The sequence below is a fragment of the Planktosalinus lacus genome (genome assembly GCF_014640155.1).
In the GTDB taxonomy this organism is placed as follows: Bacteria; Bacteroidota; Bacteroidia; order Flavobacteriales; family Flavobacteriaceae; genus Planktosalinus; species Planktosalinus lacus.
The window spans coordinates 1-57671 of record NZ_BMGK01000012.1; the positions used below are offsets into that span (position 1 = coordinate 1).

Here is a 57671-nt window from a genome sequence, read left to right on the forward strand (position 1 = left end):
TTTATTTCTCTGTATTATCCGGGATCGTTTCCAATCCCAAAAAATACGCTGTCAATTCAATATATCAATGAACTTTTTCCCTTATCCAAATAAAGGAAGTCTTGCTAAAATAAAAGGACTCGAACCTCTTCTATATACCCACCCGGGATTTCTATTCTCTCTGTTTATTTTAGTGAACCTGTTTGCCTCTGACTCAAAGCGGGTGCAAAAATAATACGCTTTTTTTTACCCCACAAGCTTTTTTTGAAAAATTTTAAAAACTCAAAAAATACACTAAAAACAATCAATGAACTTCACTCCTCAAAACAATTCCTTTATCCCTCAAAGCGGCTGCAAATATACAACCGTTTTTATCCCTGGCAAGAAAAAACTACATAAAAATTCAATATATTTTTATGCTTTTCCTTAACTACTTGATACTCTTAATTAATTGATTTGAATTATTTTTTTAGCGAACTACTAAACTACAAAAAATAAATCAAATGACAAGAATTTTAAGTTACTTATTTGTCCAGAAATCGGCCAGTTCAAAATAATCAATGGGCCAGGCAGGATGTTGAACTTCCAGGGCACCTTCTTGAAAAGCTCGCTGTAAAATATCTTCTATTAAAAAGTCTTCTTTATTCTTTAATGGTGAAAACTCATCTTTTAAAGAGATTTCAAATAAACTAGCTGTGGTATTATACCAAAAGGCTCGCCAACCTGTGCGCAACTCTTTAACTAAATCATATGCGGTGGTTCCGGTTTGCCTGTGAATGAGTTTTACCAATATCTTACCCTCGCTTTTGGTAAGCTTTTTTAATTCGTCTGTAAATTCTCCTTCAATATATTTTTGAACCCTCTTAGTGTAAATTCGTTTTTCCCTGTTTGATTCCAAAGTAGCAAGGCGGTCAGTCATTACCTGCAGTCTTTCTGCTGCCAGTTTGGCATAAGGATAAACCTTTCGGGTTCGCCTTCTTAAAATTAAGTATGCCCGTCGCTCTTTTGCGCTATTAAACTTTAGTTTATTTAGAAGGTATACTTCTTCAAGGTCAATAAATTGCCTGGGCAATGTGTCGCCATCAATAATCATATATAAATACTCAGTAGTATCATTTTTATGATAACGGTATGCATTGTCTTCTTGAGAATTGATTTTAAGAATGAAAAATAAAAGTAAAAAGATTACTAATGTTTTGTGCAACATATATTATAGAGTTTCTGAACAAAAAGCTAAAATCATTCCAAAATTAAAGATAAATCGTTTAGTATATCTAATTTCATAATTATATTGATAATTTTACACCTTTAAAAAATCAAAACTATGACAAAATCAATCCTCAACAAAAAATCACTTCAATTTTTAGAAAACTATCTAAATAACGCAGCACCCACCGGATATGAGTGGAGTGGTCAAAAAATTTGGATGGACTACCTGAAGCCTTATGTTGATGAATTCATTACAGATAATTATGGAACGGCAGTGGGTGTTATAAACCCCGAAGCAAAATACAAAGTAGTTATAGAAGGACATGCCGATGAAATTTCTTGGTATGTCAATTATATTACTGATAATGGTTTAATTTATGTAATTCGAAATGGAGGCAGTGACCATCAAATAGCACCCTCTAAACGTGTAAATATCCACACAAAAAATGGAATCGTTCAAGGTGTTTTTGGATGGCCGGCCATCCACACCAGAAAGAGTAAAGAAAAAGAACAGGCCCCTTCATTAGAAAACATTTTTATTGATGTGGGCTGCACCAGCAAAGAGGAAGTTGAAAAACTCGGAGTTCACGTGGGTTGCGTGATTACCTATCCCGACACCTTTTTCGTTTTAAACGAAAACAAATTTGTTTGTCGAGCACTCGATAACCGTATGGGTGGATTTATGATTGCCGAGGTTGCCAGACTCTTGAAAGAGAACAAGAAAAAACTTCCATTTGGATTGTATATCACCAATTCAGTTCAGGAAGAAATTGGTTTGCGAGGTGCAGAAATGATTACACAAACCATCAAACCAAACTTGGCAATTGTAACTGATGTTTGCCATGATACTACTACTCCAATGATTGAAAAAAAGACGGAAGGTGAAACTAAAATTGGTGATGGCCCTGTGATTTCTTATGCTCCGGCAGTACAAAATAAATTAAGAGAACTATTAATAGAAATAGCCGAAAAAAATAAAATACCGTTTCAGAGGATGGCAGCTTCCAGGTCTACAGGAACTGATACTGATGCATTTGCTTACAGTAACGGTGGTGTGCCTTCAGCTTTGATTTCACTGCCTTTACGCTATATGCATACCACTGTTGAAATGGTGCATCGTGATGATGTTGAAAATGTAATAAAGTTGATTTATGAGTCTGTTTTAATGTTTAAAGACGGGCAATCTTTTAATTATTTTGAATAAAGTACCGGGAAGTCGATTTCATATAACTGAAATCGACTTCTTTTAAATGTACTCAACCAGATAGCTTAGTACATTTTTTTCTATTCTTGATTCAATATCAGAAACATCACCTTTTTGAAACGTTTCTCCTGTAATATTTTCATAGAGTTCAATATATCGCTCTGAAACATTTTTAACAAAATCATCAGTCATAATTGGAACCTTCTGCCCTTCTTTTCCCTGAAAACCATTTTCTATAAGCCATTGTCTTACAAACTCTTTAGACAATTGTTTTTGAGGAAGACCTTTGTCCTGCAACTCTTTATAGGTGTCAGCATAAAAATAACGTGAAGAATCCGGCGTGTGAATTTCGTCAATTAAAACAATTTGGCCGTCTTTGGTTTTTCCGAATTCATATTTGGTGTCAACCAAAATCAATCCACTTGAAGCGGCAATTTCCGTCCCTCGTTGAAACAATTTTTGAGTGTACTCTTCCAATACCTGGTAATCTGCTTCAGAAACTATTTCTTTTATCAAAATGTCTTCACGTGAAATATCTTCATCATGTTCCCCTGCTTCAGCTTTAGTGGCCGGTGTGATAATAGGTTGTGGAAACTGATCATTTTCCTTCATTCCATCAGGCATTGAAACACCACAAAGGATTCTTTTACCGGCTTTGTACTCACGGGCTGCGTGTCCGCTTAAATAGCCTCTTATGACCATTTCCACCTTGAAAGGTTCACAAGCGTGGCCAATTGCCACGTTGGGATCAGGTGTGGCAATAAGCCAATTGGGTACAATATCTTTGGTGGCACCCATCATTTTTGTTGCAATTTGATTGAGAACTTGCCCTTTAAAGGGAATTCCTTTAGGCATCACAACATCAAAAGCACTGATGCGGTCTGTAGCTACCATTAGTAGCATATTATTTTCCAAGGTATATACATCACGCACTTTACCATGGTATACATTTTTTTGACCCGGAAATTGAAAATTTGTTTTTGTGAGGGTATTGCTCATTATTATTCTACATTTTCTATCGCTTTATAAGCAGAAATAACTTCTTTAACCAAACGATGACGAATCACATCTTTATCATCGAGATAAATCATTCCCACTCCTTTCACGTCTTTTAAAACCAACAATGCTTCTTTAAGTCCTGAAATCACCCTTCTGGGAAGGTCAATTTGACCGGGGTCACCAGTAATCATGAACTTGGCATTTTTACCCATTCGGGTTAAAAACATTTTCATCTGGGCATGGGTGGTGTTTTGAGCTTCATCGAGAATGACAAACGCATTGTCCAATGTGCGACCACGCATAAATGCCATCGGTGCTATTTGAACAATTCCTTTTTCGATATACGATTCAAGTTTTTCATGAGGAATCATATCTCTTAGAGCATCATATAAAGGTTGCATATAAGGATCTAATTTTTCCTTTAAGTCGCCCGGAAGAAAACCTAAGTTTTCACCGGCTTCAACAGCGGGTCTTGTGAGTATGATGCGTTTAACTTGCTTTTCTTTTAAAGCTTTTACAGCAAGGGCAACCCCGGTGTAAGTTTTTCCGGTTCCGGCAGGGCCCACAGCAAAAACCATATCATTTTTACGCATTAAGTCAACCAGTCGACGCTGATTTACTGTAATGGCTTTAATCTGCTTTCCTCCCACTCCATGAACAAGCACTTCGCCGCTACCTTCAGGAGTTTCATATTCTGCGCTGCTTTCACTGGTAAGGATGCGTTCAATAACATTTTCATCCAACTTGTTGTATTTCACAAAATGCTCCATCAACATAGTGAATTTTTTATCAAATTCTTCCAACAATTCTTCATCACCAAACACAGTTAAACGGTTTCCTCTGGCAACAATTTTTAACTTAGGATAGTATTTTTTTAAAAGGTTGATGTTTGAATTTTGATGTCCAAACAACTCGCTTGGACTTATCTCTGTAATTTCTAGAATAAGTTCGTTCAAAAGCAGTAATTTATTTTAAGAATTGTCTTTTATAATGATTAAGTTTGTACTACAAATCTAATGTATTTTTATGGTTACCTCTATGTTTTGAGGTTAAAAAAATATCAACAATTTACCTATGCCAATAATAACTCTTACAACCGATTTTGGAGAAAAAGATCATTTTGCAGGAGCGGTTAAAGGTGCTATTTATAATGAATTGGAATCTATTAAAATTGTTGATATCTCCCATTCTGTTTCACCTTTTCATATCACCGAGGCTGCATACATAATTCAAAATGCTTATAGGAGTTTTCCTAAAGGTACCATTCATATTATTGGAATAGATTCAGAGTTGACACCTGAAAATAAACATATTGCAGTTTTGCTGGACGAGCATTACTTTATATGTGCTGACAATGGAATTGTTTCCTTAATCACTCAGGAAATGAAACCCAAAAAAATTGTTGAAATAAACATACACGACAGAGTGATTTCTGATTTTCCGGTGTTGGACGTTTTTGTGAAAGTGGCCTGTCACCTCGCCCGGGGAGGCACCCTTGAAGTAGTTGGAAAAGAAATTCCTGAAATAAAAAAATTAAAAGGACTGACTCCTGTTGTTCAGGAAAAACAACAACAAATTATTGGGAATGTGATCTATATTGATAACTATGGAAATGTTGTTACCAATATTTCTAAAAAGCTTTTTGAAGCAGTTGGAAAAGGCAATCCATTTGTCGTTTCTGGCAGAAATGTAAAATTCAAAAAGATTTTCGCAAAATACAGTGATGCAATTGACTTTTCACTTCCACCCGATAAGCGTGAAGAAGACGGTAAAAAACTTGCTATCTGGAACGCCTCGGGTTATCTTGAACTGGCTGTTTACAAAAGCAACCCACAAACTGTAGGAAGTGCTTCTACACTTTTTGGATTATACTACAGAGATACCGTTACTGTTAATTTTGAATAAAAAAAGGCTATGTTTATCAGAATCGTGAAAATGGAGTTTAAAACACACAAGGTCCAACAGTTTTTAGACAACTTTGAAACAGTAAAAGAAAAAATAAGAACTTTTCCGGGCTGTTTACACCTTGAACTTTACCGGGATAAACAACACCAACACATTTTTTTTACTTACAGCAAATGGAAAGAAGAATCTGATCTTGAAAACTACCGCAACAGTGCTCTTTTTAAAGACGTTTGGAGTGAAACAAAACCTATGTTTTCAAACAAAGCTGCAGCCTGGAGCGTTGATGTATTGCATCAACTGGATGAAACAATGTTTTAACTTTCCAAAACCTGACGCATTGCCTTTGATTTTAAAATGCATTCCTCATATTCCTTTTCAGGGTCTGACTTAAATGTAATTGCACTACCAACTGAAAAACTCAAATACTTTAAAGTTTCATTAAAAAGTATACTTCTTATTACAACATTGAAATCTGCATCGCCTTGAGGCGAAATGTAACCCACCGAGCCACTGTACAGTCCACGCTTATTATCTTCCAGTTTTTCTATGATTTTTAATGCACTCTCTTTAGGTGCACCCGTCATGCTTCCCATTGGAAATGTTGTTTTCAGGACGTCGGTTATCGTTGTCTCTGTTTCAACTTCTGAAATGATTGTGCTAATAAGTTGATGCACTTGTTTGAAGGTGTACAAACCACACAATTCTTCCACATACACACTGCCGCGTTTCGCTGTGCGTGAAAGATCGTTACGCACCAAATCAGTGATCATAATATTTTCAGAGCGCTCTTTTTCATCTGATTTAAGAGTTGCTGCCAGTTGAGTATCTAATTCCTGATTTTGTGATCGTGGTGCGGTGCCCTTTATGGGTTGTGAAATTATTTTATTTCCTTCTTTTTTCAGATATCGTTCAGGTGAAGCCGAAAGCAAATAATTTGACTCCAGTTTTAAAAAACATGCAAAGGGTGCCTCTGAAATTGAATTGAGTTTTAAAAAAGTGTGTAGTGGCTCAATTGTGGCCTGTTCAGCAAAAAATTCCATACAAAAATTGGCTTCATAAATATCACCTTGCTGGATATGGTGTTGCATTTCTTTTACCTTATCTATGTAAGCTTTTTTGGATGTTCTTGCTTCAATAACAGGTTTTGGAATTTCCTTTGTTTGTTTTGGAGTCTTATTTTTAAAGATGGAATTGAGGTCATCTTCGATTTCGTCTGCAACAAAGTGAAGGTAATGTAGTTCCAGGGTCTGTCCCTTCAGCAAGATAATTTTTTTTGGCTGAAAAAAATAAAGTTCAGGAAACTTTGACCCATCAACATTATTGGATGACAAATCTGTTACCGCATTTTTCAGGTCATATGTTAAATATCCAAAAACCCAGTCGGCCGCGTGTTTATGATATTCCTCGAGTTTATCAAATGCCTCGTGAAAATCTGTTTTTATTGAGGTCAACGCATCAACCGCTAAAATACAGTCGAATGAAGTATAATTTAAATTCTTTTGGTTTGCACCAGAATTTGAATCGAGCCAAACCACTTCTTCAAATTGTTGTGCCCAGCTAAGCAGCTTGTTTTTAAGTTCGTGAGAAGGCTTTAGGTTTATTTTTTTTACTGTTCGCAATTAACCAGCAATTTGATGTTCAAAATTTTGAATCACATCTATAAAACCAAGAGCAAGTTCTTCATTGATAATTTTATTTTCAGAAAGAGAAAAATTCTCATTGAATGAAGGAAAACTAAAACTTTCGATGACCTCACCATCATGTCTTGGAATTCGGCTTTTTACATATTCTAAGGAACTTGCTCCCCCTCTGCTTCCGGTTGATGTACTCATCAACAACACTTTCTTACCCTTCAGGTATTTATATTCAATGCGAGACAACCAATCCATCACGTTTTTAAAAAAAACTGAGGGTCCGCCATTGTGCTCATTTACTGAAATCATAAGTGCATCAGCATCTTTAATTCTATTCAAAAGTAAACGCAGTTCAGCAGAATAGCCCAATTCTTTTTCAATATCTTCACCAAACAATACCAGTGGATAATCTGTAAGTTTAATAAGTTCCACCTCGTGTTGGCTAATTAATGAAGTTGCATAGCTTATCAATTGGTAATTGATTGAAGTGCTGCTGTTTGATCCTGCAAAGGCCAGTATTTTTTTCATTTCAGATTTTGCTGATTTGATGTGATTAAAAAACAAAAATACCTAAATTTTAGAGACTTCATGTTTATAAAAAGCTAAATATAAAATAAGCTTACCTTTGCGGAAAAATAAACGATTTGACATTTAGTGATTTTAATCTAACAACTCCATTTCTCAACGCATTGAATGATTTGGGGATAGCAACCCCCACTCCAATTCAGGAGCAATCTTTTTCAGTTGTTATGTCTGGCAGAGATATGGTGGGAATTGCACAAACAGGTACCGGAAAAACGTTTGCATATATGCTTCCGCTTTTGCGAATGTTGCCTTTCTCTAAACAAGAAAACCCCAGGGTCTTGGTTTTGGTTCCTACACGTGAACTTGTATTGCAAGTTGTGGAGGAAACCCAAAAATTAGCAAAGTATACAAACTTGCGTATTCTGGGGGTTTATGGTGGGACAAACATAAACACTCAAAAAAAAGCCATTGCTGAAGGCATAGATGTTATTGTTGCAACTCCTGGACGGCTTTATGATCTGGCCGTAAGCCGTGTATTACAGCTAAAATCAATTCAAAAGCTGGTGATTGATGAAGTAGATGTCATGTTAGACTTAGGTTTTAGACATCAACTGGTGAATATTTTTGATATACTTCCGGCACAACGCCAAAACATCCTTTTTTCAGCCACAATGACTGAAGATGTAGAAGAGCTTTTGGATGTCTTTTTTAAAAATCCGGAAAAAATTTCGGTCGCCTTAAGTGGTGAGCCCTTAAAAAACATAGAACAATATGTTTACCTTATACCCAACTTTTACACTAAGGTAAACTTACTTCTGGAGCTACTCTCAAACAAAGAAACTTTTTCCAAAGTATTACTTTTTGTGAAAAATAAAAAAACAGCTGACTTACTCTTTGAGTTACTGGACGAACATTACAAGGAAGAGTTATGTGTAATTCACTCAAACAAGACTCAGAATTACCGCATTCGCAGCATTCGGCAATTTGAAGCTGGTGAAAATCGTATTCTTATTGCAACAGATGTAATGGCGCGCGGACTTGACTTTGAAAACATATCTCACGTTATTAATGTTGACACCCCCGACTATCCCGAAAATTACATCCACAGGATAGGCCGCACCGGGCGTGCGGAACGCACCGGAAATGCCGTGGTATTCACAACACCCGGGGAGGAAAACAACCTGGAAGCCATTGAATCCCTGATGCAGCTGGAAGTAACACGCCTTCCCTTGCCTGAAGGTCTTGAAATCTCTGAAAAGCTAACCTATGAAGAGCGACCCGTCATCAAGGAAATCAACAATCCGGGTAAACGAAACAAAAATGACGAAGACGCACCGGGACCCTCTTTTCACGAGAAAAAAGATAAAAATAAAAAAGAAAACCTGGGCGGTTCCTACCGGAGGGAAATAACAAAAAAATATAAAAAACCCTTAACCAAAGGCGATAAAAACTACAACCGCAGGAACAAAAAGAAATAGTATTTTTAAGGTGTTTTATTTTTCAAGAGAACCCATGGACCTTTTCAGTCAGCTATCAGACCCCAGTACAAACCTCCTTCCTCAAGACGGAGCCGTTCATTACCACGGGATCATTTTTCTGTCAACCACAGCTGATGTTTATCTGGAACGCCTCCTCAATCACATCGACTGGAAAAACGACGAGGCCGTCATCTTCGGAAAACGCATACAAACCAAACGCAAAGTGGCTTGGTATGGTGACCGTCCTTTTGAATACACCTACTCAAACACCACCAAACACGCCCTTCCCTGGACACCGGAATTGCTCTCATTAAAAGCCGCCACCGAAAAGGAAACCGGCGAGACCTTCAATTCCTGTTTGCTGAATTTATACCATAGTGGCGAAGAAGGTATGGCCTGGCACAGCGACGGTGAAAAAGACCTAAAAAAGAACGGGGCCATCGCATCGCTCAGCTTTGGCGCAGAACGCAAATTTGCCTTCAAGCACAAAGAAACCAAAGAAACCATTGCACTCATCCTGGATCACGGTAGTTTGCTGGTTATGAAGGGCTCTACTCAAACCCACTGGCTGCATCGTTTGCCACCCACTAAAAAAATATGCACACCTCGTGTAAATCTCACATTCCGTACGATTGTTTCTTAGGTATTTTGTATTTTTAAAACCTAAACAACCACCAATGAATACTTTTGTAAGAACAACTTCTGCAAACAAGGATTTTCTCCACCTTATCAGCTACCTCGATGCAGAACTGACCATTCGTGACGGCGATGAGTACGCATTTCACGCACAATACAACAAAACAGACACTATCAAACATGTGCTTGTAGCTTACCATAAAAAGTCCGCTGTGGGCTGTGGTGCCTTTAAACACTATGACGATCACACCGCTGAAATCAAACGTATGTATGTCTCACCCGAATGCCGCGGTCTGGGAATCGCTACTGCCCTGCTCACCCACCTGGAGGTATGGGCGCACGAACTCTCTTATACCCACTGCATCCTTGAAACCGGTGAGAAGTATCCCGAAGCCATCGCCCTCTATCAAAAAAAAGGCTATAACCGCATCCCAAACTACGGACAATATACTGCCGTCAAAAGCAGCCGTTGTTTTAAAAAAGAACTTATCTGATTTTTAAACTATAAAAAAAATCAATTATCGTTAGTGCCACTTCCGGCATGGGAAAAGAACTTTGCCAAACCTCCTTGCAAATAGTTACCAATTGGGTAGTACCACTCCGGAAGAAGTCCTTCTGGAAAGTATAAAAGCCACTGACCCCAGAACATCTAAACCGACTGTTTTGACTCCATTAAAGAAGAAAGCGCACCACTCCGGCAAACCTTTGTACATCACAGACATCCGGCCGGGTTTTGTAAACACACTTATGATCGATCAAGAGGAACAGTTTATGACCCTCTCCAAAGAAAAAACGCCCGTAAAATCTATAAAAGTATCAAACACAAAAATACCGTGACCTACCTCTCCACCCGTTGAGCATTGAGAGCTTTGTCCTTAAAACTATTGCCTCGGGCACTGTGCACCCGCAGCTAACAACACTAAAACAAAAATACCGCACCCTAAGGCACGGTATTTTGTAACGTTTTTTGTTGTAATCCCTGAAAAGATTAAGCACTTTCCTTTTGCGAATCAATCCAGTGGTTCACACGCTTCTCAAGGATTTCCAAGGGCATCGCGCCACCCCCCAAAATCGTATCATGGAATCCTTTGATGTCAAAGTTTTCCCCCAGTTCAGTTTCTGCTTTTTCTCGTAACTCCTGTATTTTCAACATCCCGATTTTATACGCTGTGGCTTGTCCGGGAATAACCATATAACGCTGTACCTCAGCTTTGATAGCTCCCTGCGAAATAGAAGAGTTCTCTGTAAAATAAGCAATGGCATCGGCTTCAGTCCATCCTTTGGAATGTAAACCGGTATCCACTACCAGCCTGATAGCCCTCCAGATTTCATTCACCAAACGACCAAAATCATAATACGGATTCTCATAACCGCCCATCTCCTTGGCGAGTATTTCGGAATACAATGCCCAGCCTTCTACATAAGCAGTATACCGCCCTTGCGTGCGGAACTCAGGCACAGACTCCAACTCTTGTGCTATCGAGATTTGCATATGGTGCCCCGGGTTTCCTTCGTGATAGGCCACTCCTTCCATAGTGGTTTTGGGCATAGCATTCATGTCAGATAAATGGGCATAATAAATCCCTGAGCGACTTCCGTCCGGTGTGCCGGGAAAATAATGCTGTGGTGCACCGTCCTGTTCTCTAAAAGATTCCACTCGTTTTACCTCCAGATCTGCTTTGGGGAGGATCCCAAAATACTCCGGAAGCTTCTCTGTGAGTTCGTCAAGATATTTTGTTGACTCATCAAGATACCCCTTACGACCTTCATCGGTATTGGGGAAAAAGAACTGTTCGTCTGTATTCACAAACTTGAAAAACTCCTCAAGGGTTCCCTCAAAACCAACAGCGTCTTTAATAGTCATCATTTCTTCCTGAATGCGGTCCACTTCGCTCAAACCAATATTATGCACTTCATCGGCAGTCAGATCAGTCGTGGTAGAAGCCTTCAGACGGTAGTTGTAATAGGCCTCTCCATCAGGATGTCTGCTTACACCTGTGGGTGTAGCTTCGGCATTGGGCATTTCGGTTTCTACCCAGTTTATAAGGCTGTCATAAGCCGGTTTGAAATGTTCTGTCAAGGCTCTTTTAGACTGTGCCATCAGGCTATCCGCCTGTGCCTCATCGATATCCCCTTTCTCTTTAAGGCTATTGATTTTCATATTCATATCCATCCACATAGCAGTTCCTTCCCCGGCATCAGTAAACGGCTGCCCGTCAATAAGTGCTTTCGACTGGGTGAGCACGGTCTCAAAAGCAAACTTGGGAGGCAGTATGCCCTTTTCAGCTTGCTGTCTGGCACGGTCCAGCAATTGGTTCATCGCGCGGTCAGATGCTTCTATCCTGGAAATATAAGCTTGCATATCAGAAAGACTGTCAACCTTGTGAAAGTTAATCATAAAGCTGGGCAGCTGGATATGGATTCCGTTCATCTGGTGAAACACATAATCCATATTTTGGAACTGCGCACCTTCTTTCATCTGTTCATACTGATACATCCACAGGTCATAGGAGATCTGGTCATCCATCTCAAGAGCATCATAGTCAAAGGTTTCCTCAAGCTCAGCTACACTGGCCTTATACCACTCCAGCATTTCCTGTTCCGCCTCCAGGCTCATATCATCCAACTGGTCATACTTGTCTTTTCTTCCCAGCATGGTGAGCTGTAATGGGCTCCTTTGAAGGACTTCTTCATACTTGGTGTCAAACCACTCATTGAGGGCTGCGCTTTGATCTTCTTTTTGTTCTTCCTTTTTCTCTTCCCCGCAGGAAACCATTAAAAAGGCAATAGCCAGTACACCGAAAATCGGCAGGCGTTTTAATAATAGTCTCATAATAATGTTATTTTGGTGTTAATATGTTAGTTATCAAATATAAAACAAATAATTTCATATGTTTGGATGAAAACATAAATAATTGATTATCTATATGTTATAATAAATTTAAAACAACTAAATTATATATGGCCAACACCTAAATGCACATTCAGGTCGTGTTTGCAGTGAAATTCCGTCACAGCCTGATTCAAAAACCCTGGAAAGACGAGTTGTATTAATATATGACCACTAGTATCCAAAACAACGACCACAAAACATCACAAATCAACGACATGCCCAATCACCCCCCCATATCCTCATCAGATTACGACCCACAAAGGAATCTTTTTCCAAAGTATTACTATTTGTGAAAAATAAAAAACAGCTGACTTACTCTTTGAGTTACTAGACGAACATTGCAAGGAAGGGTTATGTGTAATTCACTCAAACAAGTCTCAGAATTATCGCATTCGCAGTATTCGGCAAATTGAAGCCGGTGAAAATCGTATCCTCATAGCAACAGATGTAATGGCACGCAGACTTGACTTTGAAAACAAATCGCACGTTATCAACGTTGACATCCCCAACAAACGAAGTAAAAACGATGAAGACGCACCGGGAGGTTCTTAGCGGAAGGAAATAACAAAAAAATCTAAAAAAACAAAAACAAGTGGAGACAAAAATTACAGCAAAAGAAATAAACGTAAGTAATATTTTTTTTTATTCAATTATTATTAAGTCAGGATACTAAAAAATAATTGTTTTTAAATATTTTTTGAATTATATTTTGTATTTTAGATGATATAACCTAAAAAACCTAACGATATGAAAAGCACAACACAATATTTTTTTAGAAGCATGTGTCTGGCTTTTTTTGTTTTTCTTATCAGTTTTACAGCTCATTTAACTGCTCAAAATCAAAAAGACAGTTCACCTTCGAAATTTTTAATTGAAATTGAAAAAACAAATACCAAAATTAAACTTGTTTGCTTAACCGGTTGTAATTGGAAAGAATTACATTATACAACCACTAATGCAAATTTATTGCAAGCAATCGATCAATATGGAATGACAGAACTATCAAAAAGAGACCGTATTGAAATAGATAGTGACAGCAACACCTTTTTGTTTACAATAGAACAACATAACGGCACGCTCACATTAAGTGGTGTCGAGGGTACTGCCTGGAAAGAATTGAGTTTTAGTTGCAAACAAACTATGTGTAAACAAGCCTTTGATCAATTTGGTATGACACGTTCAAATTAATTTATAATTTGCTTACTCCAGCTGCCCTTTAGAAAAGGGCAGCTTTTTTTTTGTTGAGTTTCTATCACATTCTTATTTGAATATTTTTTTTCAAAATGAGGAATTCCTCATTAAGTTTTAAACAATAGTTTCTAATTTAGCTTCATAACCTCACAAAATATGATTCAACAATACCAATATCAAAAAATTAGAACACATCCTGTATTCATTAATTTTGACAACGATGAAGAAATTGATAACCTTGGAAAGTACTTAGAAGCAATTTGCATAAACAAACAAAATGATGTAAGTGATACTTTGATATTTTATAAAAATGGTATCAAAGAATTTGATCAATTTTTAAATGGAGTACCTGAATATCATTTTAACCTGAGTATGCAAATGGCCTCATTTCAAAATGCATTTGTTTTCTTTCTTTATCAGCCTGATCAAAAAAAATATGCTGTCAAAAAAGCTATTTGGAGAGATCGTATTTTGGGTGTTTTTTACCATAAAGAATCTCAAAAGCATACACTTTTGAAAGCTACTAAAAAAAATAAATGGTTTTCAAAATTTAACTCAGAAGTTTCTGTTCCTAATATACTTTCACTTCAACCTTTGCAAGACAAACCTAAAAAAGGACAAAGTTTTATATTGGAAAAAGACACGGTGAGGACAGTTTCATTAAAATACCGCAACAGTAAAAATACAATTGATGAAATTCAAATTTATATAAGAGCAAAACATAAAAATGAAATTATGTTATGTTTATTCAAACATTTTTGCTTTTAATTATTTCCAGTTTTTTTTATAAGAAATCTCAATAGTCAAGATAGTTTTATATAATTTTAGAGTTTTAGAATTTAATTTCCCTAAAATTTTAGACTATGCCCTCAAACCCTGAAGTATTGCATCAAATGGATGCTCATATTTTAAACTGGAAGAGCAAAAGTGATTCCCGTCACATATTTTTAAGTTGCTACAGAATGATGACTTCAAACATGCTTGACGCAATCAACAAGAATGAATTTCACGATTCTGAATGGATTTACAATCTGCTACATCGTTTTGCTGATTATTATTTTGATGCTTTAAATTGTTATGACTGTGGTGACAAAGTACCAAAAGTTTGGCAGGAGGTACATCAACTCACCCAAACCAAAAAAATGAGACATGTGCAATATTTACTTATTGGAGTAAACGCTCATATTAACTACGACTTAGTGCTTACACTTGTTGATATGCTCAACGAAGAATGGCCTAAACTTACAGAAAATGAAAAAATTAAACGATTTGAAGACCATTGCAAAGTAAATGAAATAATAGGGGAGACAATTGACAAAGTTCAAGACGAAATTCTTGCTCCTGCAGATCCTTTTATGGGATGGATTGATAAAGCATTCGGACGTCTGGATGAATACTTGCTTTCTAGACTTATTACAACCTGGCGAAAAGATGTTTGGGACAATGCACTTCAAATTATGGAAACTAAAGAAAATAACAATCGTGAATTAATTCGTATCTCCATTGAAAACCATGTATGTAGACGAAGTAATTTACTTGCTTTTGGAGACTGATTTGTAATATTGAAAAAAATTGAATCTTTTTCAATACATTTATCTATAAATGCAGTAAAATATTTAATAACCAAAATTATGAACCCAATATTTAAAAATGTTCTCGCAGTTGTAGCAGGAATTTTAATTGGCGGTTTAGTCAATATGTCAATTATTATGATGAGCAGTTCTATCATACCTCCTCCTGAAGGTATAGATGTAACAACTGTTGAAGGTCTAAAAGAAGGGATGCAACACTTTAAGCCCATTAATTTTTTAATGCCTTTTTTAGCTCACGCTCTTGGGGTTCTGGTAGGTGCCTTCATTGCTGCTAAGATTGCAGCAAAACAAAAAATGACACTCGCCTTCTTAGTAGGTGTATTCTTTTTATTAGGAGGAATTGCCAACGTAATGATGCTCCCCTCACCTATGTGGTTTAACCTGATAGATTTATTATTTGCATATTTACCTATGGCCTGGATAGGCGGAAAACTTGCTGTCAATAAATCAAATAAAATTTGACAGGACCATTTTTATTTGAAATTCCTTTAAAACTATATTATGATTAAAAAAAAATCCCCGAATCTTCGGGGATTTTTTTTTAAGCGTGTAATGCTCTGTTCTCAGTTGCAGCGAGGGCGGCTTCCTTGACGGCTTCGGCATAAGTGGGATGTGCGTGGCTCATACGGGCAATGTCTTCTGCGCTCGCACGGAACTCCATTGCCACAACGGCCTCTGAAATCAAATCAGCTACACGGGCTCCAACCATATGTACGCCCAAAACCTCATCTGTTTTTTTATCAGCGAGGATTTTTACAAATCCGTCCATATCTCCGCTGGCACGTGATCGTCCCAGGGCACGCATTGAGAACTGGCCTACTTTATATTCTACCTTGGCTTCTTTAAGTGCTTCTTCAGTTTTCCCTACTGAGGCAACTTCCGGCCAGGTATATACCACTCCGGGGATTAAATTGTAATCAATATGCGGCTTTTGACCGGCGATGGTTTCAGCCACAAAAACACCTTCTTCCTCAGCTTTGTGAGCGAGCATGGCGCCACGCACTACATCACCAATGGCATAGATATTTTTGATATTGGTTTGCAGGTGGTCATTGACTTCCACCATACCGCGTTCTGAGATTTTTACACCGGCTTTATCGGCTGCGAGTCCGTCTGTAAAAGGCTTTCTTCCCACAGAGACCAAACAGTAATCACCGGTAAGGCTAACGTCCTTGTCATTTTTATCCTTGGCCGTAATGGCTACCTCTTTACCTTTCACAGAGACACCATTTACTTTGTGTGATAGCAGAAATTTTACACCCTGTTTCTTCATCACTTTGGTAAGTTCCTTGCTTTGAGCGCTGTCCATCGTAGGAATGATGCGGTCCATATATTCAACCACAGTGACTTCGGCTCCCAGACGTCGATACACTTGGCCCAGTTCCAAACCGATAACTCCTCCACCAATTACTATCATATGTTTAGGAACTTCTTTCAGCGAAAGCGCCTCAGTAGAAGTGATGATTCTCTTTTTATCAATTTTGATAAACGGAAGCGATGCCGGTTTTGAACCGGTAGCGATGATGATGTTTTTGGCTTCGATAGTCTCCGTCTTTCCATCATTTTTTTTGATGTTGACGTGGGTGGCATCTTTAAATGAGCCCAGACCCTCATAAACATCCACTTTATTTTTATCCATTAAATAGACGATGCCTTTGGTATTTTGGTCCACCACATCTTGTTTGCGTTCAATCATACGCTTAAAGTTTAACTTGATGTCCCCGGGAATGTCAATACCGTGGTCTTTAAAGTGTTTTAAGGCGTCTTCATAATGATGTGAAGAATCCAGCAGGGCTTTGGAAGGTATACAACCCACATTGAGGCAAGTCCCTCCAAGCGTTGGGTATTTTTCAATAATTGCGGTTTTCATGCCCAGTTGTGCACAACGAATGGCAGCTACATATCCCCCGGGCCCCGAACCTATAATTGCAACGTCATATGAATTCATGTAAGTAGTTTTAAAATTGGAATACAAAAGTACGAATTACAAAATACAATAGTGAAATTAGATTTGATAAAAAGAGGACAATTTTGACATAAAGCTTAAACTTTTAAGACAGTCTCACACTTTACTTCGTTGATACTAAAAGAGCTTTGGGTACTACCTATATGCTGTAAGGTGGTGAGCTTTGTCACCATAAATTCCCTGAAAGCGGCCATGTCTTTGACCAAAATCTTCAGCAAATAATCATACTCTCCGCTAATGTGGTAACATTCCATCACTTCCTGAAGGGCCATCACTTCTTTTTCAAATTTTGTAAGGTATTCTTTGGTATGCTGCACCAGCTTGATTTGACAAAACACCACAAACCCTTTGTCAACTTTTTCTTTATTGACAATCGCAACATACCGATGGATGATACCGGTTTTCTCTAATTTTTTGATACGTTCATAAACGGCTGTCACAGAAAGATTGAGCTGCAAGGATAGCTCTTTATTGGTTTGCTTGCTGTTTTCCTGAAGAAGTTTTAATAGTTTTCGGTCGATAGCATCTGGTTGCATACTGAATGTTTTTCGGCGCAAGCCTTATTTAAGAACAAAAAAACGAAATAAAATCTACATGATGAAAATAATTCAGTATAAAAAACTATTAATAATGCTTATCATTGACTTTTAAACTAGTGTTATGTAAGTTTGAAGTTATTAAAAAACAAAGGAATAAATTATTTTTTTACTTAAGTTAAACCACACACTATGAAATTTAAACCAGCAAACAACATACAGGACTTACAATATTTTGGCGAATTTGGAGGTGTAAACCCCTCCATTTCAGACTCATCCACCTATACCTTTCTTTCGGCCAAAACCATGTTTGACACCTTTGAAGGCAACGCAGACGGCTGTTATTTATATTCACGCCACTCCTCACCTTCCAATTTGTATTTAGGACAAGCACTTGCAGCTATGGAGGGCACTGAAGCAGCCAATGTGTCTGCAACCGGTATGGGTGCCATCACGCCGGTGATTATGCAACTATGCGGTGCCGGTGACCACGTGGTATCCAGCAGGACCATTTATGGCGGTACCTATGCATTTCTAAAGAATTTTGCTCCTCGCTTTCAGGTCAACACCTCTTTTGTGAACATTACAAAACTGGACGAAGTAGAAGCCGCTATCACACCCAAAACAAAACTACTCTATTGTGAGACCGTGAGTAACCCACTACTGGAAGTCGCTGATATTCCCGGGCTGGCAAAACTGGCCAAAAAACACAATTTACAATTGGTGGTTGACAATACCTTCTCGCCGCTTTCGGTTTCCCCAAAACAACTGGGCGCAGATATCGTCATCCACAGTTTGACCAAGTTCATCAACGGAAGCAGTGACACCATGGGCGGTGTGGTATGCGGAACCCAGGAGCTAATTGACAGCCTGCGAAGTGTTAACGATGGCGCCAGTATGCTGTTGGGCGCTTCTATGGACAGCCTGCGGGCCGCTTCCATTCTCAAAAATATGCGCACCCTGCACATCCGGATGAAACAACACAGCCACAACGCGATGTACCTTGCAGAGCGTTTTGAAAAAGAAGGAATTAAAACGGTCTATCCGGGTCTTAAATCTCACCCCAGCCACGATTTGTTTAGCTCAATGATGCACGACGAATACGGCTATGGCGGGATGCTCACCATAGATGTGGGTTCGATTGATAAAGCCAACGAACTGATGGAGCTGATGCAGCAAGAAAACATCGGCTATCTTGCCGTGAGTTTAGGATTTTATAAAACCCTGTTTAGCGCACCGGGCAGCTCGACCTCCTCAGAAATCCCGGAAGAAGAACAAGCAGCAATGGGCTTGACCGATGGGTTGATCAGATTCTCAATTGGTTTGGACAACGACATTGAACGCACCTATGAGGAAATGAAGAAATGCATGAAGTTAACCGGTGTTCTTTAAAAGTTTTTATTGACTTTTTTATTTTTAATTTTTACAAATTCTCAATAGATTTTTGAGTTTGCAAATTTCTGCTCAAAGTTGTAACATTACAACTCTAAAAATAACTTGCCACGATGAAAGATAAAAGTAACGTCGATGTAAAAAAGAATATCCATTCCAACAAAGAATTGAATATCTGGGAAGCATTGATTCCTGTAATCGCCTTAATTGGCATGCTTTTTTACAACGTTTTTTATGCTTTTGGTGATGATGCCCTCAGTGGCAGCAACCAGTTTATCCTGTTGCTGGGTGGTGCCATTGCAGCCGTTGTAGGCTTCTATAACAAGGTGAAGATAGACACGATGATGGAAGCCGTGGCAGAGAATGTCAAGTCAACCACCACCGCCATACTCATCCTGCTCATGGTGGGTGCCCTTGCCGGTACCTGGATGGTGAGCGGTATCATCCCGACAATGATTTATTATGGGATGCAGGTGTTGAACCCTGCCATATTTCTGGCTTCCTGTGTGATTATATGTTGTGTGATTTCGATAGCCACAGGGAGTAGCTGGACGACGTCGGCAACAGTGGGTATTGCCCTGATTGGAATTGCAAGTGCGCTGGATATCTCGCTGGGGATGACCGCGGGTGCTATCTTATCGGGGGCTTATTTTGGGGATAAGCTTTCGCCTTTGAGCGATACGACCAACCTCGCCCCTGCGATGGCCGGAACCGACCTTTTTACACACATCAGGTATATGACCCTCACCACGGTGCCCACGATTGTGATCACCATTATTGTCTTTATCATCATAGGCCTGAATATAAACACCACGGGATCCGTTGACTCCCAGGCAATCTTAACATCCATTGATGCAGCTTTTAACATCAACCCGGTACTGTTTGTGGTGCCGCTGCTGGTAATAGTTTTAATCGTAAAAAAGACATCGCCCCTCGTGGCTTTATTGATTGGCACCTTGCTTGCCGGACTGGCAGCACTTATTTTCCAGCCGGAAATTGTAGCAACTATTGGTGGTTCAGATACGCTCACCTTTGAGAGCGGTTATAAAGGCGTGATGAATGCCATTACGGTTGACACTACCGTGGCCACAGATAATGAAACCCTGGCCGATTTGTTTTCTGCCGGTGGGATGAGCGGTATGCTGGGTACCATCTGGCTGATTATATGCGCCATGGTTTTTGGTGGTATTATGGATGCCATCGGTGCACTGAAAGTCATCACCCGTGCCCTGCTTAAAATGTTTCATACCACCTTCGGGCTTTTTGCCAGTACAGTTGCCAGTTGCCTGGCGTTGAACCTAACAGCTTCAGACCAGTATCTTGCAATCGTAGTGCCCGGGAAAATGTTTTCAAAAGCATATGAAGACAAAGGCCTTGCTCCGGAAAACCTCAGTAGAACACTGGAAGACTCCGGTACTGTTACGTCTGTACTGATCCCTTGGAATACCTGCGGTGCCTATCACAGCGGTGTGCTGGGTGTGGGTGTGGGTGAATATTTTGCGTATGCCATCTTCAACTGGCTGAGCCCCTTCACCACCTTGTTTTTTGCAGCCTTCAGCATCAAGATAAAAATGTTGACCGGTAAAGCTGCTTAGAGTGTTTTCTGTTTCTATATTTTTAGGATAGGACTATAAAGAATTTGTTTTAGCACCAAGTAGCCGGAAAATCCTGCAAAACTAAATGCTATCTACTCCCTATATTTTTGACTTCCAGAAGCTAACAAAAACCAAGAAACAGACTATCAAAAAGACTTATGTTTTAATAAGATTTTAGGATAAAACCTTAAGGTAAAAGTATGCTTTCAGCTTACCTTTGCAGCCAATTTACAAACAACAAAAACAAATAAAAATTATGGCATTAGTAGGAAAACAATTTCCCAACATCGAGATCGACGCAATGGATGAAATGGGAGACACTTTCAAACTCAATATTCGCGAAGAAGCGATCAAAAACAAAAAAAAGGTATTGCTTTTCTGGTATCCAAAGGATTTCACCTTTGTATGCCCTACAGAGCTCCACGCTTTTCAGGAAGCCTTGTCTAAATTTGAAGACAGGAACACCATGATCATCGGCGCATCCTGTGATACCCCCGAAGTGCATTTTGCATGGTTAAACACCCCAAAAAATGCAGGTGGTATTGAAGGCGTGACCTATCCAATCCTTTCTGACACCAACAGAAACCTTTCCAACCGTTTGGGGATTCTGGACATTGTTTCAGAAAATTATGATGAAGAATCAGACAGCATGATTTATGAAGGTTCAAACGTGACTTACCGTGCGACATACCTCATTGATGAAGACGGTAAAGTATTCCACGAAAGTGTAAACGATATGCCTTTGGGAAGAAATGTAAATGAGTACCTTCGTTTGGTTGACGCCTATACCCACGTGCAGCAAAAAGGCGAAGTATGTCCTGCAAACTGGGAAGAAGGTAAAGACGCAATGCAGGCAAACAGAACCGGAGTAGCCGCTTATTTAAGCAACTAATTATGGTAACTGAACTGGAACAAGACAATCTGAAAGAGGTTGTTGCCGAAAAGGAAAACGTAATCGTGCAGTATTCTGCAGGATGGTGTGGCAACTGCCGTTTGATGAAACCGAAGTTTAAAAAGTTCGCTCAGGAAACTGAAAACTTCACCTTTCTGATGGTCGATGCCGAAAAGTTTCCGGAAAGCAGAAAGATGGCAACGGTTGACAACCTGCCCACGTTTGCTACGTTTAAAAACGGAAACCTGGTTAATCAGGTACAGACAAACAAAACAGATGTTTTAAAAGAATTGATCGATGAAGTTACCCGTAATTAGGCATTTACAGAAGAACAATTCGCCGGAACAGATTCAACATTGCATTGAAGTGCTTGAATCCTTCAGTGAATACAACAGGATCACAGAGGAAGAAATGGATGTGATCGGCGAACTGATCACCAATCTCTGCGGCGCTGCTGAAGTTGCTGAAATGATTGAAAACGGTATGGATGAACGCGATGCGGCAAATGGTTTTGCCAAAAAAGTGATGGGTTCCATTGACCGGTAATGCGTTCAATTAATATTGTAAAAAGCCTGGTTTAAAAGCAGGCTTTTTTGTATGGATTCAGACAATATTTTATATTTTTACTGAAAAAACGATGGCACAAATAACTTTAGACGGCACTCCCACAACAACCAATGGCGAATTACCGGAAGTGGGAAAAACCGCTCCCGATTTCACATTAACAAAAACAGATTTATCTGATATTTCCCTTCAGGATTATCGGGGCAGCAGGCTTATTTTAAATATATTTCCAAGCGTGGGAACGGGAGTCTGTTCAGCATCGGTAAGAAGGTTTAATAAAGAAGCTTCAAAACTTGAGAATACAAAAGTAATATGCATCTCCAAAGACCTGCCTTTTGCATTATCGGGGTTTTGCGGGGCGGAAGGACTCCATGATGTGGAAACTTTATCTGATTATAAGAACAATGAATTTGGAAGCAACTATGGTGTGAGAATTGAATCCGGAATATTTCAGGGATTGCACGCCAGAGCTGTGCTCGTTCTGGATGAAGAAGGCAAGGTAATATACACCCAATTAGTGCCTGATATTGGCCGGGAACCTGATTATGCGGAAGTGTTAAAACACGTTTAATGAATGAAAAAAACTTTATAAAAAGCCGATTAAAAGGTTTTTATTACGCCATTAAAGGTGCCTGGATGCTTCTCAAAACTGAGCAGAGCATTCAGGTGCAAATGGTTGTATCAATTGGTGTGATTGCTGCCGGGTTTTATTTTGACATCACTGCCACAGAATGGATACTGCAGCTCTTTGCAATCGGCCTGGTCATAAGCATTGAAGGAATTAATACCGCCGTTGAAGAACTGGCTAATTTTGTACATCCTGATTTTCATAATAAAATAGGTCATATTAAAGACATTGCCGCCGGGGCTGTCTTTTTTGCCGCCATAATTGCTGTAATTATTGCAATGATTATTTACTGGCCTTATATATTTCAGAATAATTAAATTACAACTTGTCCAACTGATTACTTTTTTTGTCTTCACTAATTGTCCAAAAAAATCCAATAAAGAAAAATCGATCGGCTGTGGGTGTGATGGCTTTTCGATTATAAAATCCATCCTCGCCGGGAGTATTGGCATACTCATATCCAAATATATTTTTTGTTCCCATAATATTGGAAACCGAAAAATACAGAATCTTCTGCTCACTTAACAAGTAGGCCCAATTGAAGCCGGTGCTGTGATATGAGTTGGTTTCTCCATTCATAAAGATTGTTTCATTTGGATTATTAAAAGGTCTCCCGCTATGAAACGTATGTGAAAACCCCAATTGTGACCTCCACTCTTGAACCCAATGTTTCAAAACAACAGATGCCGTATGCTGTGCCACAAATGAGGGTGTGGCTTTATTAGGAAAATCTCTGTACAATCGCTTTGTGTCAATAAATGAATAAGAAACCCAATATTCTGTATTTTTAAAACTTTTTCCATCCCTCCAAAAAACATCTAATCCGCCTGCATAGCCACTCCCTTCATTTGTAAACCCGGAATTAAATAGCTCCTGTTCACTTTCAAAACGCACCAAATCTTGATACTGCTTGTAATAACCCTCCAGCCTTAAGGTTCGGTGATTGTGAGCATATTGATAATTTAAAATATAATGTGCAGTATTCTCTAAAGATAAAGAGGTGTTGTACTTTAAATACTCCTGATTTGGTGCCTGTGAAAATTGTCCATACGCCAAAGAGAACTGCGCGTGCTCACCACTTTTATAGGCAAGAGAAAGTCTTGGAGACACGCTGCTTTCATTTAACAAAGCATCATGTTGAAAGCGTATTCCGATTTGGGTCGCAAACCTTTTGGAAAAAAAGATGGATGCTTCACTAAATAAACCCACAATCGTTGAAGTATATCCCGAGTTTAATTTAAAACCCTGTTCTTGAAATTGTTCATCAAATTGAGTGTAGAAAAGCTCTCCTCCGGCAAATATTTTAAACCTGTTGGAAAACCTACGACTTAATTTTGATTTTAAATGCAAAGCATGTTCCTTGTTTTTGATGTTTATGAAGTCCGGACTAATTGAGTTGGATGAAAACCCATAACTCATCCCGGAAAAATACTGCCAATTGTTATTCCAATAGGATTTATAAGAAGTATTGACATAGAGATTCTGATTGTTTAATTCAATTCGCTCTGTGGTTTCTTGATTGATAGTCTCCCTGTTAAAATCAAATGAGGAAGAATCATACGCTGCATAGGCTTTAAAAAGGCCCTTATCAAAATGCTTTCTATAGACAGTTTCTCCTGAAAGTGACTGAAAAGCTCTGTTCCAATCCAATCGTTGAGGAACAGCTAATTGATAGGGTTCCAGATTTATATAGGCGGTGTTAATTGAAAGGGAACTGTTTTTTCCTTTAAATGAATGACCCAGCCCTACTCCAACACTCATCAGGGAAATTTCTGTTTGATTTTGTTCCACTTCATTTTTTGTATCCATCAACAGCACCCCTGATAATGCCTCTCCATATTCTGCTGAGTAACCTCCTGTTGAAAATGACATCCCACTGAATAAAAAAGGTGAAAACCTGCCCCGGGTGGGGATGTTTTGTGCAGAAGCTCCATAGGGCTGGGCCACTCTGATTCCGTCTATGAATGTTTGGGTTTCACCTGCTTCACCACCTCTGACAAACAAACGACCACTCTCTCCCACAGTTTGGGTTCCCGGAAGTGTTTGTAATGCGGCCACTATATCCCCGGCTGCTCCTGCAGTTGTGACAATGTCTAAAGGCTTCAAAACAGAAGTACGTGCTTTGTCGCCCGCTTCAAAAGTCCCTGCGCTTAAAGTGACCGCTCCCAATGTTGCAACATCTTCTCTCAACTGAATACTTAAATTCTGCATTTGTTGAACATCAACAGTTAGGTGTTTTGTTTCATAGGAAACATAAGAAATTTGAAGCGTTTGAAAACCCTTGGAATCAGTCGTAAATAAAAAGTGACCGTCTGCCTCACTGATTGTTCCGTCATAAGTGCCTTGGAGAAAAACATTGGCTCCACTAATGGGGGTTCTCTTTCCATCATATACCACTCCCGAAATAGTTGTTTGAGCTGAAAATCTTGTTACGGTTAACAATAAAATAAATAAGACTACTAGTTTCATGGTTGATTTTTCAGCAAAACTGCAACCCAAATTCAACTACTGGAAATTAATAATTCCGAACTGTTAATTTTCTATGATGAACCGTAAAAAAAATAGCCACCTTTTTAAGGTGGCCATAAGATAGTTTTCGAATTTGCTTTCGCTTTTAGCGAAAGAGTGGCAGCAATTACTTCTTCTTTGAAGTAGTCTGCGCAGCCTTATTTACCGCCGGTTTTGGCGCAGCCTTTTTAGGCTGTGGCTTACTGTTTGACTTGCTTTTTGTCATACTGTTGTGATTTAAAATCATAGTAAATGTACAACACATTTTGACTCGTTGATTTTCATTAAGAAAGAATTAACTAAAAGATTTTTTCTACATTTATCCCCACATAATTTAAAAACTGAAGGATGGTTTCAGACAAAGTTACAGCCTATATAGAAAAGCATGAGCACTGGAAAGAAGAACTCAAAAAGCTCAGAACAATTTTAAAAAAAACCACTCTTGAAGAAACAATTAAATGGGGCGCACCAGTATATGTTGCTCATGGTAAAAATGTGCTGGCGATTGCAGGTTTTAAAAACCATTGTTGTATATGGTTTTTTCAAGGAGTTTTCCTGAAAGACCCCAACAAAAAATTAATCAATGCTCAGAAAGGTAAAACAAAAGCATTGAGACAATGGCGCTTTGAATCATTTGATGAAATTGATGAGTCGATTGTGTTGGCCTATGCCATAGAAGCAATTGCAAACGCCAAAGCTGGTAAAGAAATTAAACCCGAGAAAAGTAAAAAAATTGAGCTGCCCGTTGAACTTAAGGAAGCATTCAAGAAAAATGCTGCTTTAAAACAAAATTTCGATGTGCTTACCCCTTACAAACAAAAAGAATATAAAGAACACATTGGCAGTGCAAAACAAGAAAAAACACGCCGCAACCGGCTTGAAAAATGCATCCCGATAATCCTGGAAGGAAAGGGCCTGAATGATAAATATAAAAACTGCTAATTTTAAATTTTTACGATTTGTAACAAATGCCTTTAATTGTATACTAACACTGCAACACTAACCAATTAACAATTTTGAGTAAAGAACTGGAACATAGTTTTGTGACCCAGCTGGAAGAGAATCAAAACATTGTGCATAAAATCTGCCGGTTATACACCAATGATGCAGACTCACACAATGATTTGTTTCAGGAAATCACGATCCAGTTATGGAAAGCGTTTCCAAAATTCAGAGGAGATTCAAAATTTAGTACCTGGATGTATCGTGTGGGTTTAAATACAGCCATCACACTTTATCGAAAATCCAAAAGAAGCGTCAATACCGGCGCACAGGATTTTGATACTGTGAGCTTTAAAATCACAGCCGACGAATATGACGATACTGTAGAAGTACAACTCAGACTGATGTATGACGCTGTAAAACAGCTCAACGATATTGATAAAGCACTCGTTTTTTTATATCTCGAGGATAAAAATTATAAAGAAATTTCAGAAACACTTGGTATCACTGAAGTGAATGCCCGGGTAAAAATGAATAGAATAAAAGAAAAGTTAAGAACAATACTCAATCCGTAAGGCTATGGATCAACTGGAATTATTAAAACAAAACTGGAAACTGCGGGATCAAGAGCATCCCAGGCTTTCCTATGACCAGATTTACAATATGTTGTTCAAAAGGTCAACTTCTATAGTCAAATGGATTTTTATCATCAGTTTGCTGGAGTTGTTTTTTTGGATAGGGCTGTATTTTGTATCACCTAAATCATCGTTTGAAATTATCGAAAAACTAGGGATGAACACGGTCATGTTAATTTTTAATATCGTTCATTACATCGTTGTCATTGTATTTATATATTGTTTTTATAAAAATTACATCTCTATAAAAGTCACTGAAAACACAAAATCATTAATGCAAAACATTCTCAGAACCCGGAAAACTGTGCGGTATTTTGTAATCTATAATGTGAGTGCCTTTATACTCACGCTGGGCATAATCAACTATTATTATTATACCAAAAGTGATCTTTTGCTGGAAGTGTTTTCAGATGTATATGGAATGGATTCGTTCCCGCCTGACTTTCTAACTTACTTTTTTACAGCACAAATCATTGTTGGTATCGTGCTTATTTTATTACTAGTGCTGTTTTACAGACTGGTTTATGGAATATTGTTAAGAAAACTCTACAAAAACTACCGCGAACTAAAGAAAATTGAGCTTTAAAATTTAGTTTTTCATTTTACTTAAAACATCGCATTTCCTTAAGGTAGAATCAATGTTTTTAAATACATTTGTTTTCGCTATAAGCAGAAGAAATTCTGCATTTTTTACATTAAATAATTTGTTGCAATGAAAAACACAGCGTTATCTCACATACATGAGGCCTTGGGTGCCAAAATGGTTCCCTTTGCCGGTTACAAGATGCCCGTTCAGTATGAAGGCGTCAACATAGAACATGAAACCGTTAGAAACAACCTGGGTATTTTTGACGTTTCACATATGGGTGAATTTCTCATTTCCGGGAAAAATGCACTTGCCCTCATTCAAAAAGTTTGTTCCAATGACGCTTCAAAGCTCATTGATGGTAAAGCACAATACAGTTACTTTCCCAATGAAACAGGTGGTATTGTAGATGATTTGATAGTCTATCGGTTGAATGAAGAAAAATATTTACTGGTAGTCAACGCTTCTAATATTGAAAAAGACTGGAATTGGATCAATAAACACAACACCATGGGTGCAGACCTTCGCAACCTGTCTGATGACTATGCATTATTGGCAATTCAAGGGTCCAAGGCAGTTGAAGCAATGCAATCACTTACATCAGTTGATTTAAACAGCATTCCTTTTTACAATTTTAAAGTGGCTGATTTTGCAGGAATAGAACACACAATTATATCTGCAACAGGATATACCGGAAGTGGTGGTTTTGAAATTTATTGTAAAAACAGTGAAGTAGAACAAGTTTGGAATAAAGTAATGGAAGCCGGTGCCAAATTTGGTATCAAACCGGTAGGATTGGCAGCCAGAGACACCCTCAGGCTTGAAATGGGATACTGCTTGTATGGAAATGACATTACCGAAGAAACCTCTCCGCTGGAAGCCGGTTTAGGATGGGTAACCAAATTTACTAAAGATTTTATCAATTCAGAAGCCTTAAAAAAACAAAAAGAAGAGGGCCTATCACAAAAACTGGTCGCTTTTGAAATCAACGAAAGAGGAATACCTCGTCAAGGCTATGACATCATTGACAATCAAGGAGTCAAGATTGGATTTGTAACCAGCGGAACAATGTCTCCTTCACTCAATAAAGGCATTGGACTGGGTTATGTTCCAATCAACTACAGTGAACCCGGAAGTGAAATTGCTATTCAAATAAGAAAAAATGCTATACCCGCTACAGTTGTCAAACTCCCATTCTATAAAAAATAAATGGGAAAAAGAATTCTAATACTTGGAGCCAGCGGTTTTATTGGAAATGCTTTGTACAGCGAACTCCAATCCTATTTTGATGTGTATGGCACCTACTATTCAAATTTTTCAGACTTTAGCAAAAATCAGGTTTTTTATCATTTTGATGTAGAAAAAGACGATGTTGAAGCACTTTTAAATACGATCAAACCCTCTGTTATTATTTCTTGTCTAGGAGGCCAATTTGATCGTTTATTGGACGTACACAAACAACTGAGTTCTTATGCAATGGTCACTCCAAATTGCCGATTATTTTTTATATCAACAGTAAAAGTTTTTGACGGAATAAAAAGTTATCCGGCCTTGGAAACAGACAAAGCCTTTGCCATTTCAAACCAGGGGAAATATGCGCTGGCTGTTGAAAAATTATTGAAAGAACTTCCGGCACAACGTTATGCTATTATTCGCTTACCACTCGTTTTAGGTGTCAATGCCCCTGTTGTTACAAATTTAAAGTATGCCATAGCATCACAAGATGTTTTTGAAATATATCCTGACCTGGTAATTAATGTTACGACAGACACCCGTTTGTCACAACAGATTCATTATTTGGTCAATCAGTCAAAATATGGTATTTTTCATGTTGGATCATCTGATTTGATTCACCATAGTGATTTATTTGAGGAAATATCAGAAAAACTCGGTTCCAATAAACCAATATTTAAACAGGTTTATGAATCCAATACAGACCGCTTTGAGGCTGTGCTTCCCAAAAAAAGTTTCAGTCTTAAAGAGCACAAGTACAATGTACTTGATATCGTTAATGAGGTCACCCTCAATCAAAGTATTCCAACATTAAAAACCACATTATTATGAGCAAACTATCAGAAAACCAAATCAAGGAACAATTAAAACACATTGAAGACTGGGAGTATAGTGACAACGCTATTCACACCACCATTGAATTTTCAGATTTCAAAGATTGCTTTACGGTGATGACCCGCATTGCCTTTGAAGCCGAAAATCTAAACCACCACCCAGACTGGAGTAACGTTTACAACAAATTAAGTATTTCGTTAAGTTCACACGAAGCAGGTGGTCTCACTGAAAAAGATTTTCAATTGGCACAAATTATTGATGGCATCGTTAGCTGATTTTTTTTGAAGATTTAGTATTTTTGAATTCCGAATTTTAGAAGAGATTACACACTATGGGAAGAGCATTTGAGTTTAGAAAAGCGAGAAAGATGAAGCGTTGGTCTGCAATGTCAAAAGCCTTTACGCGCATCGGTAAAGACATTGTAATGGCTGTTAAAGAAGGCGGTCCCGACCCCGATAGCAATTCGCGCTTACGAGCTGTAATTCAAAATGCAAAGTCTGTCAATATGCCCAAAGACAATATTGAACGCGCCATAAAACGCGCCTCCGATAAAAGCTTGGGCGATTTCAAAGAAGTGCTTTTTGAAGGTTATGCGCCTCATGGCATTGCTATTTTGGTAGAAACTGCAACCGATAATAATACACGCACAGTTGCCAATATCCGTTCTTATTTTAATAAATGTGATGGAAGTTTGGGGACCAGTGGCTCGGTATCGTTTATGTTTGATCACACCTGTAATTTTAGAATTCAAAAAACAGCCCTCGATTTAGAAGAGCTCGAACTTGAATTGATCGATTTTGGTGTGGAAGAAGTATTTGAAGATGAAGACGGCGTCTTAATCTACGCGCCTTTTGAAAGTTTTGGGGCTATTCAGAAATACTTGGAAGAAAACAACCTTGAGATACTATCGTCCGGATTTGAGAGAATTCCACAGGTGACCAAAAAACTCACTGAAGAACAAGCTGCTGATGTTGAAAAATTGCTTGAAAAAATTGAAGAAGATGATGACGTTCAAAATGTGTACCACACGATGGATGAAAATTAATTATCCAATGACATAAACTTAGAGTTTTCACTTTTATATTCGGGAACAACTTCCTTAAGTAGTTTTACCACTTCAACTTCACTGCCCCTTAAGGCAGATTTTACAATTTTTTCATATCGCCCTGTAAGGTTTTTAAAGTTTTGAGGTGTTTCTTTAGCAACCATAATTTTTTTGTGATGGGTGGGCAAATTTAAAGAAGTATCAGCCAATAATTCTTCAAACAGCTTTTCGCCCGGTCTTAAACCGGTGACTTTAACATGGATATCTTCTCCGGGAATCAAGCCTGATAATCTTATCATACGTTCTGCCAGATCCATGATGCGAATAGGTTCTCCCATATCAAAAACAAATATTTCTCCTCCTTTGCCCATAGTTCCAGCCTGTAATACCAATTGACAGGCTTCAGGAATCGTCATAAAATATCTGATGATATCCGGGTGGGTAACTGTAACCGGGCCCCCTTTGGCAATTTGACGTTTAAAATGTGGAATTACAGAGCCATTGGAGCCCAATACATTTCCAAAACGGGTGGTGATAAATTTAGTGGAAACTTTTTCTTCTTCCTGAATGGATTGCACATAAATTTCAGCTGCACGTTTTGAAGCACCCATAACATTGGATGGGTTCACAGCCTTGTCTGTAGAAACCATCACAAACCGTTCAACATTTTCAGATAAAGACAGCTTGACTAAATTCATGGTTCCAAGAATATTGACATAAATCGCCTCATGCGGATTTCTTTCAATAATTGGCACGTGTTTATAAGCTGCAGCGTGGTATACTATATTAAAATCATAGCGCTCAAATATCAAAGCAAGCCGATACATATTGGTAATGTTGGCCAATTCAGTGATGATTTTTGTATCGGGAAATTCATCTTGAAGCAGTAACTCCAATTCATGTAACTGGGTTTCTGCCTGATCCAGGACAACAACCAACTTGGGTTGATATTTTATTAACTGCCGCACTATTTCACTTCCTATTGAACCCGCCCCACCGGTAACCAATACCGATTTTCCTTCAATTGATTCTCGAATATGATCATCGTCAAGATGTATCACTTCCCTGTTTAATAAATCTTCAATTTCAATGGCACGAATTTGACTGTTTATCTCTTTCTGGGTTTCAAGCTTTTCTACTTTTGGAACATTATAAATCTGAATGTTTGCTTTCAAACACTCATCCACCAGCTGGTTTTTATCCTTTATTGACAAAGTGTCCTCAATTATCAAAATACCATTGATATTATAATTTCGCAACTCTTCTGAAAGGCTTTTATTATAGTTTATAACCTGTTTATCAAGGATTCTAATGTTTTTGTATTTCTTTTTATGAGCGAGAAATCCAACCAATTCAAAAGGCTGGACTGAATCTGTATTCAAGGCCTCCGCAATAGAAATTGCCTGATCATCAGTTCCATAAATTAAAATTCTTTTTTTATAAGCACCATTTCTTTTTTGACCTTTCATAATACGATACACATGTTTTACAAATAATCTGAAAAGCAATAAAAAAGAAAATGAAAAGAACGCATAAAAAATTAAACCCGGCATCAAATAGAGCTTCTTGCCGGTTACATAATAATGGCCGTAATTAATGATTGAAACTATTATTAAAGTTGAAACGGAGGCCAGTAACAACTTTGTTATGTCAGTAAACGTAGAATGTCGTATCAACCCTGAATACGTCTTGAAGACAAAAAAGAATAAAAAATTAATCACTAACAACAACCCATATTGATAGGGTAAACTAATTGTTTGATAAAATTTAATATTTAGATTTAGTAAAATTAAATGTGTCATTGCGAGCGAACTCATCAAAATGATGATGTCTATCAAAATGACAATCCAACGGGGTAAGTAACGGAGGTTGGTTATTCCCAATTTGTTATCACCTCTGAAAATAGCGCGTTGCAACTTATTTTTTATTCCCTGTATCATAATACTTGAACTAATGAAACGATCACGCAATTAGTAAATTGCATTCAATTGTGGGGAGAGTTAAAGCTTTTAAAATATTGAGTCAATCGCAATTTTAATTCTTTCAAGGTCTGTTGTTGTGAGATTGGACCCCGAGGGTAAACACAAACCTAAATTAAAAAGTCCTTCAGAAACCTGATCTCCATAATATGGGGCGTATTTAAACACCGGTTGAAGATGCATAGGTTTCCACAAAGGGCGTGATTCAATATGTTCTTTTTCTAAAGCCAGACGCAAGGTTTCACGGCAAATTGTTTTGGTTTGATTTGGTGTGATTTGCACACAACTTAACCAATGATTTGAAAAAAAGCGTTCATTTGGCTCACTAAATATACATACCTCATTATAATTATCAAATATCTTCTTATAAAATTTATGATTTTCTCTCCTTTTGGCAACATGAGTATCCAGCACTTCCATTTGCCCTCGTCCAATTCCTGCAGCAACATTACTCATTCTATAATTGTAACCAATTTCACTATGCTGATAATGAGGAGCAGCATCACGGGCCTGTGTTGCAAGAAAAACAGCTTTTTCTTTTTGTGCTTTTGTATGGGTTATCAATGCTCCACCTCCTGAAGTCGTGATTATTTTGTTGCCGTTGAATGAAAGTATTGATAAATCCCCAAAGGTTCCACATTTCTGAGAGTCATAGGAGCTTCCCAAGGCTTCTGCACTATCTTCAATGATGGGAATATCATAACGATTTGCAATTTCCCTTACTTCATCTACTTTGTAAGGCATTCCATAAAGGTGTACCGCAACAATCGCTTTTGGCTTTTTACCTTTTTGTAATCTGTCTTTTATGGCGCGTTCTAAATGTTCTGGAGATAGATTCCAGGTTTCCGGTTCACTATCTATAAAAATGGGTGTGGCACCTTGATAAACTATTGGATTGGCAGATGCTGAAAACGTCATACTTTGACAAAGTACCTCATCGCCTCTCTCAACTCCACTTAAAATCAATGCTAGATGCAAAGCGGCAGTCCCGGAACTTAAAGCTGCCACTTCCAGGTTTCTGTTTTCTTTGTTTAAGTAATCTTGTATAGCGTCTTCAAAACCGGTTACATTGGGCCCCAAAGGGGCAATCCAATTGGTATCAAAAGCTTCGTGAACATAATTGAGTTCACTTCCTCCCATATGTGGTGAAGACAAATAAATTTTAGGTTGTTTCATTTAAAATTGGGTCTCAAGCTTTTTATTTTGAAACAAAATTACAAAACAATCTCTTTTATAAGTTCAAAAAGGGAAGAATGTACCAAAATAAAACATTCTGCAATACTGTTTGGGTTTCTCAAGAAGGATTAATTAAGTATATGCAGGAACCTTCCCTACCACACCAACATAAAAGGATTGCAGTTGTTCTAAGTCTTTCTCAAAGTCACCGGTAGGATAGAATGGTTTATTGATTTTTACTGTTTTTGATCCATAATCAAAAGCAACGCCCACTATAGGAACATTGGCTTCCAGTGCAATGTAGTAAAACCCTGACTTCCAGTATGCAACTTTTTTTCGGGTGCCTTCAGGAGCCAACGCCAGTCTGAATTCATCCCTTTCTTTAAATAACCGGGCCACTTGCTGCACAGTATTTTGATTGGCAGACCGATCAATCGGTGCGCCACCCATCCATTTAAAATACCATCCAAACGGAAACGAAAACAATTCTTTTTTAGCAATAAAATTAATGGATACTCCTAATAACTTCCTTACCATAGCACCAATATAAAAGTCGTGCCAGCTAGTGTGTGGCACAACAATGATGACATATTTTTTAAGGTTGCCAGGCAAATCGCCTTCAATCTTCCAGCCCATCAACTTCTTAAAAATAATACCGGTGAGCCAACGCATCATAGGTTATAACTTAAGGTAAATCGACTTTAATTTTTGAGGTGTAATCGTTTCTTTCCAATTGGCACCCAAAGCATTTTCCCATAATGGCCCTAAACTTAAAGCCACCTCAATCATTTTATCTATTTGTTGGTCCGAAAGGTTTTTACAGACACCTTCAGGAATTTCAATCTGATGCTTTTGAACCATTTCTTTGAATAATGCTACGCCTTCAGGATAAAACTCTTCCAGCTTGTCAAATACAATACAGTTGCCAATTCCATGTTTAGTCCCCAAAACATAAGAGAGCCCATAACTCATTGCATGTGCTACTCCCACTTGTGAGTAGGCAATGCTCATACCGCCATGCCAGCTGGCCATCATAAGCTTGGCTCTGGACTCTGAATCACTCAGGGTATCGCTTAAAAAGAGTTCCTTGCATAATTCCAGTGCCTTTTCGCCATAGCTTTGACTAAACGCATTTAAAAAAGTGCCATGCAGTGATTCAATACAGTGTATATAGCAATCCATTCCGGTATAAAACCATTGATTTTTGGGAACGCCCCGTGTTAACTCAGGATCGAGAATTACCTGATCAAATGGGGTGTAATCACTGTTAATCCCTAATTTACGCTCGGGGCCACATAACACACAGGTGCGTGAAACTTCAGCTCCAGTGCCCGATATTGTAGGGATTCCTACGTGATAAACCGCTTTGTTTTCTACCAAATCCCACCCCTGATAATCTGCAGCACTTCCGGGATTGGTCAACAAAATAGATACCGCTTTTGCCAAATCCATTACACTACCCCCTCCTATTCCAATAATTCCGGAAGGCATTCCATCATATTGTTTTTTTAAACGACTCACCAATGCATCTACCTGACTGGTTTTGGGTTCTTCTTCGGTGGAAATAAAGATGATTTCATCTGAACCTTCTGTTTTAATACGGTTTAGAAAAGGAGCATTATTTTCAAAAACTGCATCTATTAAATAGATAAACGGGGCATTTTCAGTACGCTGCTCTGCTAAAATATCATGGAGTTGCACAAAGCTTCCGGCACCAAAAACAATTTTAGGAACCATCGGGAAATTACGAAATTCACGATTGACACCCTGTTTGGATTTTTTTATCAACAAATTGGCGCGTTTTAAATCTTCAGGAGTATCTATTTCTACACTTCTTGAATTGGATACCGACATTTTTATATTCTTTCCGTTTTCAAGAAAACGAAGGCACTCTATTTTTTCCGTAGCTTCCAATTCACTCATTGGCAATCGATAAAAATCGAGTATGGCTTGCTTTCTAAAAGCATAGATTCCTTTATGTTTATAAAAAGTAACCGTTGATTTTTTGTCTCTTGGATAGGGAATGGGCGACCTTGAAAAGTAGAGTGCAAAATTTTCCTGATCAACCACCACTTTTACGGTATTGGGGTCGTTGATTTCTTTCCAGTCTGAAATTTCACTCATCAATGAGGCTAAATCAATTTTTTCGGCATCTTCCCCTTCAAATACTTTCAACACCTTCTCAAGTCCTTCCCTGTTTGTAAAGGGTTCATCACCCTGAACGTTTACCACAATATCTATATCCAGCGGTTCTACTGCTTCTGCAATGCGGTCGGTACCACAGTCATGTTCCCTTATACTGCGAATTACTTTACCGCCATTGGAGGCAATTTCATCATAAATGATATCACTATCAGTCACTACATACACCTCCTCAAACAGACCTGTTTTTACCGTGGCTTGATAAGTTGTTAAAATCACACTTTGTCCCCCTAAATCCTGCATCAATTTTCCCGGAAAACGAGTAGCACCATAACGTGCCGGAATCATTGCAATTACTTTCAATTGTGTCTTCAAAAATGATTATTTAAAAGATTAAAACTCAAAATTAAGATATTCTTTCGGATTGTCCTATCTAAATTAAATCAACTCGTTCTGAATGCCTAATTTCTGTATACTTTAAATAGGGTTAAAACAAATAAAAGCTTGGTTTAATTGGAACTATGTTGACTTTAAAACCGATTTTAACGTGTTCTTAATAGTAAGTATTTTTTTTAAATAGTATCTTGAATTTATAAATACTAAAACCAATAATGATGATTATGAAAAGACTCACAGGCACAATTTTAATACTCCTTTTTACTGTTTTTACAGGGTTTTCACAAAACAACACCTTAGAAACAATCAAGCTTCCGGAGAAGATCACTCAATATGTAAACCTCCATTTTCCCGATCATACAATTGTGGAAACCGAACGTGAAATTGAAGGGTTTCAACGCATATTTGAAGTAGAACTCAATGATGGAACCGAACTCGATTTTTCTAAAACCGGTGAACCATTAAAAATTGAAACTGAAAATACCATTCCAATAAGTGCAATTCCGGCACCTATTTTAGCCTATGTGAATGCAAACTTTCCTCAACAATCCATTCAGGAATGGGAGCTCAAGAAAAAGAAACAAAAAGTAGAGTTGACAAACAACACAGAACTTACTTTTGACCTTGACGGTAATTTTTTAAAACAAGACTAATTCACCTGAAATCAAAATTTGTATTGCTTAAATTGATTAAGGGATACACCCTTAAAGCAGTTTGATCTTTCATTTTTACCAACTGTTAACAATTTTCATTTTTTATCGATATAAATAATTGTATTTTTATCCCTTAAAATTTGAACGTATCAATGGGAAAAATCATTGCGATAGCCAACCAAAAAGGGGGCGTTGGAAAAACAACAACCTCTGTTAATTTAGCCGCCTCGCTGGGGGTGCTGGAAAAAAAAGTACTTTTAATCGATGCCGATCCTCAGGCCAATGCCACTTCCGGATTAGGGATTGATGTGGAAGCTGTTGAGGTTGGCTCCTATCAACTGTTGGAACACAGCGTTCAGGCAAAAGCAGCGATCATCAAAACTGATTCTCCCAACCTTGATTTAATCCCGGCGCACATTGATTTGGTAGCCATTGAAATAGAGCTTGTTGACCAGGAAAACAGGGAGTCAATGCTCAAAGAAGCCGTCAAAGACATCAAAGACGACTACGACTATATTTTAATTGACTGCGCCCCTTCTTTGGGGTTGCTCACGCTCAATGCACTGACTGCTGCAGATTCTGTTTTGATACCCATCCAATGCGAATACTTTGCCCTGGAAGGACTCGGTAAATTGCTCAACACCATCAAAAGTGTTCAAAAAATACACAACCCTGAGCTCGACATTGAAGGGCTTTTATTAACGATGTATGATTCTCGTCTCAGACTGTCCAATCAAGTGGTGGATGAAGTGAAAAAACACTTCAGTGAAATGGTATTTAAAACAATCATCCAGCGAAATGTACGCTTAAGTGAAGCTCCCAGTTATGGTGAAAGCATCATTACCTACGATGCCGGAAGTAAGGGTGCCAATAATTACCTGAGTCTGGCTGAAGAACTCATCACTAAAAACAAATAACAATGGCCAAAGCAACTAAAAAACAAGCTCTTGGCAGAGGTCTTTCTGCTTTATTGAAAGACCCTGATAACGATATTCAATCTGCTAACGATAAGGGTGCCGACAAAGTAGTGGGAACCATCGTTGAACTCGATATAGAAAGCATCGACGTAAACCCTTATCAACCCCGCACCAGTTTCAATGAAGACACCCTTCAGGAGTTGGCTTCTTCCATCAAAGAACTCGGTGTGATACAACCCATTACGGTTAGAAAAATTGATTTTAACAAATTTCAACTGGTTTCCGGTGAACGCCGTTTTCGTGCCTCTAAACTTGTGGGACTCAAAACCATTCCGGCTTATATCAGGATTGCCAACGATCAGGAATCACTTGAAATGGCTTTGGTTGAAAACATTCAGCGCCAGGACCTCGACCCCATCGAAATTGCACTTTCTTACAGAAGGCTCATTGAAGAAATCCAACTCACTCAGGAAGAAATGAGCAATCGTGTGGGTAAAAATCGATCCACCATTGCCAACTACCTTCGTTTATTGAAACTCGACCCCATTATTCAAACCGGAATGCGCGATAGTTTTATCAGTATGGGTCATGGAAGGGCCCTGATCACCCTTGAAGATACTAACGACCAACTGGATGTTTATGAAAAAATCATTTCAGATAAACTGTCTGTAAGAGATACAGAAGCACTGGTCAGAAAAATGCAGCAGCCTGAAACCACAAAATCAACTTCTCTTAAGGAAGTTCCTTCGTTTGCACGAAAAGCAGGCAGGGAACTCTCCGATTTCTTCGAAGTAAAAACTGAAGTAAAAGCCAATGCCAATGGTAAAGGGAAGCTGATCATTCCGTTTAAAAACAAAGCCGAACTGGAACGGATTACTAAACTGATACAGGGTGAAAAGTAAACAACTTTTAGGATGGTTACCGCTGCTGTTCATGGTGCAGGTCTTTGCACAACAAAAGGACACGCTTACTGTGGTTGCCAATGATGCCAGCCTATCAGTAAATCAAATCACCAAAGAACCTTATGACCCTCTCGCCCCTTCACGGGCGGCGTTTTATTCTGCTGTCATTCCCGGTCTCGGACAAGTTTACAACGAAAAATACTGGAAGATTCCTGTCATTTATGCAGGAATTGGCGCAAGCATTTATTTTTACACCACCAACAGAGAAGATTATACGCGCTATCGCGATGCTTATAAACGAAGACTTGCCGGTTATACCGATGATGAGTTTCAAGGAATTGCAAATGAAACCCTGATACGTGCCCAGCGCACTTCCAAAAGAAATATGGATGTAAGCCTGGCAGTTGCTGTGGGCTTTTATTTATTGAATATTGTAGATGCCAATGTGGACGCCCACTTAAAACAGTACAGTATTTCAGATGATTTATCACTGAACCCGGAAGTGGATTACAACCCCTTTCAGGAATCGACTAATTATGGAATGCGTCTTACCTATAAATTGAACTAAATTATGAAAATAGCACTTTTAGGTTATGGGAAGATGGGTAAAACCATCGAAAAATTGGCTGTTGAAAAAGGACATCAAATTGTTGCTGTTATCACTGGTAAAGAACAATTGAGTAAGCTCTCCAATGCCGATGTTGCCATCGATTTTAGTGTCCCGGAGGCAGCAGTCGTCAATATAGAACGTTGTTTTGAACAACAAATACCGGTAGTAAGTGGAACCACCGGTTGGCTCAAAGATTTTGATAAGGTGTTAAAAAGCTGCCAAAACCGTAACGGAAGCTTTATTTATGCATCTAATTTCAGTGTGGGTGTCAATTTATTTTTTGAATTAAACCAAAAATTGGCACAACTCATGGCCAAACACAATGAATACAAGGTGTCTCTGGAAGAAATTCATCATACTCAAAAATTGGATGCCCCCAGTGGAACAGCCATTTCATTGGCTAATGATATTATTGCACAAAGCAACTATACAAACTGGAAACTCAATGGGGCTGCGCAAGGTGAAATTCCTATTAATGCTCTACGGCTTGAAGATGTAAAAGGAACGCATACGATCACCTACCAATCAAGCATCGACACCATAAGTATAAAGCATGAAGCCCATAGCCGGGAGGGGTTTGCTTTGGGGGCGCTGCTCGCTGCAGAATGGCTTCAAAACAAAAAAGGGGTTTTTACAATGAAAGATGTACTCGGAATTCAATCCTGATTTGGGTTTTAAAAAGACAAAAAAAATTGAAAATACAGTTAACAATACTTAAAAAGAAAGCATTATGACACTTACTGAATGGTTTATATTTTTCCTGATAGTGCAGCTCATTCACTTTGCAGGAACCTGGAAACTTTATCGCAAAGCCGGCAGAAAACCCTGGGAGGCCGCCATCCCTGTTTACAATGCGGTTGTATTAATGAAAATCATTAACCGCCCCTGGTGGTACACCCTCCTCTTATTTATCCCAATCATCAATTTGATTATGTTTCCGGTGGTATGGGTAGAAACCCTGCGCAGTTTTGGAAAAAACAGCACTACCGATACTGTTTTAGGTGTGGTGACACTAGGTTTATACATAGCCTATGTGAATTATACCCAGGATGTAACTTACATTCAAGACAGAGAACTTAAGCCTAAAAGCGGCTCAGGAGAATGGGTGAGTTCCATACTGTTTGCTGTGGTGGTGGCTACCATAGTGCATACTTATTTCATTCAACCTTTTACAATCCCTACCTCCTCTTTGGAGAAAACCCTGTTGGTAGGTGACTTTTTATTTGTCAGCAAAATGCATTATGGTGCCCGTACACCTATGACCGCTGTTTCATTCCCTATGGTACACGATACCATTCCTGTTGCTAAAGTAAAATCCTATACCAAGAAACCACAAATTCCTTATTTCAGGTTTCCTGCATTTCAGGACATTCAACGCAATGATATCGTGGTGTTTAACTGGCCAACAGATACCGTGCCCTACTTCTTTTACCAGGGCCCCGAAACATTTGACAAACCCATTGATAAAAAATCAAACTACGTAAAACGAGCAGTAGGGATTCCCGGTGACTCTCTTGAACTAAGAGATGGCTATGTGTATATCAACGGAAAACAAAATGAGCTGCCAGACCGTGCGCGTCTACAGTTTGCTTATGGTTTTACAACCAAAGAACCTCTTAGAAACATACAGTTCTTAAAAGACCGTTATGACATTACCGAGATTTACCCAATGAGTAATGATTACAAAACCTTCAGGGCCAATGTCACTGAGGAAGGTATTGAAATGTTAAAAAACAACCCCAACATTGATCAGGTCATTCCACTTAGAGCAAAACCGGGAGAAGCCAATCCATCGATCTTTCCCCACCATCCATCCTACAAATGGAATACGTCTCATTTTGGTCCTATTTATATTCCTAAAGCAGGAGTTACCGTAGCAATTACACCGGAAAGCATTCCTTTTTACAAGCGAATCATAGAAGTGTATGAAGGAGAGGAAATGGGCGTTGAACAAAAAGTAAGCGTTCAGGGCAATCAGGTTTTAATGAACGGCACACCTTTCTCTGATTATACCTTTAAACAAGATTATTACTGGATGATGGGTGACAACCGAAACAACTCAGAAGATGCCCGTATGTGGGGCTATGTCCCCCATAACCACGTGGTGGGAAAACCTGTCTTTATCTGGATGAGCTGGGATTCCAACGAAAAAGGATTTAATAAAATTCGCTGGGATCGCATGTTTACCACAGTGGGGGGTGACGGTGAACCTGTTTCTTACTTTAAATACTTCCTGATTGTATTGGCAGGTTGGTTTATATTTGATTTTATAAGAAAACGTAAGAAAAAAAATGACACCGGATTGTAGTGGACGGGTCACGTTTACAAGCGGTATATAAGCATCACACCGCCACGGTAGGGTAACCATTCTCCACTTTTATTAAAACCGCTAGTGGTTATTACAGGGTTTTCAGGATCAGAGTTGTCGATGTTATCAATGCGATCACCCTCTGCATTATAGCCTTTGTAGTTACTTTGTGAACTTCCTCCTCCCAGAAAAAGCTCCATTCCCCAATGCCGGTTAAAGAAGTAATTGTAGCCTAATGTTATGCCGTAATAGTTATTGCGCCCTGTTTGATAAGTGCCTTTTGGATATTTTTGACCGGAAACACTAAAGGGAAATCGATTTTTGGTTAAGTGGAACATTCCAAAGCCAATATGAGCGCCTGCAAAAAACCCTGTATTGTCTTGGTTTGTGTAATATCGCAATTCAGGAAAAACCTGAACAAACTGAAGAGGTGTGCCGTTAAAAGAATTCCAAAAAGAAGCACTTACATCCAGTTGAACACTTAACTTATCTGAAATTCTAAATTCAGAACCAACATTGGGAATCAATATAAGCGCACTGAAAGCATTGGCTTTTATTCTGATATGATTTTGAGCATCTGACTGAAAACTGCAAAAACACCACAGGCAAACAGATAGCAGGCAGTATCTCATCAATCTTTGAATCACCCCCTAAACACTTCCAGCATGCGCTTCCAAAAGCCTTGTTTTTCAGCCCCATAGGTGTAGCCGTATTTGTTACCATACCCAAAGTTGGCCATTTTTACATTGTTTAAAACAAAAGCAACATTCTTCAGCTTTCCGTTTTCCAGGTTTTCTTTTGGGAAGTCCAGTAGTTTGCGCTCGGTATAATCTGCTCTTACGACATATAATGTGGTATCAGCATATTTACTGATCAACAGGGTATCTGTCACCAGTAAACAGGGTGCTGTATCAACAATAACGTAGTCATATTCGTGTTTTAAACTATCAAAAAACTCATCGGTATGTTGACTCATCCACAACTCAGCCGGATTGGGAGGAATGGGTCCTGATGAAATAACCTCCAGCATGGATGAAAGGGGTGTGTTACGGGCATAATGTTCAAGGTTGGGTGATTCACCTATCAAATAATTAGTCACGCCCTTTGCTCCATCATCACTTGGAAAGTATCTGTGTATTTGGGGGTTCCTGATATCAGCTCCCACCAGCACAACTTTTTTACCTGTATAGGAAAGTGTGAGTGCCAGATTCACTGCTGTAAATGTTTTACCCTCACCTTTGACCGTAGAAGTCACAAAAATGGTTTTTCCGGATTCAGAGTGGTGTTTATTGACCAATAAATACTGCAGGTTGGTTCTTAATATTCGAAAGGATTCTGCCAATACATTGGTATCGTTTCGTTTTATAAAATCGACTTCCTTTGCTACAATTTTTGGAATTTCACCCACAAAAGGGATGGAACCAATAGAGCGTTCAATGTCTTTTCGGGTGCTCACCTTGTCATACAACAATTGGTGTAAGTAAAAAATCAAAAAAGGAATCAACAATCCCAATAAAAGGGCTGCCAAATAGATAATATTGCGCTTGGGTGAAACCGGGTTAGAAGAACTATAGGCCGCATCCACAACTTTTGCTTTGGGTGCCGTGACTGCAAGTGATATTGAGGTTTCCTCCCGTTTTTGCAATAAAAATAAATAGAGGGCCTCTTTAATGGTTTGTTGACGTTCAATGCCTCTAAATTGTTTTTCCTTACCGGGTACTTCTGCTATTTTTGAACCAAAAATAGACTCCTGACGACGCAAGTCACGCAAATTGGTTTCAATAGCATTTTTTACATTATCGAGTCCGCTCATAATACTGCCACGCAACTCATTGATTTGATTGGTCAGGTTGATAACCACCGGATTTTGCTCTGTAGAACTTCGTAACATCCTGGTGCGTTCCAGTACAAGTTGGTTGTAGTTACTAATAAGTTCTTCCATACCTCCTTCAGCTATTCCCAGATTGGCAGGCAGCAATCCAATTTCTGAACGGTTGTCCAGATAGCGCATCAGGTCGTTGATGAGTTCCAGCTGGGTTTCAAATGTAATTTGCTGTTTGTTGAATTCGCTGGCGCTTGAAAGAAACAGTTCTGCTTCAGCTTCCAGGCTTGTAATGCGATTGTCTTGTTTAAACGTAACCTTATCGGTCTCTACAGAATCGAGTTCAGCAGTGATGATTTGTAATCGCTCATCAATGAAATTAGCCGTGTTATTGGCCACCAGATTGCGATCATTGATGGCGTCCTCGTTGTATTGAATGACCAATTCGTTGAGTATATCCTGTGCCTTTTCCCGCACCGGGTCGTTCAGGCTCAATTCAATCACACTGGCATTTTTAGCAATGGGATTCACCTGAACCCTGGACTGATAAAGTCCCACTATTTGCTCAACGCTTGAAAACTGAACCAATAAAGAGCGATTATTCTCTAATGCTTCCAGTCGTTCCATTTCGGGAACGAGTGTGATGGACGCAAAGTCAAGGTCAATGCGGTCGCCAAAATTAGCGTCAAGGCTTTGATCGGTTTCCGGATTTGTAATGCTGACAGTTGTTGGGGAAAGAATCGTAAATTGTAAGGGTGTTTCGGGTAAAGGAACCTCCTCATTGTAGTTCAGTACTTTTACAGTAAAGGGGGTGTTTTTATAAACCTCGGTAATCTTTATATTTCCCTCAGTATAATATCTTATATTCAAATTCAGCTTCTCCACCACCCTTCTAAACAGACGCTTGGAACGCAGGATTTCAATTTCATTTTCAATACTGTTGGTATTCATCCCACTGATAAGGCCAATGTCTTCAAAAGCCGCCAACTCTGATGCTGCTCCCCGGCCTTTACTGTCTTTAATAATAATGGATGTAGTGGTTTTATACTGCGCGGTGCTGTAGCGTAAATACAAAAAGGCAACCGTCATACAAATCAATACACCCATAATAAACCAGGGCCATTTGCGCATGTAAAATTCCAGTTGCTCCCTTAAATCGGGCTCAGCGTGTTCGTTCACAGGTGTATTTGGGGTCGTTTCCATAAAATTAACGTGTAATTAATACCGCAATTGAAATAAGTACCGAGGCTATAGAAATATAGACCGTGGCGTTACGGTTATAGGCAGCAGCACCCACCTGGGCACTGTTGGGCTGTACATAAATAACATCATTCTGCTTCAAATAGTAAAAAGGTGACTGGATAAAATCACTTTGAGTGATGTCAATTTTGTGATAAATCCGTTGCCCGTTGTCTTCCCTGAGTAAGAGGATATTGTTGCGCTTTCCATAGATATTCAGGTCGCCGGCCATGCCCAGTGCTTCCAGTAAGGTAATGCGCTCATTTGAAATTGTAAAAGTTCCCGGGCGGTTTACCTCTCCTAAAACAGTAATTTTATAATTGATGATTTCTATATTGATAATGGGATCTTTGAGGTAAGCTCCTATTTCCTTTTTTAAGAAAGTAACCAATTCCTGACGGGTTTTTCCGGCAACTTCCAGCGTTCCCAACACAGGAAACTCGATGGTACCGTCATTGTTGACTATATACCCCTGTATTTCACGATTGTTGGTTCTGCCAAGTTCTGAAATATTTCGCGCAGGCTGCATCAAATTAAAAGGCATTGCTGCTTCCATATCAAAAGAAGCAACATTGATTTTTAAAATATCGTTGGCACGTATGGTAGGCGGATTGTAATTGTCAGTTGTCATTGCTTCCATCGATTCGATGTCTTGCATGTACAAAATGTCCTTTTTGGAGGAACATGCACCCAAGAAAAGTATCACCAAACCGCTAATCCCTACTCTGGTAAGTATCAAACGTAATCTTTTAGTCATCCCTGATGTTTTGGCAAAAATAGCGGTTAATCTTTAAAATAACTATTTTTTTCGTTGTAATGAGTTGTATGGTTTTAGGAGAATCTATTATCCTTTAAGTACTTCAACGACCTTTTGAAAGTAAATATTGTAAAAACACAGAAGCACTTTTCCATGATTTATTAAAAAAAGTTTAATTTCATGAGTCACTTATACAAAGTATCTTCACATTTAGTACCTTGGTGCTCTTAAATCATTTTTATGAAACCAACTGAAAAACCCGGCATCAATACCTTGTGTACGCACGCGGGCGAATTAAAAGACACCCGCTTTCACGGGGCTGTTTCTCCTCTATATATGTCCACTTCCTATGCGTTTGACAATGTAGAAGAGAAGCGCTATCCCCGTTATTTCAATACGCCCAATCAGCAGGCGCTGTCACAAAAAATTGCCGCACTCGAACATACCGAAGCCGGTTTGCTTTTTGGAAGCGGAATGGCCGCAGTAAGTACCGCCTTGTTAGCCTTTTTACAAAAAGGAGACCATGTGTTGTTGCAAAAAACACTTTATGGAGGTACCTTCAATCTGGTGACTGAAGAGTTTGAAAAATTTGGAATTGACTACTCATTTACTGACGACCTCTCTGAAAAAGGCTTCGCCGAAAAAATACAAGCCAACACCAAAGTGGTTTACATTGAAACGCCTTCCAATCCTTTATTGACAATTACTGACATCGCGATGGTAGCGTCCGTATGCAAAAAACACCGGCTCATTTCGATGATCGACAATACCTTTGCTTCTCCGGTCAATCAAAATCCCATCGACTTTGGAATTGACATCGTGATCCACAGTGCGACGAAATATATGGGAGGACACAGTGATATACTGGCAGGTGCAATCGCCGCCTCTGAAGCACACATCGAGCAGATTTTCCAGAAAGGGAAAAACCTGGGAGGTAATTTAAGTGAGTATACCGTGTGGCTGTTAGAACGGAGTATCAAAACAATGGGAATTCGGGTAAAAGCCCAGAATCGAACAGCCAAAAAACTGGCAAAATACCTCAGTAAGCACACACACATTGAAAAAGTGTATTATCCCGGTTTAAAGTCACATCCCGATTATGACATTGCCAAAAGTCAAATGAAAGGGTTTGGCGGAATGCTTTCCTTCGAACTCTCCAAAAACATGGACGCCCGTCAATTCCTGAACAACCTGAAACTCATTAAACCTTCCATGAGCCTTGCCGGTGTGGAATCAACCATCCTGCTCCCTGCTGAAACCTCTCACGCTCTTTTGAGTCAAGAGGAACGATCAGCTCAGGGAATCTCAGAGAATTTATTGCGTTTTTCTGTTGGAATTGAAGAGAAAAAAGATTTAATTGCAGATATAGAGCAGGCTTTGGAGGCTTGTAAATAAAATTAAAATTCAAAAACGTGAAATTAGATATACTCGCCATAGGTGCCCATCCCGATGATGTGGAATTGGGTTGTGGTGCTACACTGGCTAAAGAAATTGCAAACGGAAAAAAAGTGGGCATTTTAGACCTCACCCGGGGCGAACTCGGTACACGCGGAACCGCTGAAATCAGAGACCTTGAAGCTGCCAATGCTGCTCAAATTCTGGGAGTGACCTTCCGGAAAAACCTCGAATTTGCCGATGGTTTTTTTATTAACAATACCGCATCACAACTGGAAGTCATTAAAATCATCCGCAAATACAAACCCGAAACGGTGCTTTGCAATGCGGTCGATGACCGGCATATAGACCACGCCAAAGGCAGTAAACTGGTGAGTGATGCCTGTTTTTTAAGCGGCTTAAAAAAAATAGAAACGATTTTTGAAGGCAACAAACAGGAAGCCTGGAGGCCTCAAAGCGTATACCACTATATTCAATGGAAAAACCTCACACCCGATTTTGTAGTGGATGTATCAGGATTTATCGATAAAAAAATGGAAGCCGTAATGGCCTATGAAAGTCAGTTTTACAATCCCGATAAAAACGAACCTGATACCCCCATCAGCAGTCCCAATTTTAAAGACAGTATAGTTTACAGAGCCCGTGATTTAGGACGTCTAATCGGGGTTGAACACGCAGAGGGCTTCAATGCTGACAGGCTGTTGGGCGTCAATTCCATTTTTGATTTAAAATAATCGCATATTTGTTTTGAAATTGATAGCTTTTTCAATTAAATTTGCACTCGCTTTTGAGCAAACTAAGGTTTGTTGAAGCAGCAATAACAAATGGTGGTTGTAGCTCAGTTGGTTAGAGCGCTAGATTGTGGTTCTAGAGGTCGCCGGTTCGAGACCGGTCTTCCACCCAAAATATAAGTCTCTGTGAAAGCAGGGACTTTTTTTGTGGCATCCATAGTAACTAAGTGAAAGAGGTCGAGTAGTTTATGCTGAATAAGCTTAAACATCAGGTAAACAACCTCTCAATAAATCACTGTTAACTGCAGGGGAATTTTGTATATTTAAACTTTCAATCCCCACCGCATGAAAAAATCAATTCAGATAATGGTATGCTTGATGGCATTACAGGGTTCCTATTCCCTTGTAATTGCTCAGGAAGTTAGTCTGTATGAACAGTTTAACGGTCGGTATGATTTTACAGCATTAGGGAACACCCTGAATGTGGAAGAAAACGGAGCTGATGCTCCCTGTACTATATTGACTTCTTCCAGTGCAACACTCAATTTAGAACCGGAACAAAACATCGTTGCAGCTTATTTGTACTGGGCAGGTTCCGGTGAGGGTGATTTTGAAGTCAGTCTCAATGGCGAACCCATTATTGCAGAACGCACGTTCAGTAATGAACTGGATCCACAACGCCAGTTTTTTGCCGCTTTTGCCAATGTCACCCAACAACTTCAAAACTCCGGAAACGGGATGTATACACTCTCTGAACTCGATCTAACCAATGTCATAGAACCCTACTGCCCTTCCGGCACCAACTTTGGAGGCTGGTCTGTAATCATTGTGTATGAAGATCCCGGTCTGAACCTCAATCAACTCAATGTATATGACGGACTGGAAAGTGTGTCCGCCAATAACACTCAAATCAACATTATTCTGGAAAACCTCAATGTGATTGATAACGAAGGTGCTAAAATTGGCTTTTTGGCCTGGGAAGGCGATGAAAGCATTGCTGTCAACGAAACCCTGCAAATCAATGGCAATACCATTAGTAATCCGCCATTGAACCCGGGTAATAATGCGTTTAACGGAACCAACAGTTATACAAACAGCAATCAATTGTGGAACATGGATATGGATGTGTATGATATTCAAAACAACATTCAGGTGGGTGATACACAGGCAACCATTTCATTGAGCTCAGGCCAGGATTTTGTGATGATCAACAACATAGTAACCTTGTTAAACAGTCAGCTGCCCGATGCGACCATCCACTTGGACGCCCTGACTGCCGGAGAAGAATGCGGCAACCGAGACGTTGAACTGGACTACACGGTCAAAAATATAAACAGCACTGATGTGTTACCCGCCAACACGCCCATCGCCTTTTATGCAAATACAACATTGGTGGGCACCTCAGCAACTCAGTCAGAGATTCCCATTGAAGGGGCTGAAAGTGGTGAAATCACACTGAGCATCCCTCCGGCAATTCCGCAGGAATTTACCCTAAGCCTTGCGGTAGATGATACCGGAAACGGAAACGGGATTGTAAATGAAATCGATGAAACCAACAATACTGACAGCACCCAGGTAGTGTTATTGGTATATCCGGAAATTTCAGGTCTGACCAATCAGGAAAAATGTGATGCGGTGGGTCCTGAAGTCTTTGATCTCACGCTTTCCACACAGCAAATCAACCCAGACTACCTGCTCACATTTCACCAAAGTGAAGCAGATGCTGAAAACAATGTAAATGCGATTGCAAATCCTGAAACCTATGAAATTTCAGGAACTGAAGAAACAGTTTATATCCGGGTAGACAACGGAGCTTGTTTTGTGATCGGTTCGTTCATCATTGAGGTCATCTCCTGCCCATTACCTGACGCAACCATTACAATTACCAATGATGTAAATGCTTGCCGCCAGCGATTGCTTCAAATTGAATACATCGTGGCCAATACACAGGGCACAGCCCCTTTACCGGCAGAGACACCCATCGCATTGTATCTTGACAATCAGTTGTACCATACCACAGCAACCCCCATCAGCATTCCCATTGGTGGACAAATTCATATGACCACAGAAATTGAACTGACGGCTACCCTGCCTGACAGTTTTACGCTACTCCTGGTCGTCGATGATACCGGAAACGGCACCGGGGTCGTTGAGGAACTGGATGAAACCAACAATACGTTTACGACTATTGTTCAATTTCAAAGTATTGAAGACCTTCCTGTTTTGCCTGATCTGGAAATCTGTAATGAAGGTTTTGGATTTGCAGTATTTGACCTCACTGAAATTATTGAGTCTATCGCCCCGTCCAATGAGGATGAACTAAGTTTTTACACCACTTATGAAGAGGCCCTCAACCAACAAAACGCACTGCTGTTTCCAGACCGGTATCAAAGTACTTCCAATCCGCAAACACTTTATGTGAGACTGGACAACGCCACCTGTTTTACCATTGGTGAGTTTCAAATTTCAACTACTGATTGTCCTCCCTTCATTCCCGAAGGATTTTCACCCAACAACGATGGGATCAATGATGTCTTTGAAATTTCAGGCTTGTTGGATATTTATCCCTTGCACGAGCTGTTAATATACACCCGAAAAGGCAACTTGATTTTTAAAGGAACTAACCAAACCGGGTTTTGGAATGGCAATGCCAACCACGGTTTATTGTATGAAGGGCCTGTTCCTTCAGGGGTGTATTATTATGTTTTAAACCTAAATCATCCTGACTATAAAGTCTTTACAGGATGGGTGTATCTTAACAAGTAATTTCGTTTCAAATGGATTCGTTTTCCTGAATATTATTACTTAAATTTCAGTCTTTAACCCAAGCTGAATACAAAACAATTTAAAAGTTGAAAATGAATCCTTTAATTATTTACTCCCCTAAAAAAATTCAAAAGTTTATTAATAAAAGACCCGGTGAAACAAAATTTGGTGAATCCATTCAAACAATACATGAACTCAATGACCTGAAAACCACTCCGGCCAAGTATGTCCTGCTCGGTATACCCGAAGATATTGGCATCCTGGCAAACCACGGTGTCAAGGGAGCCAAAAATGCATGGCAGGCTTGCTTAAAAGCATTGCTTAATTTACAAGCCAATGAATTTACAACACCTGAAAACCTGGTGCTTTTAGGTGAAATTGATTGTGACATTGAACTCAAAGCAGCCGCTACCCTTGACAAAGAAGACGAACATTATTTTGAAGAACTCGGTCATATCGTTTCGCAAATTGACACCAAAGTCACCACTGTAGTTGAACATATTGTCAATGCCGGAAAGATTCCGGTAATCATAGGTGGAGGGCATAACAACAGTTATGGTGCTATTAAAGGAACTTCGTTTGCGCTAAAAAAACCTATAAGTGTCATTAACTTTGATGCCCATGCCGATTTCAGACCCATGGAACACAGACACAGTGGCAACGGCTTTTCCTTTGCGTATGAAGAAGGCTACCTGCATCATTATTTTGTATTCGGATTGCATACAAGCTATAACAGTCAGGCTATTTTTGACAGACTGCACTCCAGTAAAGTGAATGTTTCATACAACTTATTTGAAAGCATCGCCATTCAACGCACCAAATCATTCGGACAAGCCCTGAAAGAAGCTGAATCTTTTACGGTAGCCGCAGAGAAGTTCGGACTGGAAATCGATTTAGACAGCATACAGGACATCCCAAGCAGTGCCAAAACGCCCAGTGGATTTTCTGTGAATGACACGCGCCGGTTTCTCAGTTATTTTGCAAAAAACAACAATGTGGCCTATCTCCACCTCTGTGAAGCAGCCCCAAAACCCGGAACCGATGAAGAAAAACAAGTGGGTAAACTACTGGCCTACCTCATCATGGATTTTATAAGTTAGTTAACAGTCCTTCTTTTTAAGTTGTTGTACTTTAACACGTCAATCCAAAACACTTAAAAAAATGAAATCTAACACCTTATTCGTCCTGCTTTTTATTGCACTCTTTTGGTCTTGTAAAAACTCCGCTGAGAAATCGCCTGAGGAAACGGCCGATACCGATCAGGAAATGGCCATCGAAAAATCAGCACCCCAGATTGATATCCACCCCATCAGCCATGCAACGATGGTTCTTGTATGGGATGAAACGGTTATGTATGTTGACCCGGTGGGAGGAGCCGAAGCATTCACTGACATGAAAGATGCTGACATCATTTTGATTACTGACATTCACGGCGACCACCTGAATATAGAAACCTTACAAGCCGTCAAAAAAGACAAAAGCCGCATCATTGCACCCCAGGCAGTTATTGATCAACTTCCGGAGGAGCTAAAAACCGATGCCATAGTACTGGCCAACGGTGCCTCTGTAGAACAACAGGCTTTTACCATCACCGGAATTCCGATGTATAACCTGAGAGAAGAAGCGCTTCAGTATCACGAAAAAGGAAGGGGCAACGGTTACCTGATTCAACGCGATGATTACCGGGTGTATATTTCAGGAGATACTGAAGACATCCCGGAAATGCGCAATCTTAAAAATATTGACCTGGCCTTTGTATGTATGAATTTACCCTACACAATGACCGTTGAAAGTGCTGCTTCAGCAGTAGCAGAATTCAAACCAAAAACGGTGATTCCTTACCACTTTAGAGGTGGAGACGGGTTTGCAGATGTAGATGCTTTTGAGAAGCTGGTCAATAAAAACGCCCCCGAAGTCGAAGTCAATCGTCTTGACTTTTATCCGAATGAATAAGTCTCCTTTTTAGTAAAATGATTTGTAGCTTACATTCGCAATCAATGAGCTACATCCCTACAAAGTATTTATGAAAAACCCCTGAACAGTTCACTGCTTAGGGGTTTTTACTTTTTAAACTCCGGTCTGATGGTTTGTCTAAGTTAAATCACGCCGCAGCTTACAATTGCGGACGCTCTCACAGAAATAATTTCATTATGGTTTTAACAGCGGGATGTCTTGTGCTGACGGAAGGTAAATATTAAAGGCTGTCAACTGAATTTTATAATCTTCTACAGTTTATAATACAAAAACCCCGACACAAGTGCCGGGGTTTAAACATTATCAATAATTAGAAAAAAACTATTCCACGATCAGTCTTTTGACTGTTTGTTTGTTTTCACTCTGAATCATCACCATATATACCGCAGATGAGAGTTCGCTTACATCCAATGCATAGGCGCCTTGTGGTGTACTGTACTGTTGTTGTACCACCATTCGCCCTCTGACATCATAGATGCTAATCTGATCTACTGCTATCAGGTTGGGGTTGCCTATGTTCACCCTTGTGGCAGCAGGGTTCGGGTACATCGTCAAACTACTTAGGTTGAAGTTGTCTGTGCCCAGGAATGGGGTGACCTCCAACTCAAAGCTACAGCTTGAGGTATTGCCGGCCTCATCTTCTGCCGTAAAGGTAACGGTATAAGTTGTACCTGCTGACAACATCGTGTTAGGTGCCGGTTCCTGGGTGATCAACACTACAGGGTCGGTACAGTTATCTGTCGCGGTTACACCGCCGGTAAAGTCTTCGACCACATAGGTACCGTTTCCATTTGGATCGACGGTTACATCGCCCGGACAGCTAATCACCGGTGGCAAGGTGTCGGCCACGGTTACCACTGAAGTACAGCTCGTGCTGTTGCCTTCGCTGTCAGTTACCGTAACGGTTACCGTGTTCTCGCCTATATCTGAACAGTCAAACTCAGTCTGGCTGATACTGATATCGGCTATGGCACAGTTGTCCATACTGCCTCCATCCAGCATGGCTGCCGTGAGGGTGGCTTCTCCGTTTTCATCAAGCTCCAGGGTAAAGTCTGTTACACACAAGGCTTCGGGTGCAATCAGGTCTTCCACGGTCACGATCGCTGTACAGCNATCAAATTCCGTCTTGCTGGCCGTGTAAGTGAGAGCACTGTTGCCACAGTTGTCGCTGCTACCGCCATTGAGGTCTTCCACTAGTATACTCGCCATTCCATTGGCATCCAACTGGATGGTCAGGTCCTGACAGACTGCTTGAGGAGATTCATTGTCTTCTACGGTCACGGTATAGGTACACACATCGGTATTGCCGGCTGCGTCAGTCGCAGTCCAGGTCACCGTGGTAACACCTAGGTTAAAGGTCACGCCGCTGAGCGAACTTCCCGTACCGCTCGTCGCGCCTGACAGGCTGTAGGTGATGGTTGACACGCTACAGTTATCGGTCGCGGTGGCATTCCAGCCGGTGCCGCTGTGGGTATAGCTACAGCTGCCTGCATCGGCGTCCACTGTTTGGTTACCGCCACAACTGATCTCAGGTGACTGGTTGTCTTCTACCGTGATTTCATAGCTGCATAGCGCTGTATTGCCATTGGTATCGGTCGCGGTCCAGGTCACCGTAGTGGTGCCTAAGTTAAAAACTATGCCGTCCAGGGTCATACCACTGCCCGTGGTCGCGCCTGAAAGGGTATATTCTACCGCTGCGACTCCACAGTTATCAGTGGCCGTGGCATCCCAGGCCGTGCCGCTATGGGTGTAGGTACACACATCTGCATCAGTGTCTACACTTTGGTTGCTTGTACAGCTAATTACCGGTGCTTCATTGTCTTCGATGGTTACGGTATAGGTACACACATCGGTATTGCCGGCATCATCGATAACCGTCCACACCACTGTGGTGGTGCCCAGGTTAAAGGTCACACCGTCAAGGCTGTTGCCCGTGCCGGTGGTCGCGCCTGAGAGTTCATAGGTCAACGAGAAAACATTGCAGTTGTCTGATGCCAGGGAATCCCACAAGGTACCGCTATGGGTATAGGTACATTCGCCCGGATCGGTATCCCTGAGTTTGCTGCTAATACAGATGATTACAGGGGCTTCGGTGTCTTCTACGGTGATGGTCGTAGTACAGCTTTGGCTGTTGCCTATCGCATCCGTAGCCGTCCAGGTCACCGTGGTGGCACCTAAGTTAAAGGTCACACCGTCAAGGCTGGTTCCCGTGCCGGTGGTGGCCCCACTAAGGCTATAGGTCAAGGTACTCAGGCTACAGTTGTCAGTGGCCGTAGCATCCCAGCTTGTACCGCTGTGGGTATAGTTACATACGTCTGCATCGGTCTCAACCGTGGCATCTGCAACACAGCTCACCTCAGGCGCTTCGTTGTCTTCTACAGTGACTGTATACGAACACACATCGGTATTGCCGCCCACATCGGTCACGGTCCAGGTGACGGTGGTTACGCCTAAGTTGAAGGTCACACCATTTAGTGAACTGCCGGTGCCGATGGTGGCTCCCGTGAGCTCATAGCTGAGGGTCGCTGTACAGTTGTCGTCATAAGATGCGTCCCAGAAGTTGCCCAGGTGGGTGTAGGTACATACCCCGGCATTGGTATCTGCGGTCTTATTGGTCGTGCAACTGATGACCGGTGCTTCATTGTCTTCTACCGTCACCGTATATGAACACACATCGGTATTGGTACTGCCGTCGGTGGCGGTCCACGTTACTGTAGTTGTTCCGAGATTAAAGACCACACCGTCAAGTGAGGTCCCGTTGCCGGTGGTATCTCCGGTAAGGACATATTCAATTGAACTGACCGAACAGTTATCGGTAGCTGTTGCATCCCAGGCGGTACCGCTGTGGGTATAGGTACAAACACCCGGATCGGTATCCACTGTTTCGTTGCCGATACACGTGATGACCGGATCTTCATTGTCTTCTACCGCCACCGTATACGAACAGACATCGGTATTGGTACTGCCATCGGTGGCGGTCCAGGTGACTGTGGTTTCTCCAAGGTTGAAGACCACACCGGCAAGACTCGTTCCTGTACCTGTGGTTACGCCCGTTAATTCAAAAGTTATCGAGGCTACTGAACAGTTATCCGTGGCTGTCGCATCCCAGGCCGTGCCACTATGGGTATAAGTACATACTCCTGCATCGGTATCTACTGTTTCGTTGCCGATACAGGTGATGACCGGATCTTCATTGTCTTCTACTGTCACCGTATACGAACAGACATCGGTATTGGTACTGCCATCGGTGGCGGTCCAGTTCACGGTGGTGGTTCCAAGGTTGAAGACCACACCGGCAAGACTCGTTCCTGTACCTGTGGTGACTCCGGTGAGCTCGTATTCGATACTGTCAACCGAACAGTTATCGGTGGCCGTGGCATCCCAGGCCGTGCCACTATGGGTATAAGTACATACCCCGGCATCGGTATCCACTGTTTCGTTGCCGATACAGCTGATGACCGGATCTTCATTGTCTTCTACTGTGACTGTATACGAACAGACATCAGTATTGGTACTGCCATCGGTGGCGGTCCAGTTCACGGTGGTGGTTCCAAGATTGAAGACCACACCGGCCAGGGAGGTTCCTGTACCTGTGGTTACACCCGTTAATTCAAACACTACTGTGGCTGAACAATTATCAGTGGCGGTCGCATCCCAGGTGGCACCACTGTGGGTATAGGTACAGACCCCTGCATCGGTATCTACTGTTTCGTTGCCGATACAGGTGATGACCGGATCTTCATTGTCTGCTATCGTTACGGTATAGGAGCACACATCCGTTCTGCCGCCATTGTCAGTTACGGTCCAGGTGACCGTGGTTACTCCCAGGTTGAAGGTAACCCCATCGAGAGAGGTTCCTGCACCTGTGGTGACTCCGGTGAGCTCGTATTCGATACTGTCAACCGAACCGTCATCGGTAGCGGTGGCATCCCAGGCCGTACCGCTGTGGGTATAGGTACATACCCCGGCAGCTGTGTCCTCTGTTTGGTTGGTTGTACATGTGATTACAGGGGCTTCATTGGGTATAAAATAAATACAGAAATTATTCAACGTTCCAACATCACCAGCTGCATCATCAAAAACACGTAATTCCCAGTTTCCATTCACGTCAATTCCATTGAAGGCATTGGCAAAGGTGCCTCCCTGGGGTTGGAAGGTTCCGGTAAAGGGGGCTGATGCACCAACAATACTTGCCCCTCCATCCTGAAAGACAGTATTGGTATAGTTATCATCTGAACCACCATTATCATTAGATAAAATAAGTACCGTTCCATCCGGTGCTACGAGTGAAATGTCAAGGTCACCGGTCCAGGTATGAGTAATATCCATTTCTACACGGTCAATATAGTAATTGGGTCCGATGATTCCCGAGCCGACAACAGTGGCTACCGAAGGAGTCATTGCTCCCTGAGTGTCACCCGGTGCACCGGCAGGAATGGGTTGCCCCAGCGGGGTACCACACTCACTAAAGGCAAGGATTTCGTTGCCCACGATGTTCATAACATAGTTTGAATTTGCAGTGTTTGGTACCGGATTTGGAACACCACAAGTAGGAGCTGATATCCAGGAGTTGCCTGTTTCCCCGGCCGTATTAGCTCCAACACCATAATCTCCACCAGTTGAAGCAATATTGATTACGAGTTCATACACTAAATTTTCTCCCAATGGGATGGTAGCAGAAATCGGAACAGAAACAACTGCAGCATTGTTAGCAATTGTTGCCATAAAAACGGAAGAGGCCTGTAAAGTACGGGTGTCATTTGGAAACGTACCGATTGACGAATACACATTCACAGTAAAAGGAACGGGTACACCCGGATCTACTCCATATCCTACTCCAAATTCAGCAGCACTGACCTGAAAGTCGGTGGTGATTCCAAAATCATCATCCAGGTCAAACACCCTGTAAAATGAAGTGTTTCCAGCAGAACATCTTTGAGGAACAATAGTAATTGCTTGTGAACTACTATGCGTAATCACCTGAGGGGTGGACATGATTTGATAGTTGTATCCATCGCCCTGCAGGGTGGCGGTGCCCGCAGCCATGGGTTGCTGCTGGGTGTTATCAATACTGATTGGTTGGGTTAAAGTTATACTTTCTGTTTGCCCGGTAGTGGTCTGGAGCTGTTGTGCCCATCCCATTACCGATGCCAGCAGAAAGACAGTTAAAATCTTAAAGGTACTTTTTTTCATAATAAAGTTGGTTATGTTAATACTTATTCCCTTTTAAAGTAACCGGCGGCAGTTGTTCTATTTTTTGATCAATCGCATCGAGTTCATCGTTGTACTTTTTCCAAATCCCC

Annotated in this window: 55 protein-coding genes and 1 tRNA gene (1 of these 56 running past the window's edge); 38 read left to right on the forward strand and 18 right to left on the reverse strand. The window is 40.1% G+C overall.

Annotated features, from left to right (window positions below; all coding sequences use genetic code 11):
- Positions 1 to 499 precede the first annotated feature (499 nt).
- Positions 500 to 1186 carry a DUF4294 domain-containing protein gene (locus tag IEV69_RS12420; protein WP_188442937.1) on the reverse strand — a complete coding sequence of 229 codons (687 nt, stop codon included), beginning with the start codon at positions 1184 to 1186 and terminating at the stop codon, positions 500 to 502.
- 117 nt (positions 1187 to 1303) lie between these two features.
- Between IEV69_RS12420 and IEV69_RS12425 the strand changes: the two genes are divergently transcribed.
- Entirely contained in the window at positions 1304 to 2392 is a 1089-nt protein-coding gene (locus tag IEV69_RS12425; protein WP_188442939.1) for a M42 family metallopeptidase, read from the forward strand.
- A 42-nt stretch (positions 2393 to 2434) separates the two neighbouring features.
- Here the strand turns inward: IEV69_RS12425 and IEV69_RS12430 are convergent, their stop codons facing one another.
- A complete protein-coding gene (locus IEV69_RS12430) occupies positions 2435 to 3391 on the reverse strand; it encodes a phosphoribosylaminoimidazolesuccinocarboxamide synthase (protein WP_188442941.1) in 957 nt (318 codons plus the stop codon).
- A 2-nt stretch (positions 3392 to 3393) separates the two neighbouring features.
- A complete protein-coding gene (locus IEV69_RS12435; RefSeq protein ID WP_188442943.1) occupies positions 3394 to 4347 on the reverse strand; it encodes a PhoH family protein in 954 nt (317 codons plus the stop codon).
- Between the two features lie 118 nt (positions 4348 to 4465).
- On the opposite strand from IEV69_RS12435, the gene IEV69_RS12440 reads away from it, so the two are divergent.
- Entirely contained in the window at positions 4466 to 5296 is an 831-nt protein-coding gene (locus IEV69_RS12440) for an SAM hydrolase/SAM-dependent halogenase family protein (RefSeq protein WP_188442945.1), read from the forward strand.
- Positions 5297 to 5305: 9 nt separating this feature from the next.
- Positions 5306 to 5614: a putative quinol monooxygenase gene (locus IEV69_RS12445; RefSeq protein WP_188442947.1), complete on the forward strand. Its 309-nt coding sequence runs from the start codon at positions 5306 to 5308 to the stop codon at positions 5612 to 5614.
- On the opposite strand, the gene IEV69_RS12450 is transcribed toward IEV69_RS12445, so the two are convergent.
- A complete protein-coding gene (locus tag IEV69_RS12450; protein ID WP_188442949.1) occupies positions 5611 to 6915 on the reverse strand; it encodes an anthranilate synthase component I family protein in 1305 nt (434 codons plus the stop codon). The two genes, IEV69_RS12445 and IEV69_RS12450, sit on opposite strands and share 4 nt — an antisense overlap.
- Positions 6916 to 7458 (reverse strand): NADPH-dependent FMN reductase, encoded by a 543-nt coding sequence (locus IEV69_RS12455; protein ID WP_188442951.1) that lies wholly within the window; start codon positions 7456 to 7458, stop codon positions 6916 to 6918.
- Between the two features lie 116 nt (positions 7459 to 7574).
- Between IEV69_RS12455 and IEV69_RS12460 the strand changes: the two genes are divergently transcribed.
- The 4 genes from IEV69_RS12460 to IEV69_RS12475 all read left to right on the forward strand — a co-directional run bounded on the left by IEV69_RS12460 (position 7575) and on the right by IEV69_RS12475 (position 10406).
- The gene (locus IEV69_RS12460) at positions 7575 to 8933 is read left to right on the forward strand and encodes a DEAD/DEAH box helicase (protein WP_188442953.1); all 1359 of its coding nucleotides are present in this window, start codon (positions 7575 to 7577) and stop codon (positions 8931 to 8933) included.
- A gap of 34 nt (positions 8934 to 8967) precedes the next feature.
- Complete coding sequence (locus IEV69_RS12465) at positions 8968 to 9576, forward strand: alpha-ketoglutarate-dependent dioxygenase AlkB family protein (protein ID WP_188442955.1); 609 nt, start codon at positions 8968 to 8970, stop codon at positions 9574 to 9576.
- Between the two features lie 34 nt (positions 9577 to 9610).
- On the forward strand, positions 9611 to 10063 hold the full coding sequence (locus tag IEV69_RS12470) for a GNAT family N-acetyltransferase (protein WP_188442956.1): 453 nt from the start codon (positions 9611 to 9613) through the stop codon (positions 10061 to 10063).
- Positions 10064 to 10124: 61 nt separating this feature from the next.
- Positions 10125 to 10406 carry a hypothetical protein gene (locus tag IEV69_RS12475; RefSeq protein WP_188442958.1) on the forward strand — a complete coding sequence of 94 codons (282 nt, stop codon included), beginning with the start codon at positions 10125 to 10127 and terminating at the stop codon, positions 10404 to 10406.
- A gap of 151 nt (positions 10407 to 10557) precedes the next feature.
- Here IEV69_RS12475 and IEV69_RS12480 read toward each other — a convergent pair whose 3' ends face one another.
- The gene (locus IEV69_RS12480; protein WP_188442961.1) at positions 10558 to 12402 is read right to left on the reverse strand and encodes a DUF885 domain-containing protein; all 1845 of its coding nucleotides are present in this window, start codon (positions 12400 to 12402) and stop codon (positions 10558 to 10560) included.
- A 420-nt stretch (positions 12403 to 12822) separates the two neighbouring features.
- On the opposite strand from IEV69_RS12480, the gene IEV69_RS14015 reads away from it, so the two are divergent.
- From IEV69_RS14015 to IEV69_RS12505, 5 genes are all read left to right on the forward strand, one after another.
- Positions 12823 to 13014, forward strand: a complete 192-nt coding sequence (locus IEV69_RS14015; protein ID WP_373283675.1) for a helicase-related protein — start codon at positions 12823 to 12825, stop codon at positions 13012 to 13014.
- A 195-nt stretch (positions 13015 to 13209) separates the two neighbouring features.
- Positions 13210 to 13650, forward strand: coding sequence for a hypothetical protein (locus tag IEV69_RS12490; RefSeq protein WP_188442963.1), 441 nt, complete (start codon positions 13210 to 13212; stop codon positions 13648 to 13650).
- Between the two features lie 159 nt (positions 13651 to 13809).
- A complete protein-coding gene (locus IEV69_RS12495; protein ID WP_188442965.1) occupies positions 13810 to 14421 on the forward strand; it encodes a hypothetical protein in 612 nt (203 codons plus the stop codon).
- 95 nt (positions 14422 to 14516) lie between these two features.
- Positions 14517 to 15206, forward strand: coding sequence for a DUF5995 family protein (locus IEV69_RS12500; protein ID WP_188442967.1), 690 nt, complete (start codon positions 14517 to 14519; stop codon positions 15204 to 15206).
- Between the two features lie 78 nt (positions 15207 to 15284).
- Positions 15285 to 15707 carry a hypothetical protein gene (locus IEV69_RS12505; protein WP_188442969.1) on the forward strand — a complete coding sequence of 141 codons (423 nt, stop codon included), beginning with the start codon at positions 15285 to 15287 and terminating at the stop codon, positions 15705 to 15707.
- A 79-nt stretch (positions 15708 to 15786) separates the two neighbouring features.
- On the opposite strand, the gene lpdA is transcribed toward IEV69_RS12505, so the two are convergent.
- Entirely contained in the window at positions 15787 to 17193 is a 1407-nt protein-coding gene (gene lpdA, locus IEV69_RS12510) for a dihydrolipoyl dehydrogenase (protein ID WP_188442971.1), read from the reverse strand.
- 95 nt (positions 17194 to 17288) lie between these two features.
- Positions 17289 to 17747 carry an Lrp/AsnC family transcriptional regulator gene (locus IEV69_RS12515; RefSeq protein ID WP_188442973.1) on the reverse strand — a complete coding sequence of 153 codons (459 nt, stop codon included), beginning with the start codon at positions 17745 to 17747 and terminating at the stop codon, positions 17289 to 17291.
- Between the two features lie 192 nt (positions 17748 to 17939).
- On the opposite strand from IEV69_RS12515, the gene IEV69_RS12520 reads away from it, so the two are divergent.
- The 7 genes from IEV69_RS12520 to IEV69_RS12550 all read left to right on the forward strand — a co-directional run bounded on the left by IEV69_RS12520 (position 17940) and on the right by IEV69_RS12550 (position 23135).
- Positions 17940 to 19139, forward strand: a complete 1200-nt coding sequence (locus tag IEV69_RS12520; protein WP_188442975.1) for an aminotransferase class I/II-fold pyridoxal phosphate-dependent enzyme — start codon at positions 17940 to 17942, stop codon at positions 19137 to 19139.
- Between the two features lie 113 nt (positions 19140 to 19252).
- A complete protein-coding gene (nhaC, locus tag IEV69_RS12525) occupies positions 19253 to 20734 on the forward strand; it encodes a Na+/H+ antiporter NhaC (protein ID WP_188442976.1) in 1482 nt (493 codons plus the stop codon).
- Between the two features lie 256 nt (positions 20735 to 20990).
- Positions 20991 to 21626: a peroxiredoxin gene (locus IEV69_RS12530; protein WP_188442978.1), complete on the forward strand. Its 636-nt coding sequence runs from the start codon at positions 20991 to 20993 to the stop codon at positions 21624 to 21626.
- 2 nt (positions 21627 to 21628) lie between these two features.
- The gene (locus tag IEV69_RS12535; protein WP_188442980.1) at positions 21629 to 21943 is read left to right on the forward strand and encodes a thioredoxin family protein; all 315 of its coding nucleotides are present in this window, start codon (positions 21629 to 21631) and stop codon (positions 21941 to 21943) included.
- Positions 21924 to 22172: a DUF6952 family protein gene (locus tag IEV69_RS12540; protein WP_188442982.1), complete on the forward strand. Its 249-nt coding sequence runs from the start codon at positions 21924 to 21926 to the stop codon at positions 22170 to 22172. Before IEV69_RS12535 ends, IEV69_RS12540 begins: the two co-directional genes overlap by 20 nt.
- 91 nt (positions 22173 to 22263) lie before the next feature.
- Entirely contained in the window at positions 22264 to 22761 is a 498-nt protein-coding gene (gene tpx / locus IEV69_RS12545) for a thiol peroxidase (RefSeq protein WP_188442984.1), read from the forward strand.
- Complete coding sequence (locus IEV69_RS12550) at positions 22761 to 23135, forward strand: diacylglycerol kinase family protein (RefSeq protein WP_188442987.1); 375 nt, start codon at positions 22761 to 22763, stop codon at positions 23133 to 23135. Before tpx ends, IEV69_RS12550 begins: the two co-directional genes overlap by 1 nt.
- A gap of 1 nt (position 23136) precedes the next feature.
- Here IEV69_RS12550 and IEV69_RS12555 read toward each other — a convergent pair whose 3' ends face one another.
- Positions 23137 to 25287 (reverse strand): TonB-dependent receptor, encoded by a 2151-nt coding sequence (locus IEV69_RS12555; protein WP_188442989.1) that lies wholly within the window; start codon positions 25285 to 25287, stop codon positions 23137 to 23139.
- Positions 25288 to 25674: 387 nt separating this feature from the next.
- On the opposite strand from IEV69_RS12555, the gene IEV69_RS12560 reads away from it, so the two are divergent.
- The 7 genes from IEV69_RS12560 (at position 25675) to IEV69_RS12590 (ending at position 30601) form a co-directional block, all read left to right on the forward strand.
- Positions 25675 to 26268, forward strand: coding sequence for a YdeI/OmpD-associated family protein (locus tag IEV69_RS12560; protein WP_188442990.1), 594 nt, complete (start codon positions 25675 to 25677; stop codon positions 26266 to 26268).
- 74 nt (positions 26269 to 26342) lie between these two features.
- Positions 26343 to 26843 carry an RNA polymerase sigma factor gene (locus IEV69_RS12565; protein WP_188442992.1) on the forward strand — a complete coding sequence of 167 codons (501 nt, stop codon included), beginning with the start codon at positions 26343 to 26345 and terminating at the stop codon, positions 26841 to 26843.
- A 4-nt stretch (positions 26844 to 26847) separates the two neighbouring features.
- Entirely contained in the window at positions 26848 to 27489 is a 642-nt protein-coding gene (locus IEV69_RS12570; RefSeq protein ID WP_188442994.1) for a DUF8845 family protein, read from the forward strand.
- Between the two features lie 126 nt (positions 27490 to 27615).
- Positions 27616 to 28698, forward strand: coding sequence for a glycine cleavage system aminomethyltransferase GcvT (gene gcvT, locus IEV69_RS12575; protein ID WP_188442996.1), 1083 nt, complete (start codon positions 27616 to 27618; stop codon positions 28696 to 28698).
- A complete protein-coding gene (locus IEV69_RS12580) occupies positions 28699 to 29553 on the forward strand; it encodes a sugar nucleotide-binding protein (RefSeq protein WP_188442997.1) in 855 nt (284 codons plus the stop codon). It begins immediately after the preceding gene.
- The gene (locus tag IEV69_RS12585; RefSeq protein WP_188443000.1) at positions 29550 to 29831 is read left to right on the forward strand and encodes a 4a-hydroxytetrahydrobiopterin dehydratase; all 282 of its coding nucleotides are present in this window, start codon (positions 29550 to 29552) and stop codon (positions 29829 to 29831) included. Before IEV69_RS12580 ends, IEV69_RS12585 begins: the two co-directional genes overlap by 4 nt.
- Positions 29832 to 29887: 56 nt before the next feature.
- Positions 29888 to 30601, forward strand: a complete 714-nt coding sequence (locus IEV69_RS12590) for a YebC/PmpR family DNA-binding transcriptional regulator (protein WP_188443002.1) — start codon at positions 29888 to 29890, stop codon at positions 30599 to 30601.
- On the opposite strand, the gene IEV69_RS12595 is transcribed toward IEV69_RS12590, so the two are convergent.
- From IEV69_RS12595 to kdsB, 4 genes are all read right to left on the reverse strand, one after another.
- Positions 30598 to 32541: a polysaccharide biosynthesis protein gene (locus tag IEV69_RS12595; protein WP_188443004.1), complete on the reverse strand. Its 1944-nt coding sequence runs from the start codon at positions 32539 to 32541 to the stop codon at positions 30598 to 30600. The genes IEV69_RS12590 and IEV69_RS12595 overlap by 4 nt on opposite strands.
- 69 nt (positions 32542 to 32610) lie before the next feature.
- Positions 32611 to 33756: a DegT/DnrJ/EryC1/StrS family aminotransferase gene (locus IEV69_RS12600; RefSeq protein ID WP_188443006.1), complete on the reverse strand. Its 1146-nt coding sequence runs from the start codon at positions 33754 to 33756 to the stop codon at positions 32611 to 32613.
- A 132-nt stretch (positions 33757 to 33888) separates the two neighbouring features.
- Entirely contained in the window at positions 33889 to 34431 is a 543-nt protein-coding gene (locus tag IEV69_RS12605) for a lysophospholipid acyltransferase family protein (RefSeq protein WP_188443008.1), read from the reverse strand.
- Between the two features lie 3 nt (positions 34432 to 34434).
- Complete coding sequence (gene kdsB, locus IEV69_RS13970) at positions 34435 to 36246, reverse strand: 3-deoxy-manno-octulosonate cytidylyltransferase (RefSeq protein ID WP_188443081.1); 1812 nt, start codon at positions 36244 to 36246, stop codon at positions 34435 to 34437.
- 272 nt (positions 36247 to 36518) lie between these two features.
- On the opposite strand from kdsB, the gene IEV69_RS12615 reads away from it, so the two are divergent.
- The 6 genes from IEV69_RS12615 to lepB all read left to right on the forward strand — a co-directional run bounded on the left by IEV69_RS12615 (position 36519) and on the right by lepB (position 41684).
- Positions 36519 to 36947: a PepSY-like domain-containing protein gene (locus tag IEV69_RS12615; protein ID WP_188443010.1), complete on the forward strand. Its 429-nt coding sequence runs from the start codon at positions 36519 to 36521 to the stop codon at positions 36945 to 36947.
- Between the two features lie 152 nt (positions 36948 to 37099).
- A complete protein-coding gene (locus IEV69_RS12620; protein WP_188443012.1) occupies positions 37100 to 37864 on the forward strand; it encodes a ParA family protein in 765 nt (254 codons plus the stop codon).
- Between the two features lie 2 nt (positions 37865 to 37866).
- Entirely contained in the window at positions 37867 to 38766 is a 900-nt protein-coding gene (locus IEV69_RS12625; protein WP_188443014.1) for a ParB/RepB/Spo0J family partition protein, read from the forward strand.
- A complete protein-coding gene (locus IEV69_RS12630) occupies positions 38756 to 39334 on the forward strand; it encodes a DUF5683 domain-containing protein (protein WP_229741443.1) in 579 nt (192 codons plus the stop codon). Before IEV69_RS12625 ends, IEV69_RS12630 begins: the two co-directional genes overlap by 11 nt.
- Before the next feature lie 3 nt (positions 39335 to 39337).
- Positions 39338 to 40042 (forward strand): 4-hydroxy-tetrahydrodipicolinate reductase, encoded by a 705-nt coding sequence (dapB, locus tag IEV69_RS12635; protein ID WP_188443016.1) that lies wholly within the window; start codon positions 39338 to 39340, stop codon positions 40040 to 40042.
- A 64-nt stretch (positions 40043 to 40106) separates the two neighbouring features.
- Complete coding sequence (gene lepB, locus IEV69_RS12640) at positions 40107 to 41684, forward strand: signal peptidase I (protein WP_188443018.1); 1578 nt, start codon at positions 40107 to 40109, stop codon at positions 41682 to 41684.
- 14 nt (positions 41685 to 41698) lie between these two features.
- On the opposite strand, the gene IEV69_RS12645 is transcribed toward lepB, so the two are convergent.
- Genes IEV69_RS12645 through IEV69_RS12655 form a run of 3 tightly spaced genes read right to left on the reverse strand, consistent with a single transcriptional unit; the run spans position 41699 to position 45502 of the window.
- A complete protein-coding gene (locus IEV69_RS12645; protein ID WP_188443020.1) occupies positions 41699 to 42316 on the reverse strand; it encodes a DUF3575 domain-containing protein in 618 nt (205 codons plus the stop codon).
- 11 nt (positions 42317 to 42327) lie between these two features.
- Entirely contained in the window at positions 42328 to 44709 is a 2382-nt protein-coding gene (locus IEV69_RS12650; protein WP_188443022.1) for a GumC family protein, read from the reverse strand.
- Positions 44710 to 44713: 4 nt separating this feature from the next.
- The gene (locus tag IEV69_RS12655) at positions 44714 to 45502 is read right to left on the reverse strand and encodes a polysaccharide biosynthesis/export family protein (RefSeq protein WP_229741444.1); all 789 of its coding nucleotides are present in this window, start codon (positions 45500 to 45502) and stop codon (positions 44714 to 44716) included.
- Positions 45503 to 45742: 240 nt separating this feature from the next.
- Here IEV69_RS12655 and IEV69_RS12660 point away from each other — a divergent pair, with 240 nt between their 5' ends.
- The 6 genes from IEV69_RS12660 (at position 45743) to IEV69_RS12685 (ending at position 52347) form a co-directional block, all read left to right on the forward strand.
- Entirely contained in the window at positions 45743 to 46897 is a 1155-nt protein-coding gene (locus tag IEV69_RS12660) for a trans-sulfuration enzyme family protein (RefSeq protein ID WP_188443024.1), read from the forward strand.
- 17 nt (positions 46898 to 46914) lie between these two features.
- Positions 46915 to 47631 (forward strand): bacillithiol biosynthesis deacetylase BshB1, encoded by a 717-nt coding sequence (bshB1, locus tag IEV69_RS12665; protein ID WP_188443026.1) that lies wholly within the window; start codon positions 46915 to 46917, stop codon positions 47629 to 47631.
- A gap of 92 nt (positions 47632 to 47723) precedes the next feature.
- A tRNA-His gene (locus tag IEV69_RS12670) sits at positions 47724 to 47799 on the forward strand.
- A 174-nt stretch (positions 47800 to 47973) separates the two neighbouring features.
- Positions 47974 to 50394 carry an FIDD domain-containing protein gene (locus tag IEV69_RS12675; RefSeq protein ID WP_188443029.1) on the forward strand — a complete coding sequence of 807 codons (2421 nt, stop codon included), beginning with the start codon at positions 47974 to 47976 and terminating at the stop codon, positions 50392 to 50394.
- 92 nt (positions 50395 to 50486) lie between these two features.
- On the forward strand, positions 50487 to 51494 hold the full coding sequence (locus IEV69_RS12680; protein WP_188443031.1) for a formimidoylglutamase: 1008 nt from the start codon (positions 50487 to 50489) through the stop codon (positions 51492 to 51494).
- 61 nt (positions 51495 to 51555) lie between these two features.
- Positions 51556 to 52347 (forward strand): MBL fold metallo-hydrolase, encoded by a 792-nt coding sequence (locus IEV69_RS12685; RefSeq protein WP_188443033.1) that lies wholly within the window; start codon positions 51556 to 51558, stop codon positions 52345 to 52347.
- A 342-nt stretch (positions 52348 to 52689) separates the two neighbouring features.
- Here IEV69_RS12685 and IEV69_RS12690 read toward each other — a convergent pair whose 3' ends face one another.
- Positions 52690 to 57561, reverse strand: coding sequence for an HYR domain-containing protein (locus IEV69_RS12690; protein ID WP_188443035.1), 4872 nt, complete (start codon positions 57559 to 57561; stop codon positions 52690 to 52692).
- Positions 57562 to 57577: 16 nt separating this feature from the next.
- Positions 57578 to 57671 carry the 3' portion of a hypothetical protein gene (locus tag IEV69_RS12695; protein ID WP_188443037.1) on the reverse strand. 62 nt of this gene lie beyond the right edge of the window, so only the last 94 of its 156 coding nucleotides appear in the window; the start codon falls outside the window, past its right edge — the gene reads right to left on this strand; its stop codon occupies positions 57578 to 57580.

Excerpts from the sequence above, each read along its gene's own strand:
- IEV69_RS12580 (WP_188442997.1), top strand. The coding sequence starts at position 28,699 with ATGGGAAAAAGAATTCTAATACTTGGAGCCAGCGGTTTTATTGGAAAT.
- IEV69_RS12490 (WP_188442963.1), top strand. The coding sequence starts at position 13,210 with ATGAAAAGCACAACACAATATTTTTTTAGAAGCATGTGTCTGGCTTTT.
- IEV69_RS12480 (WP_188442961.1), bottom strand. The coding sequence starts at position 12,402 with ATGAGACTATTATTAAAACGCCTGCCGATTTTCGGTGTACTGGCTATT.
- IEV69_RS12585 (WP_188443000.1), top strand. The coding sequence starts at position 29,550 with ATGAGCAAACTATCAGAAAACCAAATCAAGGAACAATTAAAACACATT.
- IEV69_RS12555 (WP_188442989.1), bottom strand. The coding sequence starts at position 25,287 with ATGAAACTAGTAGTCTTATTTATTTTATTGTTAACCGTAACAAGATTT.
- IEV69_RS12620 (WP_188443012.1), top strand. The coding sequence starts at position 37,100 with ATGGGAAAAATCATTGCGATAGCCAACCAAAAAGGGGGCGTTGGAAAA.
- IEV69_RS12595 (WP_188443004.1), bottom strand. The coding sequence starts at position 32,541 with ATGATACAGGGAATAAAAAATAAGTTGCAACGCGCTATTTTCAGAGGT.
- tpx (WP_188442984.1), top strand. The coding sequence starts at position 22,264 with ATGGCACAAATAACTTTAGACGGCACTCCCACAACAACCAATGGCGAA.
- IEV69_RS12520 (WP_188442975.1), top strand. The coding sequence starts at position 17,940 with ATGAAATTTAAACCAGCAAACAACATACAGGACTTACAATATTTTGGC.
- nhaC (WP_188442976.1), top strand. The coding sequence starts at position 19,253 with ATGAAAGATAAAAGTAACGTCGATGTAAAAAAGAATATCCATTCCAAC.
- IEV69_RS12470 (WP_188442956.1), top strand. The coding sequence starts at position 9,611 with ATGAATACTTTTGTAAGAACAACTTCTGCAAACAAGGATTTTCTCCAC.
- IEV69_RS12600 (WP_188443006.1), bottom strand. The coding sequence starts at position 33,756 with ATGAAACAACCTAAAATTTATTTGTCTTCACCACATATGGGAGGAAGT.
- IEV69_RS12680 (WP_188443031.1), top strand. The coding sequence starts at position 50,487 with ATGAATCCTTTAATTATTTACTCCCCTAAAAAAATTCAAAAGTTTATT.
- IEV69_RS12495 (WP_188442965.1), top strand. The coding sequence starts at position 13,810 with ATGATTCAACAATACCAATATCAAAAAATTAGAACACATCCTGTATTC.
- IEV69_RS12605 (WP_188443008.1), bottom strand. The coding sequence starts at position 34,431 with ATGATGCGTTGGCTCACCGGTATTATTTTTAAGAAGTTGATGGGCTGG.
- IEV69_RS12675 (WP_188443029.1), top strand. The coding sequence starts at position 47,974 with ATGAAAAAATCAATTCAGATAATGGTATGCTTGATGGCATTACAGGGT.
- IEV69_RS12465 (WP_188442955.1), top strand. The coding sequence starts at position 8,968 with ATGGACCTTTTCAGTCAGCTATCAGACCCCAGTACAAACCTCCTTCCT.
- IEV69_RS12570 (WP_188442994.1), top strand. The coding sequence starts at position 26,848 with ATGGATCAACTGGAATTATTAAAACAAAACTGGAAACTGCGGGATCAA.
- lpdA (WP_188442971.1), bottom strand. The coding sequence starts at position 17,193 with ATGAATTCATATGACGTTGCAATTATAGGTTCGGGGCCCGGGGGATAT.
- lepB (WP_188443018.1), top strand. The coding sequence starts at position 40,107 with ATGACACTTACTGAATGGTTTATATTTTTCCTGATAGTGCAGCTCATT.
- IEV69_RS12590 (WP_188443002.1), top strand. The coding sequence starts at position 29,888 with ATGGGAAGAGCATTTGAGTTTAGAAAAGCGAGAAAGATGAAGCGTTGG.
- IEV69_RS12420 (WP_188442937.1), bottom strand. The coding sequence starts at position 1,186 with ATGTTGCACAAAACATTAGTAATCTTTTTACTTTTATTTTTCATTCTT.
- kdsB (WP_188443081.1), bottom strand. The coding sequence starts at position 36,246 with ATGATTCCGGCACGTTATGGTGCTACTCGTTTTCCGGGAAAATTGATG.
- IEV69_RS12615 (WP_188443010.1), top strand. The coding sequence starts at position 36,519 with ATGAAAAGACTCACAGGCACAATTTTAATACTCCTTTTTACTGTTTTT.
- IEV69_RS12655 (WP_229741444.1), bottom strand. The coding sequence starts at position 45,502 with ATGACTAAAAGATTACGTTTGATACTTACCAGAGTAGGGATTAGCGGT.
- IEV69_RS12625 (WP_188443014.1), top strand. The coding sequence starts at position 37,867 with ATGGCCAAAGCAACTAAAAAACAAGCTCTTGGCAGAGGTCTTTCTGCT.
- IEV69_RS12445 (WP_188442947.1), top strand. The coding sequence starts at position 5,306 with ATGTTTATCAGAATCGTGAAAATGGAGTTTAAAACACACAAGGTCCAA.
- IEV69_RS12550 (WP_188442987.1), top strand. The coding sequence starts at position 22,761 with ATGAATGAAAAAAACTTTATAAAAAGCCGATTAAAAGGTTTTTATTAC.
- IEV69_RS12425 (WP_188442939.1), top strand. The coding sequence starts at position 1,304 with ATGACAAAATCAATCCTCAACAAAAAATCACTTCAATTTTTAGAAAAC.
- IEV69_RS12660 (WP_188443024.1), top strand. The coding sequence starts at position 45,743 with ATGAAACCAACTGAAAAACCCGGCATCAATACCTTGTGTACGCACGCG.
- IEV69_RS12560 (WP_188442990.1), top strand. The coding sequence starts at position 25,675 with ATGGTTTCAGACAAAGTTACAGCCTATATAGAAAAGCATGAGCACTGG.
- IEV69_RS12505 (WP_188442969.1), top strand. The coding sequence starts at position 15,285 with ATGAACCCAATATTTAAAAATGTTCTCGCAGTTGTAGCAGGAATTTTA.
- dapB (WP_188443016.1), top strand. The coding sequence starts at position 39,338 with ATGAAAATAGCACTTTTAGGTTATGGGAAGATGGGTAAAACCATCGAA.
- IEV69_RS12440 (WP_188442945.1), top strand. The coding sequence starts at position 4,466 with ATGCCAATAATAACTCTTACAACCGATTTTGGAGAAAAAGATCATTTT.
- IEV69_RS12540 (WP_188442982.1), top strand. The coding sequence starts at position 21,924 with ATGAAGTTACCCGTAATTAGGCATTTACAGAAGAACAATTCGCCGGAA.
- IEV69_RS12500 (WP_188442967.1), top strand. The coding sequence starts at position 14,517 with ATGCCCTCAAACCCTGAAGTATTGCATCAAATGGATGCTCATATTTTA.
- IEV69_RS12530 (WP_188442978.1), top strand. The coding sequence starts at position 20,991 with ATGGCATTAGTAGGAAAACAATTTCCCAACATCGAGATCGACGCAATG.
- IEV69_RS12455 (WP_188442951.1), bottom strand. The coding sequence starts at position 7,458 with ATGAAAAAAATACTGGCCTTTGCAGGATCAAACAGCAGCACTTCAATC.
- IEV69_RS12645 (WP_188443020.1), bottom strand. The coding sequence starts at position 42,316 with ATGAGATACTGCCTGCTATCTGTTTGCCTGTGGTGTTTTTGCAGTTTT.
- gcvT (WP_188442996.1), top strand. The coding sequence starts at position 27,616 with ATGAAAAACACAGCGTTATCTCACATACATGAGGCCTTGGGTGCCAAA.
- IEV69_RS12650 (WP_188443022.1), bottom strand. The coding sequence starts at position 44,709 with ATGGAAACGACCCCAAATACACCTGTGAACGAACACGCTGAGCCCGAT.
- IEV69_RS12430 (WP_188442941.1), bottom strand. The coding sequence starts at position 3,391 with ATGAGCAATACCCTCACAAAAACAAATTTTCAATTTCCGGGTCAAAAA.
- IEV69_RS12515 (WP_188442973.1), bottom strand. The coding sequence starts at position 17,747 with ATGCAACCAGATGCTATCGACCGAAAACTATTAAAACTTCTTCAGGAA.
- IEV69_RS12535 (WP_188442980.1), top strand. The coding sequence starts at position 21,629 with ATGGTAACTGAACTGGAACAAGACAATCTGAAAGAGGTTGTTGCCGAA.
- IEV69_RS12685 (WP_188443033.1), top strand. The coding sequence starts at position 51,556 with ATGAAATCTAACACCTTATTCGTCCTGCTTTTTATTGCACTCTTTTGG.